The sequence below is a fragment of the Amycolatopsis sp. NPDC058340 genome, assembly GCF_042723975.1.
Classification (GTDB): Bacteria; Actinomycetota; Actinomycetes; order Mycobacteriales; family Pseudonocardiaceae; genus Amycolatopsis.
Genome location: NZ_JBHXIB010000048.1, coordinates 1 through 55,505, shown reverse-complemented (window position 1 = coordinate 55,505; position 55,505 = coordinate 1). Strand labels below are relative to the sequence as shown.

Sequence of the window (55,505 nt, the reverse complement as noted above, 5' to 3'; positions counted from 1 at the left end):
ACGTTGAAGGTTGCGAAAGTGGCTTTCGCAACACCTCTCCAGCGCCCCGGACGTCAGGAAGGGGCGTTCAAGACGTCCGAAAGCCCGGGCTCGCGGCCTTCGCACTCTCGCTCGCTTCGCGCCGTCCCCAATGTCGCATCAGAGACCCTCAGCGTCCCAAATGCGACATTGGGAACACCCCGCCCCGCCCCGACCCGCCGCAGCCCACACGTCCCGAAGGCCCCCTTCGAGACATCCAGCGTCCCAAAGGCCCCCTTCAAGACACCCAAAATCCCGCCCAAGCCCCCATACGCAGCCCCCACCCGTCCCTGGGGGGCGACCCCGATCCCAGCGTACCGCCGCGCAAGCCGCGTCGGGCCGCGTGAGCCGAGTTGTCCACAGGCAGGCTCGGTTGTGGACAACTCCCGGTTGATCCCGTCTCGTCCCGGCGCCGTATCCCTCGACGGGGATAGGCTCGGCACGGGAATCGAAGCGGAAGGGTGCGGATGAGCAAGAAGGCGAGCATCGGGGTCACCGGCCTGGCGGTCATGGGCCGCAACCTGGCCAGGAACCTCGCGAGGCACGGGCACACGGTGGCCCTGCACAATCGCTCCGAGCAGCGGACGAAGGAACTGGTCGAGCAGTTCGGCGACGAAGGCGACTTCATCCCGGCGTATTCGGCGCAGGACTTCGTCGACGCGCTGGAGCGGCCGCGTCAGGTCGTGATCATGGTCAAGGCAGGCGCGCCGACGGACGCCGTGATCGACGAGTTCGTGCCGCTCCTCGAGAAGGGCGACGTGATCGTCGACGCGGGCAACGCGCATTTCGCGGACACCCGGCGCCGCGAGGCCGCGCTGCGCGAGAAGGGCATCCACTTCGTCGGCACCGGCGTGTCCGGCGGCGAGGAGGGCGCGCTGCACGGGCCGAGCATCATGCCGGGCGGTTCGAAAGAGTCGTACCAGTCGCTCGGGCCGCTGTTCGAGGACATCTCGGCGAAGGTCGACGGCGAGCCGTGCTGCACGCACGTCGGCGCGGACGGCGCCGGGCATTTCGTGAAGATGGTGCACAACGGCATCGAGTACGCCGACATGCAGTTGATCGCCGAATCGTTCGACCTCCTGCGCGGCGCGGGCGGCTACTCCCCCGCCGAGATCGCCGAGGTCTTCCGCACCTGGAACTCGGGGCGGCTGGATTCGTACCTGATCGAGATCACCTCGCAGGTGCTGGCCCACACCGACGCCGCGTCCGGCAAACCGTTCGTCGACATCGTGGCGGACCAGGCCGAGCAGAAGGGCACCGGCCGCTGGACCGTCCAAATCGGACTGGACCTCGGCGTGCCGATCAGCGGCATCGCCGAAGCCGTCTTCGCGCGCTCGCTGTCCGGTTCGTCGAACCTGCGCGAGGCCTCTCGCGGTCTCGGCGGTCCCTCGCGCGCACCGCTCACCGGGTCCGCTTTGGACACTTTCGCGGACGACGTCGAGCAGGCGTTGTACGCGTCGAAGGTGGTGGCGTATGCCCAGGGCTTCAACCAGATCCAGGCGGGCGGTGCCGAATACGGCTGGGACATCGACCTCGGCAAGGTCGCGTCCATCTGGCGCGGCGGCTGCATCATCCGCGCGAAGTTCCTGAACGACATCACGGCCGCGTACGCCGAAGAGCCCGCGCTGCCCACGCTGCTGACTTCGGGCGGCTTCCGCAAGGCCGTCGAGGACGCCCAGGACTCCTGGCGTTCGGTGATCTCCACGGCGGTGCGGCTCGGCATCCCGACACCGGGCTTCTCGACCGCGTTGGCCTACTACGACGGTCTGCGCGCGGAGCGGCTCCCCGCGGCGCTGGTGCAGGGGCAGCGGGACTACTTCGGTGCCCACACGTACCGTCGCGTCGACCGTGAGGGTTCGTTCCACACCGCCTGGGCCGCCGACGGCCGCCCGGAATCCCCCGCCTGACCGGAGGAAAGGCGTCCTTCACCGCTGGAATTCAGGCCGGCGCGCAGCGCCTCAGTTGAGGGCGGCGGCGGGGGCATGGATGGAGCGGTGAAGGACGCTTTCATGCCTCCCCGCGCGCCGCGACGATCTCCGTCAGAGCCCGCAGGATCACCGCTTCGGTGCTCTCCTTCGTGAGACCGAGGTCAACGAGCAGGTCGTCGCCGAGTTCGAACAGGGCCAACAGGATGTGCTCGGTGCCGATGTAGTTGTGCCCGAGCCGCAGCGACTCCCGCATGGTCAGTTCCAGCGCCTTCTTGGCCTGCGCGCCGAACGCCATCTTCGCCGCCTCCACCGGTTCGGCGGCGGGCTCCGGCAGCTTCGCCTCCGCGGCCTCGCGGACGGCTTCGAGAGTCACCTTCTGCGCCACGATCGCCCCGGCGGCGAGGGCCGCCGGTTCGGAGAGCAGCCCGAGGACGAGGTGCACGGGCTCGATCTGCGGGCTCTTCGCCGAGACCGCGGCGTCCCGCGACGCGACGACGACGTGCCGCGCCCGATCCGTGTAGCGGCTGAACACCTTCACCAGGTCTTCCAGCGACGAGCCACTGGAGTCGACAAAACGCTTTTGTGCCGCCTGCTTGGACACCCCCATGTTCTTGCCGATTTCGGTCCAGGACGCGCCGGACCGCCGCGCCTGGTCGACGAAGTGGCCGATCAGGTGGTCGGCCACTTCACCGAGGTGCTCGCCGAGGAAGACCGCGTCGGACAGCTGGCCGAGCACGTCGCCGTCGGGATGCTGCTGCTTGATGTGGGAGATGAGGTCGTCGAGCCGAACTGGATTCGTCATGCCGTCAACTTTAGGTTGACGATCCTCAATCGTCAACCACGGGTTGACGCAAAGGTCGCCTTGAGGTCGAAGCCGTTGGCCTCCAGCGTCTCGAACCGCGGCGCCGGATCCGCGGCGAACAGCCGTCGCGCGGCGATATGGTCCGGCGGCCGGTTCACCGATTCGACCCCGGCGAGCACGCCGTCGCGGAACGACAGCACCGAGAACTTCCCGCCCTCCCTGTCCCCGGTCACGACGGTCTTCTCCGCCCCGGTCAGGATCCCGGCGATCTGCAGTTTCGCGCCGAGCTGATCGGTCCAGAACCAAGGCAGACTGTCGTAGGGCGCGGGTTCGCCGGCGATGACCGCCGCCACCGCCCTCGCCTGGTCGACGGCGTTCTGCACCGACTCCAGCCGCGTCGCCGTACCCGCTTGGACACACGGGAAGTTCGCGCAGTCCCCGACCGCCGAGATCTTCGGGTCGCTCGTCCGCAGATGCTCGTCGACGACGACACCGTTCGCCACGGCCAGCCCGGCCCCTTCGGCGAGCCGCGTCCGCGGCTCCACCCCGACCCCGACCAGCACCAGATCGGCGGGCAGCAGGCTGCCGTCGCTCAGTTCCACCTCGGTCACGCGGCCCTCGCCGCGCAGCGCGGCGACACCCTTGCCGAGCAGGATCGTGTGGCCGGCGTCCTCGTGCAGAGCGGCGAAGTACGCCGAGACCTCCGGAGTCGCGACACGGGCCATCAGCCTGTCCTGGGCCTCGACGATCGTCACGGGCCGCCCGGCGTGCGCGGCGAACTCCAGCCCGATGAACCCGCCCCCGACCACGACCACGTTCTCCGCGCTCTCCAGCGCGGCGCGCAGGACATCGGCCTCGTCCTTGGTGCGCAAGGTGAACACACCATCCAAAGTGGACCCGGGTACCGGCAACACCCGGTTGACCGAGCCCGTCGCCAGCACCAGATGGTCGTACTCGTGAGCGCTCCCGTCCTCGAGCACCACCTTCGACCCGTCGCGATCCACCGACGCGACGCGGCCCGGGATCAGCTCGATGTTCTTCTCCGCGAAGAAGTCCTCGGGCCGCAGCCGCAGCTGGGCGTCGCCGGCGGTCCCGGCGAGATACCCCTTCGACAACGGAGGCCGCTGGTACGGCAGGCCGGGTTCGTCACCGATCAGCACCACCCGCCCGCCGAACCCCTTGTCGCGCAGCGAGGTCGCCACTCCGAACCCGCTCTGCCCGGCCCCTACGACGAGGACGGTCTCCATCGGCGCTCCTTCCGTTGTGCCCGATCCCATTCAACACAGCTCCGGCCTTTTCGACACGTGATCCTCACGCGGCGCTACGGTCATGCCCATGAGCCGTCCCGAGGTCCACCCGGTGGACGCCCGCCCGCCGCTGCCGAAGCTGACCTTGCTCGGCCTCCAGCACATGACGATCATGTACGCGGGTTCCGTGGCCGTCCCGCTCGTCGTCGGAAGCGCGCTGAAACTGGACGCGGCGACGATCGCGTTGCTGGTCAACGCGGATCTGCTGGTCGCTGGGATAGCGACGCTGATACAGGCGGTCGGGATCGGGCGGATCTTCGGCATCCGGCTGCCGGTGGTGGCGGGCGCGACGTTCACCGTGGTCAACCCGATGATCATGATCGCGTCCCAGTACGGCATGCAGGCCGTCTACGGCGCGATGATCGCCTCGGGTGTGTTCGGCCTGCTCATCGCGAAGCCGTTCGCGAAGATGATCCGATTCTTCCCGCCGCTGGTTTCGGGCACGCTGCTCATGGTCATCGGCATCTCACTCATCGGCCCGGGCGTCGGCCTGATCGCCGGCCACGACACCGGATCGCCGGATTACGCGAAACCGGCCAACATCGCGCTCGCGTTCGGTGTGATCGCGGTGATCGTCCTGTTCACCCGGGTACTGCGCGGGTTCGCGAGCCAGATCGGCCCGCTGCTCGCGTTGCTGATCGGCCTGGTCGCGGCGATCCCGATGGGCCTGGTGAGCTTCGAGGGGATCGCCGGCGCCGATTGGTTCGGTCTCGCGTCGCCGTTCCACTTCGGCCCGCCGACGTTCCCGATCGCGGCCGTGCTCTCGATGTGCGTCGTGATGCTGGTGACCTACACCGAATCCACCGCGGACCTGGTCGCCGTCGGCGAGATCACCGGACGCCCGGCGACGGACTCCGACCTCGCGCGCGGTCTCGCCACCGATGGTCTCTCGGCCATCCTCGGCGGCGCGATGAACTCGTTCCCGGACACGGCTTTCGCGCAGAACGTCGGTCTCGTTCAGATGACCGGCGTGCGGAGCCGGTGGGTGGTCGCGATGGCGGGCGGTCTGCTCGTGCTGATGGGCCTGGTGCCGAAGGTCGGCGCCTTCGTCGCGGCCGTGCCGGAGCCGGTGATCGGGGCGGTCGCGGTGGTGATGTTCGCGATGGTCGCCGCGGTCGGCGTGCAGAACCTGAAGAAGGTGGAGTTCTCCGGCAACCACAACACCTTCATCGTCGCGGTGTCGCTCGGGGTCGGGCTGCTGCCCGCGTTCGCCACGAACCGGTTCGGGAATTCGATCTTCTTCCAGCATTTCCCGGCGTGGTTGCAGACCATCTGCGGCAGCCCGATCACGGTCGCCGCGATCGTCGCCTTCACCCTCAACCTGCTGTTCAACCACCTCGGCAAACGCCGGGAGCCGGACCTACTGCGGGCGCCCTAACAGAAGAGCCATTTCGGCCACAGGTTGCACTCTTCGGTCGGCGTCGTCGAGGGCGGCGGCGGGGTCGGGTTGGGCGGCTGCGGAACGACCGTGGACCCGGTGGTCTGCGGCGGATCCGCGGGCCCGTTCGACGACGTCGGCGTGGTCGGGTCCGGAGAGTCGGACGTCCGCGCCGCCGAACTCGACGTGCGGCGGCTGGACGTCGTCCTGCTGGGCCGCGTCGATGTCCCACCGTCACCGGTCTCGACCGTCTCGGTGGACGGGACGGCCGAAGTCGCGTCGGCTCCCCCGTTTTCCGAAGGCCGCTTCGGCATCTCGATGACGCTGATCGGGTTCGGCGCCGCATTCTGTTCGGGATCGGAATCGAACCCGACGAGAACAGCGGCCGCGCCGCAGGCGACGACCACGGCGATCACCACCGCGATAACTCTCCAGCGTGACTTTGCCCGTGACTCCTCGTGGTCGTCCCAGCCCTCGCGAATAAGCAGGTCGGCGACCGAAACGTCGTCGTCATCCACCAGCTGAAACCTTTCGCACCGGGAACGAGCGAGGAGTAGTTTTACCGCAACTCACCGCCGAATGGGTGAAGTTAACCAAAAATTATTCACCCGATGGAACACGCCAGCGTAGGCCAGTCACACAGCGTGTATTCATCTGCTCCCGCGCATATCAGCGGTGGCCCGCCTTCGGCTCGCGTATACAGCGCCCTCCGCGGGTGGTGTAATCGACGGTGCCAGCACCGGAAGAGGGGGTTCGGACGGATCATGGAGGCTGACGCCCTCGCCGTGCCAGGGGCCGGGAATTCCGGTCGTCCGGCAGGCGCGCCGCTCGGAAACGAGCCGCTCGGCGATCTCGGCCTCGCGGGCGACCACGCCGCCATCTGGTCGTACGACTTCGAGGCGGAGACCCTGTCCTGGCTGCCCGGACTGGAGAACCTGCTGGGCGGCGGCACGTTGACCGAAGCCGAGATCGAGTCCAGGCTCGCCGATCTGGTGGCCCCGCTGACCACCGGCACCCGCACCTCCCCGCCTTGGCGCGAGTTCGAACTCGAGCAGTCGTTCCGGAACCCGGCGGGCGAGATCCGCTGGGTCCGCCTGCGCGCCCGCACCATCGGCGGCGACAACGGCTCGTCGGGGCTGCTCGGCATCGCCACCGACGTGACCGACGTCCGCGAGAACCGGCAAGCCCTCGAAGATCTCACTGACCGTTACCGGCTTTTGGTGGAACTCAGCCCGGACGCGGTGTGTGTCCACGAAGCCGGCGTTGTCACCTACGTGAACCGGGCCGCCCTCACCGCGCTCGGTGCGTCCTCGACCGCGGAGCTGATCGGACGGCCGATCATGGACTTCGTCGCCGACGAGTCGCTCCCGGCCCTGCTCGACAGGATCGCGTCGCTGCACCGCCAGGGCGCGTCGACCGCTCCCGCCGACACCGTCATGCTCCGCCTCGACGGCACGAAGTACCTGGTCCAGAGCATTTCGGTGCGCACGACCTGGGAAGGCAGGCCCGCGTTCCAGGTCATCATGCGCGACATCAGCGCGCAGAAGGCCGCCGAAGCGACGCTGCGCTACCAGGCCGCGCTGATCAGCCATGTCAGCGACGCGATCATCGCGACCAGCGGCAGCGGCGTGGTGACCAGCTGGAACCCCGCCGCCGAGAACGTCTACGGCTGGACCGCCGGCGAGGCGATCGGCCGCACGGTGAGCGATCTCGTCGGTGCCGCGCTCGACCCGGAAACGGTGCTGCGCAGAGGCGGCGTCATACAGGCGACCCACCGTCACCGCAACGGCTCGACACTTGCCATCCGCATCTCGGCCGCGGAGATGAACGACGGTTTCGTCCTGGTCTGCGCCGACGAAACGGCCCGGCGACGGGCCGAGCAGCACTACAGCACGGTGGTCGCGTCCCTCGACGAAGGCGTGGTCGTGATCGGCCCCGGCGGGCTCATCGAATCGGCCAACCCCGCGGCCTGCCGGATCATCGGCGTCGGCCACGACGACCTCATCGGTGTCCCGTGCGTGACGCTGGAGCTGTACGACGAACAGGGCCGCATCCCGCCCGCCCGGATGCCGTCGGTGGTGACCCGGCGTACCGGGGCCACGCTGACCGGCCTCGTGCTGCGGCTGCGGAGGCCGGCGGGCGACGACGTCTGGATTTCGCTGACGTCGCGGCTGCTGACCCCGGAAGACCCGTCGGCCCAGGCGGTGGTCGCCTCGTTCACCGACATCACCGAACGCCGCGCCATCGGCGAGCGGCTCGCCCACGAGGCGACGCACGATCCGCTCACCGAACTCGCGAACCGGACGCTGGTCCTGGACAGTCTCGCCGAGGCGTTGTCCGGCGCGGGCCGCGCCGAGCTGACCACGCTGCTGTTCATCGACCTCGACAAGTTCAAGGTGATCAACGATTCCCTCGGGCATTCCGTCGGCGACAAAGTGCTCCGCATCGCGGGTGAACGCCTGCGCCGGGGCATCGGCGAAAACGATCTCGTCGGCAGGCTCGGTGGCGACGAATTCGTCGTCGTCACCGCGGAGATCACCGAACCGGAAGAGATCAAGGCGCTGGCGGAACATCTGCGCGAGGCGCTGACCGAGCCGATCACCGTCAACGGCAGGCAGCTGCACATCGACGCCAGTATCGGCATCGTCACCGCGGCCAACGACGACACCCGGACCGCCGAAGATCTGCTGCGCGACGCGGATGTCGCGATGTACCAAGCGAAAACGCTCGGCCGGGCACGTTACGAGTTCTTCGACGTCGAGCTGCGCGAGCGGATGCAGCGGCGGCTGCGCATGGAGCAGGACCTGCGCGACGCCCTGCAGAACGAGGAACTCTGGACGGCGTATCAGCCGGTCGTGGACATCGAATCCGGCGAGATGGTCGCGGTGGAAGCGTTGCTGCGCTGGAAACATCCCGCGCACGGCACGATCTCGCCCGCCGAATTCATCCCGCTGGCCGAGGAAAGCGACCTGATCAATCTGATCGGCAAATACGTCCTGCGCACGACCACCCGCGAGATCGCCAGGCGGCGCGAGCAGCTCGGCATCGACCTGAATCTCAAGGTCAACCTGTCGGCCAGGCAGCTGGACGACCCGCATCTGGTGGCCGGGGTGCAGGACGCGCTGAAGACCACCGGGCTCCCGCCGCACGCGCTGACCCTCGAAGTCACCGAGAGCGCGCTGATGCGGGATCAGGCCGCGGCCGCCGAAGTGCTGACGTCGTTGCGCGATCTCGGTGTCTCACTGGCGATCGACGATTTCGGCACCGGCTACTCGTCGCTCGCCCAGCTGCAACGGCTCCCGTTGGATACGCTCAAGATCGACCGCACCTTCGTGACCGGCATCGCGGAATCGCGTGACGCGGCCGCGATCGTCAAGAGCATCGTCGCGATGGCGCACGCCGTCGACCTGATCGTCGTCGCCGAAGGTGTCGAAGACGAAGAGCAGCTCGCGGTTCTCCGTGAGCTGCGTTGTGATCAGGCGCAGGGCTTCCACCTCGGTCGCCCCGCGCCGCCGGACGAACTTTTCGGAGCAGCTGGATGAGTGTCGAGATCAAAGCCGGAGAAGACCGCTACGACATCGTCGTGGACGGGAAACCCGCCGGGTTCCTGGAAACCCGCACGCGTGCCGACGCGATCCTGTTCCTGCACACCGAAATCTCGGACGACTTCGCGGGCCAGGGCCTGGCGGGCAAACTCGTGACCGCCGCGCTCGACGACGTCCGGTCGCAGGGCAGGTCCGTCCTGCCCTACTGCCCGTACGTGCGTTCCTTCATCGCGAAGCACCGCGAGTACGAGGACCTCGTCCCCGAGGACAAGCGCACCGAGTTCGAGCTCTGAGCCTTCAGCCCGGGTAGATCGTCAGCAGTTTCGCGAGCTCGTCCTCGGTCAGGACGACGTCCAGCTCGCGCAGTGTCGCGTCGAGCCGCTCGGGCGGGATCGTGGTGGTCTCCTTGGTCCCGTCCGGGCGTTCGACGATGAACTCTTCGCCGACCAATTTGCGGCTGAGCCCTTCCTCCAGGCGCATGACCACCAGCTGCCCGGTGAACGGCGACCGCGGATGCGTCGACGTGTAGTGGTGGTAGACCTCGTAGTCGATCCGGTGCATCGGCGTGAGCGTGAAGGCGTGCAGGTCGGTCCAGTCGTCGCCCTCCTTCTTCTGCAGGCGCCACCAGTCGCCGTCGGCGACGAGCCGGTGCGGCCAGCCCGCCTGATCCACTACCGCGCCGTCGACCAGTGGCATCGGCACCAGCATCCCGGCGCCGAAGCCGACGTCGACCAGGTGCTGGACGCCGTCCGCCTCGACCGCGAGCGTCATATGCGTGTACGGCCCGTTCTTCTGCGGCTGTACACGGGCGACCAGGCGGCGCACGGGGTAGCCGAGCTGCTCGGCGGCCGCGGCGAAAAGGCTTCCGTGCTCGTAGCAATAGCCACCGCGATGACGGCCGACGAGTTTGCCGATCACGTCTTCGAGCGCGATTCCCTTGTGCTGCCCCAAAACGACGTCGACGTTCTCGAACGGGACGGCGAGGACGTGCGCCTTCGCCAGCTCACGCAACGCGGCGGCGGAGGGCGTCTCGCGCTTCTGACCGATCCGGCCGAGGTACGCGTCGAGGTCGAGGGTGCCGACGGTCCATTCGTCGACCTGCTCAGGTGCGATTGTCATGCCCCGAGATTGACACCTCCACCTAACTCGAAGTCAAGGTCTGCCAACTGGTAACTGGCAACGGCCACCGACTTTCGTCACTTTCACGAACGAGTGACGATTGGCCACCCTTCCGGAGTGAGCCGGTGAAACACACCGGCCTGGAAGGAGAAAGCAGATGAGGACTCGTACCCTCGTCGCCGGTCTGCTGACCGGCGCGGCCGCCGTGCTCGGGTTGGCGATGCCTGCTGCCGCCGCCGAACCCCCCTCGGGCGTACAGCCGCTGATCGTGGGCGGGGTGGACGCGACCGAAACCTACAGCTTCATGGCGTCCATGCAGACCAAGAGCGGCGACCACAACTGTGGCGCGTCACTGATCAGCCCGGAGTGGCTGGTGACCGCCGCGCACTGCGTCGAGGGTGAGCAGCCGTCGAACTGGCAGTACCGCATCAACACCACCGACCACACCAAGGGCGGCGAGGTCGCCGAGGTGGACAAGTTCGTGGTCCACGAGAAGTACGACGGCTCCGGCCCGTACGACATCGCCCTCGTGCACCTGACCAAGCCGGCGGAAGCGGCGCCGATCGAGATCGGCCAGTCGCCGTCGGCCGGCACCGACGTGCGGGAGATCGGCTGGGGGCTGACCTGCCCCACGCGCGGCTGCGGTGAGGCACCGGTGGTGCTCCAGCAGCTCGACACCAAGATCGCCGAAGACTCCGGCTGCTCCGGCTCCGGCGCGTACGACGCGCAGAGCGAGCTCTGCATGGACAACCAGGGTGGCAAGGCGAGCGCCTGCTACGGCGACTCGGGCGGCCCCGCCGTGGTCAAGAACGGCGACAAGTGGACGCTGGTCGGCGCCACCAGCCGCGGTCAGACCGCCAGCTGCCCGGAAATGCCGGGGATCTACACCGACGTGACCGCGTTCACCGACTGGATCAAGCAGCAGACCGGCAAGTAGACACCGCCAGTGCGCGGTGGCGCCCGATACTCCTGCGATATCGGACGCCACCGCGCACTGCTGTGCAATCGGCCCCGGACATGAAAAAACCGCCTCGATGCTGATCGAGGCGGTTCGTTGAGCGGTGGCCAGGGCCGGGGTCGAACCGGCGACCTTCCGCTTTTCAGGCGGACGCTCGTACCAACTGAGCTACCTGGCCGGGAACGCCGGCGAGGAGCCGAACGATCTTGCGACCCTGACGGGACTCGAACCCGCGACCTTCGCCGTGACAGGGCGACGCGCTAACCAACTGCGCCACAGGGCCTTGCATACTGCTTTGTAACTGTACTGCGTACTCCCAACGGGATTCGAACCCGCGTTGCCGCCTTGAAAGGGCGGAGTCCTAGGCCGCTGGACGATGGGAGCCCGGTTCGGTTTCGGCGAACCGACCGACCCGCGCTCTCCGGTGTCCCCGGGAGCGAACATAACTATAGGACACCCCCATTTCCGCTCCCGCACAGGGGGTCCTCTAGTTGTTCACAGGGCTGGGACCTGCGAGAACGCGGCGAGTTCAGGATATCAGGGCCGAGGCGTCCTCGAGGGCTCCGAGACGCCGCCGAAGCTCCTCCCGCTCGTCGCCCGTGAGAGTGACGGCGAGAAGCTCGGCCACGCGCCGATCGGTCAGGTCCTCGGCATGCCGCCACCGTTGCCGCAGATCGTCCTTCGCCTCCGCCGCGGCGATCAGCCCGTCGGCCGCCTCCTCGGACCACGCGGTGCGCAGGAGACGACCACGGCCGCCTTCCGGATCCGCGACGACCGCCTCGGGCACCGTCAGCCCCACCGCACGAAGGGCCGCGAAGTGGATGCCGCCGCGGAACTCGCGGAAGACCATGAGCGCGAACGCCAGCCGCTCGACGTCGTCCGACGGACGTCCGGCGCGTTGCCAGCCGGCGAACAACGCGAGACCGCTCGCGTCCGCGGCGTCCACGAGACGGAACAGCAGCTCCGCCGGACGGCCGGGCTCACCGACACCCGAAAGGTTGACGCGTGCCCAGTTGGCCGATGACCGCGAGTAGGCGCGGACCGCGGAGGCCGCGTCGAGCGCCGCTGTCGCGGGCGGGAGGGCGTACTCGAAGAGCCAAGACGGGAAGATCCCGAACAGCTCCGCGACCACCTTCGGCGGCGGGTCGCCCAGCACCGCGGACCGGCCACGCAAATAAAGCGTCCGCGGCGACAGTCCCACCTCCGCCTCGACCTCGGCGAGCTCCGGAGAGGTCATGAACTTCCCGCCCAGCACCTGCACCGGACCCCGGATCTCCCGCGCCACCGCGATCGCCGCGTCGTCGGCCATGTCGTCACACCTTCCCGCCAGTTGTTTGATAACAGTGTTACACAACCGGCGGACGGGCGTCGAGGACAAAACGAAGGCCCGGCCGCGCGGCACACCCCGCGCGACCGGGCCTTCTTTGACGAATGCAGCGTGAACGAACGAACTCAGCGCTGGACGGGCGCCTGCCCGTCCTCGTCCAGCGTCAACCCCAGCATGTCCAGCAACTGGACGCAGTCATCGACACCCAGCGCCCCGTTGGCCACCGCCAGCCGGGCACGCCGCACCTGGTCGTCGGACACCCGCTGGGCATCCCCCTGACCCGTGCGCTGCGCCGGCAGACCACCGGCCAACGTCGTCGAGCTTCCCCCATCGGCACCTTCGTACCGAAGGAGGAACTGTCGCACTTCCACAGACCCACCCATGGTTCCTCCAGACGGCCAACGAACAGCTTGGCCGCGAGGCTAGCCAGAGCCGGCCGCGACACACAGCCCCCCGGAGAGTGAACCTGTCGCCACGCTCCGCACAACGCAGAGCGATCACGCGCACACCCGCGCCACATGAACCACAGGCGAACCAGAGGTGGCGCCCCGACCGGAATTCTGCCCGCGCCCACTCGCCCTTCTCAGGAAACCGTGCAACAATCGATTTGCTGACACACCCCCGGTCAGCGCCTGTGGAGATCCCCTCCGACCCCCGCGTTCCTCCCCCTGGCGCGGGGGTCGCTCCGTTTTCTGGGGGCCACCCCCAGACCCCAGGTTCCTTCAGGTGGCGGTTGGCGGCCCAGGCCCGGTCCCGTTGGTCTTTCCTCTTCCAGTCGCGGGTTGTGATCACGGGAAAAGGTTTTCCTGTCGGGGTTGGGCCATTCGAGACAAAAGAATCGGTGTGTCGTGGCTCACTGTGGTTGGTTTGCCGAGACCGAACCGTTATCGTGGCCCGGTGCCCCTTCCTTCCCTGAGCCGTCGTAGCGGCAGCCGCACGAACCTGAAGCCGGTCAACCCCGGTCGTCACCGCAACTCCCCCTCCAAGGAGGCCGAAGCGGTCGTCGAAGACACGGAGCTCACCAGCTACCTTCGTGCCCTCGCCCCGGAGAACGACCCGGAAAGCACCGGCACCGGCAAGCGTTTCGGCGAGGCGCAGGTGTTCCAGCTGCGGATGAACCTCATCGCCTGCGAACAGCTCAAGGACGCCGCCGCCGAGCGCAACCTGTCGCCGCAGGCGCTGGCGCAGGAATGGATCCTCGAACGCCTTTCGTGGGAGTCGCAGGCCAACTCGGCCCAGCAGCGCCGCCACGAAGAAGCCCACACCGACGAATTCCGCTTCGACGCCAACGCGTGGGAGCAGCCCGTCCCCCGCTGACCGTCGCCCCGGAACGGAACAGCACAACAGAAGAAGCTTGAGCGGCAAGGGAAAAGCCCCCGGCGAGATCGCCGGGGGCTTTTCCGATCAGTCTGAGCAACGCCTGAAGGGCGGACTCAGATCGCGCGAACCTTCTGGGCCTGCGGGCCCTTCTGGCCCTGACCGACCTCGAACTCCACTCGCTGGTTCTCCTCGAGCGTGCGGAAACCGCGACCCTCGATCTCCGAGTAGTGAACGAAGACGTCGCCCTCGCCGCCATCCTGCGCGATGAAGCCGAAGCCCTTCTCCGCGTTGAACCACTTCACAGTGCCTTGCGCCACCGCTTTACTCCTCGTTGCACATCCGCTTCGAGTGCCTCCGAAGCGACACCCAGACCGTCCCGGGCGGTTCCAACGAGTCGAGCGAAGAGCGCGTCACCGGCTCATGGCTCGCGTCAGAAGTTCCGCGAGTGTGAAGCCACGAACACGCAAAACGACGGCCTGATGGCAGCGTACCGGGATCTGGCCATATTTGAAGCCCGTGATCGGACTCTGGGCACCCCCAAGTACCAAGGTCACCGGAACGTCGTATACCGATCCGGCTTCTGTCGGACCCCCTCGCTAGCCTGTCGCCGCACGCCGACCTCAGCTCATCGCCGGACACGGACCGAAGTCGGCCATGCCCCGATCGTGAACTACGATCCACCCGATTGTGACTCGCATCACTCTCGGTGGGATCAACTTACGGGGCTGTCCGGACGTCATGGTCGGTGTACAGGGGAGCAAAGGGGAAGCTTTGAGGTTCACGGAAACCGCGCGCCGCCGGGCGGCGATCGCGGCACTGGGGTTGGTGGCCGTTCTGACGCTGGGGGCGTGCAGCAGCGAGCCGACTGTGTCGGCCAGCGGGCCGGACGGCGGCGGGCCGGTCAGCAGCGACACCGGCGGCAAGGCGCCCGCGCCCGCCAAGCTGACGTACGAGCCCGCCGCGGGCGCGCAGGACGTCGCGCCGGGGCAGCCCATCAAGGTCAGCGTCGCCGACGGCACGCTAGACCAGGTCGTGCTGACCAATCCGGACGGCAAGCAGGTCGCGGGGCAGCCGTCCGAGGACAAGAAGAGCTGGTCCACCACCGAGCAGCTCGGCTACGGCAAGTCCTACACGTGGTCCGGCAAGGCCACCGGCACCGACGGCAAACCCGTCGAGATCGGCGGCGCCTTCACCACGGTCAAACCGCGCAAGCAGGTGGGCGCGAACATCAACGTCTTCGACGGGCAGACCTACGGCGTCGCCATGCCGATCACGCTGACGTTCCCGAGCAAGGTCACCGACAAGGCCTCGGTCGAGAAGGCGCTGTCGGTCGAGACCACACCCAAGACCGAGGGTTCCTGGGCCTGGGTCCACGACGACACCTCGGTGCACTGGCGGCCGAAGGCCTACTGGCAGCCCGGCACCACGGTGAAGTTCAACGCCAAGATCTACGGCGTCAAGATCGGCGAAGGCGTGTACGGCAAGGAAGACCGTTCGGCGAGCTTCACGATCGGCCGCTCGCAGATCGTCAAGGGCAACACCCAGACCCACCGGCTCGTGGTGATCCGCGACGGGCAGCAGATCGCGGACTACCCGGCCAGCTACGGCCTCGACGCCGACCCGGGCCGTGTCACGCCGAGCGGCACGCACGTGGTGATGTCCAAGCACGACACGTATTCGATGACCAACGAGCGCTACGACTACGAGAACATCGTCGTGCCGTCAGCGGTGCGGTTCTCGACCAACGGCGAGTTCATCCACGGCTACGCGCCTTCGATCTGGGCGCAGGGCAAGAAGAACATCTCGCACGGTTGCGTGAACCTGGCGCCGGCGAACGCCAAGGCGTACATGGACGGCGCACTGGTCGGGGACCCCGTCGAGATCGAGGGCAGCACGGTGAAGATCAACCGGGCGCGCGACTACAGCGACTGGACCTACTCCTGGGAAGAGTGGACGAAGCTGTCCGCCCTCGCGAGCTGAAGTACTTCCATGGAACCGGGCGGCCGGAGACCCCTGTGGTCTCCGGCCGTTCGTGCTGGTTGCGCGGAGCGCCCTTGGGGGACGGCGTCGCGAGACTTTCGAAAACTCGATGCAACCGGTAGCGAGGCGGGACGCATGTCTAACGACGTAAGGCGCCGCGGCCAATGAGCGGCGCCCGGATCGAGGAGACACTCTTGCGTACTCGTATCGCTCTCACTCTCGGCGCGCTGCTGCTGGCGGGCGGCGCCGCCTTCGCGACCACGTCGCTGGCGTCGGCCGATCAGAGCGCGCCGTCGCCGACGGCCACTCAGGCGCCCCAGCCGCCGACCGCGGCGCCCACCACCACGCGGCCCGCGGAACCGCCCCGCGCCACCACCGCCCCGCCGCGTCCGGAGCCCGCTCCCCGGACGACCCGCCCCGCCGTCGTGAAGCCGGGCGAGCACCGCGTGCCCAAGGCCGTTCCCGCCGGGCCGACCGGGGATCTGCACCTCCCCGCCGTCGTCGAAGGAGCCGGTAACTAGGTGTCGTCGAGCCGCTCGTCGAAAACCGGGACGGGCTCGCCGTGGGACGGCGAGTTCGCCCGGTATTTCGACGAGCGCGCGCACAGCCTGCGTGCCACCGCGTACCTCCTGTGCGGGGACTGGCATCAGGCCGAGGACATCACCCAGGCCGCGCTGCTGAAGCTGTACCTGGCTTGGCCGAGGCTCTCCCGGCACGACGCGCTCGACGGCTACGCGCGCAAGATCGTGCTGCGGACGTTCCTCTCCGAGCATCGGCGTGTCTGGCGCAAACGCGAGAAGCTCACGGACGCTCTTCCCGACGTCCCGAGCGAAGCGAGCGGCACGGAACAGGAGATGCTGGTCAGGCATGCCCTGTCCGGCATCGCCCCGAAGCAGCGCGCCGTGCTCGTCCTGCGCTACTTCGAAGATCTCAGCGTCGAGGAGACGGCCGCGACGCTGGGCTGCAGCACCGGGAACGTGAAGAGCCAGGGCGCGCGGGGGCTGGCGACCCTGCGCAAGCGGCTCGGACCGCATTTCAGCGAACTGGCCTTGAGCGGAGCGCACGACGATGGGAGGTGAGGAGATGGACGAGGACATCAAAGGCGTGCTTTCGCACGGCGTGAGCGGTCCCCCGCTGGGCATCCGGGCGGCGGACATCATCGAGCGGGGTGGCCGGATCCGGCGACGACGCAAACGGCTGGCCGTGGCGGGGAGTTCGCTGGCGACGATCGGGGTGATCGTGTTCGGCGCGATCGCCGTCGGCGGTCGCGGTGGTGAGGGGTCCGCGCCGGTCCAACCCGCGGGGCCGGGCCTGTCGACCATCGCCCCCGCCCCGGTCTCGCCCGCGCCGTCCGAGTCGACCCCTCGGCCGGAGGTCACTCCCGAGGCGCCACCCGCGGCCTCGTCGGCCCCGACGACCCATCAGCCGCGTTCGACGCCGAGGACCGTCACGCCCGGCCGCACGACGACCACCGTCCCCCCGCGCGCGCCCATCCCGACGAAGCAGCCGAGCGAGCCCCCGACGACGACCTCGACTCGCTGATCCTTCGTCCGGAACGTCCGATTCCCGAAGTGTGACCCAAAGTAATCGGAAATTCTCCGACATCGGCTTCACCTGGTGGTTCGTCACCGTCTTGGGGGAACGGCGCTCTCACCTCCGATCCAAAACGCTGAACACGGACGTTTGAACCCCTACGGTCGAGGGAACAAACCCTCGACGATGGGTAAGTAAACGGGTGGGTCGGGAGGTCAAACCCATGGCCGAAGAGGCGCTGAGCGCGTCACATCAGGAAAAAGGGGAACCGGCGGAGGCCCCACCTGAACAGATCAGAAAGGCCGTCGCCGGTGCGGCGATGGGTAACTGCATCGAGTGGTACGACTTCGGTGTTTTCGGCTTCATGCCGGCCATTCTGGGGCAAGTCTTCTTCAACGCGTCGAGCACTTCCGAAGGCGCTCTGGCGACCTTCGCGGTCTTGGCGATCACGTTCATCGTCCGGCCGTTCGGCAGCTTCGTGTTCGGTCCGCTGGGGGACAAGATCGGGCGCCAGAAGGTGCTCGCGCTGACGATCATCCTGATGTCCGGGTCGACGTTCATCATCGGCCTGTTGCCGTCCTACGCGACGATCGGCCCGGCCGCGGCGGTCCTGCTGATCCTGTTGCGCACCATCCAAGGCTTCTCGGCGGGCGGTGAGTACGGCGGCGCGGCGACGTTCATCGCCGAGTACGCGCCGGCCCGGCGCCGTGGTTTCTGGGGCAGCTGGCTGGAATTCGGCACGCTCGTCGGTTTCGCGATGGGCGCCGGCTTCGTCACGATCTTCACCGTCGTGCTCGGCGACGAGGCCATGCGCGAATGGGGCTGGCGCCTGCCGTTCCTGATCGCGGGCCCGCTCGGCATCGTCGGTCTCTACCTGCGGAACAAGCTGGAGGACACCCCGCTGTTCCAGGAGATCGAGAAGAAGGACCAGGTCGAGAAGTCGCCGCTGAAGGCGCTGCTCAAGAAGCACTGGACGTCGATCCTGCACCTCATCGGCATCGTGGTGATGCTGAACGTCGCCGACTACATCGTGATCACGTACCTGGAGACGTATCTCAAGGACGTGGTCGGATTCAGCGGGCACGCGCCGTTGCTGATCATCCTGGCGACCATCGCGCTGATGCTGATCTTGATCGTGCCGATCGGCATGCTGTCCGACCGGATCGGGCGAAAACCCATCCTGATCGCGAGCTGTGCGAGCTTCCTGGTGCTCCCGATCCCGGCGTTCTCACTGATGGGCGCGGCCGCGGACGACCAGAACGGCTGGCAGCTCACGCTCGGCGTGCTGATGATCGCCGTGCCGCTGGTGCTGATCCTGGCCGTGCTGGCCGCGACGCTGCCGGCGATGTTCCCGACGCAGGAACGCTACGGCGGCTTCTCCATCGGGTACAGCGTTTCGACGGCGGCCTTCGGTGGCACGGCGTCGTACATCATCGGCAGCCTGGTGACCTCGACCGGCGACAACCTGTGGCCCGCGTACTACCTGATGGGCGCGGCGGCGATCGCGGCCATCCCGATCCTGCTGCTGCCCGAAACGGCCGGGGTGTCGCTGCGCGGCATCGTGAATTCGCGGATCGCGCGGCGCCGGAAACCGGAAACGGCCACTCCCGGCGGCGCTTCGGAGCTACCGGCGAGTTAACGTCTTTACATGAGCCGTATCTCGCAGCCGTGGCCGCCGGTCGAAGTCGAACCGGCGACCGTCCACCCGGAAGCCCCCAAGCAGGGCAGCCACCTCGGCATCCACTTCGGTGAGTGTTTCGGGTGCGGCGACGAGATCGAGGCCGGGCTCCACCTGCATTCGACGGTGGGCGAAGGGACGACGGTGTACTCCAAGTTCACCGTCACCTCCGCCCACCAGGGTGCGCCCGGCCTCGCCCACGGCGGACTGCTGGCCTGCGCCTTCGACGAGGCGCTCGGCGCGACCGTCGGCAACCTGCTGCGCCGCCCCGCCGTCACCGGGAAACTGGAGACGGATTTCCTCCGGCCGGTCCCGGTCGGCTCGACCCTCTACATCGCCACGAAACTGGACGGCATCGCCGGCCGGAAGATCTACGTGAGCGCCGACGGACGGCTCGACGCCGAAGACGGCCCCGTCGCGGTGCGCGCGCGGGCGTTGTTCGTGCGGGTCGAGTTCGAGCATTTCAGCACCCACGGTGATCCCGAGGCGCTGCAGAAACTCGCCGCCGCGCACGAGAAGGCCCAGCGCGCCCGCGAGTGGGACATCAACCCCTGAGCATTTAGTCCTCTGAACGCGGTGGTTCGTACGCCGAACCACCGCATTCAGAGGACGAAATGCGTGGCTAGGTGAGGGTTCGCGGTCGGATCGCGTTCGCCTTGTCGACGAGTTCGACCCGCTGGTCGACCGATCCGGCCAACCGCGCCAACGTGCGATAGCAGCGTTCGAGCCCGAACCGCAGGTCTCGCTCGTCCAGGGCACAGCCCAGCACCTTCGCGCCCGGTGTCGGCTGGTTCTGCGAGTTCAGCCAGCCGTACGCCGCTTCGAGGACCTCCGCCGACAACCGGGTGCGGCGTTCGGCGTCGAGCTGCAGGCGCTCCAACCGTGTCGAGGCGTCGACTAGGTCCCGCTCGGACACCATCACCGGATCCTTGCCGCCGCCGTTGATCCTGGTCTTGATCTTGATCGCGGCCACCTGTGCGGCTACGTGATGCGACGACGACGCCGGGACGGCCTCCAGCACCTCGATCGCGCTGGCCCTGGCGCCTTGCGCGAGGTACACGCGAGCGAGCCCGAAGGCGGCGCTGACGTACGACCGGTCCGTTCGCCACACCAGCTCGTAGTAGCGCGCGGCGCCGAAGTAGTCCCCGACACCCTCCGCGCTGACGGCCAAGGCCAGCTTCGGCGCGATCTCCCCGGGAAGATCGTCGTACACCGCTTCGAACGCGACGTGCGCGACGCGGGACCGCCCGCCCGCGAGCTCGATCAGGCCTCGGTACCAGTCGATCCGCCAGTCGTGCGGGAAACCGGCCTTGATCGCGAGGTACTGCGCGGCCTGCAGCTGCCGCTGTGCCTCGACCAGCTCACCGAGCTCGATCCGGGCGCGGACGATGCGCAGCCGGACCTCGATCGACTCGCGCGGTGCCCCGGCCAGCGACTCGATCGCCCCCGCGGGATCGAGCGCGACCGTCGACGCGAGCACGCCCGCCGCCGGATCGTCCGTGTCGACCTGCGGGATCGGCAACCCGGCGACCACCTCACCCGGATCCGGCAGCGGCACGCTCCCGCCGTGTTCCGGGACGACCATGTCGACGCCGAACGTGCGGGTCTCCGGCCCGAAGACGGTCGACGCGCCAGGGCGCGGTTTCCCGGTGCCCAGCGCCATGATCTCGCGCAGCACACCGGTCAGCTGGTCGGCCATCTCCTCGGCCGCGATGAACCGGCGATCCGGGTCGGTGTGCGTCGCGCGCTTCAGGAAGCGGTAGTACGAACCGAAGAGCGCGAACAGCGGCACGACGTCCGGGCCGGGCAGGGTCGTCTTGTACTTGGTGGTGTAGCCGGAGAATTCGAAGCTGAGCACGGCGAGCGTGCGGCCGACCGTGTACAGGTCCGATGCCACCGAAGCGCCGTGTGTCGCCAGCTCCGGCGCGCTGTAGCCGGTGGTGAAGAACAGCGGGCTCTCGTAGTCGTCGATGCGGCGGACCGCGCCGAGGTCGATCAGCTTGAGCTGTTCGTGCGTCTGGATGACGTTGTCGGGCTTGAGATCGCAGTACAGCAGGTTCTGGCCGTGCAGATAGCCCATGGCGGGCAGGATCTCCAGCCCGTAGGCGATCACCTGGCCGATCGGCAGCGGCTCCGGGCGTTTCGTCTCGCGGTGGTGCGCGAGCGCGAGCTGGCGCAGCGACTGGCCGCCGACGTACTCCATGACGATGTACCCGACCGAGTTGCCGGTGTCGCCGTCCGGGTGCTGCACGAAGTTGTGGATCTTGACGATGTTGGGGTGCTCGACCTCGGCGAGGAAGCGCTGCTCGTTGGCGGCGGCCGCCATCGCGGTGGCGTCACCGGTGTCGATCAGGCCCTTGAGCACCACCCAGCGGTCGCTGACGTTGTGGTCCTGCGCGAGGTAGATCCAGCCGAGGCCGCCGTACGCGAGCGCGCCGAGCACCTCGTACTGGCCGCCGACGATCTCGTTCGGCCGCAGCTTCGGGACGAAGGAGAACGGGTTGCCGCACTTCTCGCACTTGCCCTCGGGCGCCCCGGGCTTGCCGTCCTTGCCGCGGCCGACCTTGGCACTGCAGCTGCCGCAGAAGCGTTTCTCCTCGGACACCATCGGGTTCTCGAGGACGGCGGACGCCGGGTCGCGGTACGGCACTTGCGGGACATCGACGAGCCCGGCGCCGAGACGGCCGCGACGCGACGTGCGGGACGACGTCCGGCGCGCGGTGCCGGGGAACGATCCCGTTCCGGTCCCGGTTCCGGTGCCGCGGCTGCCCGATCCGGTGCCGGTGCCCGTGCCGCGGCTTTCGCTGGAACGTTCGGGGAGGACGCTTTCCGTGCCCGGGTCCGGCAACGGCCCCGGGCCGCTGTCGACGCGCGGCGTCGGCGGCATGATGCTTTGTGTCTCCGGCGCCGGCGAAGCGAGCACGCTGGTCGGCTGCGGCGCGTCGGCGGGCGCCTGCCACGCGGGGCGGACGACCTGGGTCTGCGGGCTCACCGGGGCCATGTCACCCGGCGGGCGTGTCGGGTCCTCGGCGCCGGGGATCGGCCGCTGCTGGCCGCGCGGCGGAGTCTGCGGACGCTGGACGGGCGCGTGGTAAACCGTGCGCTCGGCGTCCTTCTCCGGCTGAGGCTCCTGCTTGGGTTCGGCGAGATCGAGCCTGCCGGAAATGGACGGTTCGGGCGTTTCCCAGCGGACCGGCGCCGGTGGCGTCCAGGAGGCGGACTCCGCCTCACGGTCCGGCGTGACGTCGTCCGGCGCTGCGTGCCTAGGACGGCGCGGCTCTTCCGACACTGGTACCTCCCGAAATCCCCGCGACCACGTCTCCCCAGAGTCTATGCCTGGGAGCGCAACTCCTCCGTTGAGGGCGGTGGCGGGGCATGGATGGATTAGAGGTGAGCGGCCGGGTCGTGCCCGCGCCGGGTCGAACCCGCTACGGTGCGGGAGAGAACCGATTCAGCAGGTGATGAGGGGGAGGGACCGGTGCCTGCGTCATTTTCGATGTCGATGGCCCAGCTCGACGTCGTACTCGAGGATCTCGGGCTCGGCAGATTCGTGCTGCCCTTCGAGATCCCGACCGTCGGAACCACCATCACCGAACGCGAGCGGCACTGCGAAGAGATCTGGGCCGGGCTGGCCGACCGGGGCTTCGCCCGCGGCCGCGAACTCCTGCGCGACTACGAGCAGTCCCTCCGGCTCTGGGCCACCGGGGATTTCGTCGTCACCATGGAGGCGCACGAGGTCGAGCAGGACGCCGAATACCTCTATCGGGGCGCGTGGAACAGCCGCCTCGGCATCGTGAGCGAGCAGCGCGGCTTCGACATCCTCTTCGAGCCGGTCTACCCCGAACAGGTCGTCGCGACCCTGCTCGGCTATCTGCCGTCCCTGCAGCCGTTCCCCGGCCGGGTGACGACGTCCAGCACGCTCCCCCCGGCCAAACGACCGGACGACCCCTTCGACGAAGACCCGGACAACCTCCGCCTGGGCGCGGCCGCCCGTTTCTTCGAGCACCCGCTCGCGCGACTGGGCACGATCAGCCTCACCCTGTGCGACGACCGGGGCAAACCGCAGCAGAAAAGCGTCCAGTGGTTCGACAGCCTTCAGGGCCGCTTCATGCTCACCACCGACCGCTTCCCCGACGGCGAAGTCCGCCGCACGTTCACCCCGACGAGTGGCTCTCACCTGGCCCGATGGGTCCACGACCTGGTCGAAGCCGCCCGCGTCGGCAGCGCGTGATCCTCGCCGGAAGGCGGCCTTCGAGGCCGTTTCCGCTACAAGCCAACTCGATCGGGACCCACAACCAATGAAGGTCAACGTCCGCAACGCAGCGCTTCCCACGATCCTCACGATCGCATTCACGGCTTCGGGCTGTTCGCACGATCGGCCGGCCCTCCGGCTCCTCTGTCGACGTCGGCTATCACCACTTCACAGACAGCGAACTCCGCGGAGATCTTCGGTGATCTGAAGGCCTGCGCACTGCTCGAACCGGTGACCACAGCAAAAGGGTTCGCCAAGCCGACAGAAGAAGACTATGAGAGCGACAACGGATGCCAGGCTCAGAAGAGCGAGTACGGCGTTATCAGCACCTATCTGGTCGACGAAGCCGGAATCGATGAGCTGTCTCGGGGCGCGGCGCCAAGATATCCACGCAGGTCGCCGGACGGGACGCCGTGGAGATACCGGGGTCGGGTGGCATCTACACCTGCATGGTCGGCGTCGCGGTCGGCCCTCGGGCTCGCATGACCGTAGGGACCACCCTCCTCAAGGGCTCGAACGAGGAGGCCTGTGTCTCTTCCAGGGACGTCGCCGAGCAACTCGCCTCGAAGCTGCCTCAGGGAAGCTGATTTGCGGCAAGCCGACTCCATGAAAGCAGCCGGGAAGAACCGAGCGAGAGAAGCCATGGGAATTACCAGGCGCCGGAAACTGGCAGCGACGATGGCAGCCACGGGACTGACCCTCTTCGCATGCACTGGAACCAATCCGCGCACATCTTCGCCGGCACCGAATACCCCAGCCGGTCCTTCACGAAGCTCGTCGAACGCCCCGTCCGGGGTATTCGACGAGATCAAAGCCTGTGACCTTCTGTCGCCGATCACGAGCGCACGAGGCTTCCAGGACCCTCAAGAGGCGCAGTACGAGAGCGACAACGGCTGCCAAACACTGAAACCGCGCTACGGTTCCGTGAGCACGTACCTGGTCGACAACGCCGGGATCGACCAGTACGACAAGGGCGAAGGGGCCCAGCGTCCCACTACCGTGTCCGGCCGGGATGCCGTCGAAATCTCCGGCTTCGGCGGAAGTACCAGCGCCTGCCTCATCGGACTGTCCGTGACGCCGCATGCCCGCGTATCGGTTAGCTTGACCCTCACCACCGGCACAAACGAGCAAGCCTGTGTCGACGTTCGCCCCATCGCGGAAAGGATCGCTGCACAGTTGCCTCGATGAACCTGAGAAGCTGCTCGAATCGGGCGGCATCGCGGCCTGGTGGACACGGTCGGAGACATGAAGCAGCCCACCTCACCCAGGCGGCAAACGTTCACCCATACGAGTGCTGCTCGCCTACTAAGACGGGCCCGTAGCCTGGTCGAAGCCGCCCGCGTCGGCAGCGCGTGATCCTCGCCGGAAGGCGGCCTTCGGGGCCGTTTCCGCTGATATCGTGATCTGACGAGCGCTACGAGTAACCGGGACTTGGTACAGGGGAGAGACCATGACGGACGGCACCGGCGGACCGCCGGGCAACTTCTCGGACATTCTGGGCGACTTCTCGGCACAGGCCGATGCGATGGTGAAGGCCGCGAACGAGGGGCGATTCGCGGTTAGCCCTGAGATGGGCGAGGCCTACAAGACCGCGCTCAACGACTACCTGGACTCTTGGGGCATCCACAAGGACATGTTCGAGAACCTCGCGCAATCACCTGAGCTGGGTGGTAGTCCGTACGCGGGCGAAGTCGGCCGGCACATGAGCTTGGTCGCTTCAGGTGACGATCAGTCCGCCAAAACGCAACTCGAAACGCTTCAGAACGTAGTCGAACGCGCCCGCGGTGCAATCGACACGGCCATAAGCAAGTACAAGTCGAGCGATCACGCCGCGAGTGTCGACCTGTCTAACCTCAACAAGGATTTCGATTAGATGAGCACAGCCGACCGTCGGGTCAAAAAAATTGCCGCCTTTCTCTTCCTGCCCATCTCTCTGCTGACTGTTTCCGGATGTACCTCGGAGAAAACCGGGACACCGACAGCGACCGCGGCCACTTCCAGCCAACCAGTGACAGCACCACCCGCCGAGGGAATTTTCGGCGATTTGAAGGCATGCGATCTCTTGGAACCGATCACCAGCGAGAAGGGGTTCGGTCCGGCAGCCCCGGAGACCTACCAGAGCGATAACGGCTGCCGCGCCAACAAGCCACGCTATGGCACCGCCACCACATACCTTGTCGAGAACGCCGGCATTTCCGACCTGAAACCGGACGGCGGCCAGACCAGCGAGACAAGCGTGGCAGGAAAGAAGGCGGTAGAAATTTCCGGCGGCGGCGGTAAAGGGAATTGCCTGATCGGAATTTCGGTCACGGAAAAATCCAGGGCCACGGTGAGCGTGACTCTGTCGAGTGGCACGAACGAACAGTCGTGCGCCGACGCCAAAGACATCGCCGAGCAGATCGCACCGAAGCTTCCCCAAGGCGGCTGACCAGAATAGGGAGGGGACCATGGCGAACAACGCCGAGCAGGGCAAGGTCGACTCGGCGCTGAACCTCGACGGCAAAGCGCACCGGACGTACGAGGGAAAGCGCTACGCGGAGACTTACGACGAGGTCAACCAAGGTCCAGGCGGCAACTCCCTGACCGCGCGGTTGACGGCGGAGGCGAAGGCCGCCCAATACTCGGGTGAGCAGGCCGAAACCCTGGCCCATGGCCAGCAGTTCCGGGCCGGGCTCGGGCCGTCGGGTCAGCGCTACGAGGGCAACTCGCACAGCGACCTGATCGGCATGGTCACCAACAACCTCTCCGCCGAGAAGATCGACCAAAAGGGCGAGATCTGGAACAAACAGGGCGACGCGCTGAACACCTTCAGCAGCGCACTCAGCTCCGCCGCCAGTAAAGAGGGCGCCCACTGGCAAGGCACTTCGGCAGAAGCCGCCCACGGATTCTTCAAAAGCCTCAGCAGATGGGCCGACACCGCGGGCGACGGCGCGTATCTCGCATCCAACCGCTTCTCCCAGTCCGCCGCGGCGGCGACCACCGCGAAGAACTCGATGCCCGAAGAGGTCCCCTTCGACCGCAACGCCGAGTACAAGAACGCCCTCAACCAGCTCGCGACGGGGAATCTCGCCGGCGCGGTGGACACGGTGGGCAACATCTCGGCCAAGCAGGAGCAGTCGTTCCAGGCGCATCAGCAGGCCGCGCAGGTGATGCACAACTACGACCAGTCGCTCTTCGACGTCAATTCCAAGCAGCCCACGTTCGCCCCGCCGCCGGAGATGGGCGAGTCGACGACGGCGTCCGGGTTTTCCGGGGGTACCGAGCCGAGGGGGTTCAGCGGCGGGCCGGGGCCTGGGCCCAGCAGTGGTCCAGGGCCAGGGATGCCGGGTGGTCCGAGCGGGCCGGCGCCGGGGCCCGGGATCACGACGGGTGGCGGGCACACCGGCGGGCCGGGGCCGAATCAGCCGGTCAGTGGGCCGCCGGGGTCGTTCCGGCCGGGGCCGGGGCCGGGGTTGGCGGCGATGAACGGACCGGGGCCCACCGGGCTTGGCCGGCTCGGCAGCGAGCAGTATCGCGGCAAGCCCGGCCGGACGCCGAGCGGGCCGGGTGGCAGTGCGGCGAACCGGTTGACCAGTGGCGGCTTCGGGCGCAACGGCGGGTCGGGCAACGTCGCCGAGCGGCTCGCGGGCGGCAAGGTTTCGGCCGGTGACGCCGAGAAGCTCGCGGGCAAGGGCGGCGGGTCCGGGTCGGGCAAGCTGCCGGAGGAGCGGGTCACCCGGGGTGGCGCGGCCGCGGCGGGCAAGAGCGGCGGCGGGCACGGTCCGATGGGTGCCGGTGCGCCCGGTGGCAAGGGGCAGAAGGAAGAGGACAAGGAAAAGAAGGCCCCGAACTACCTGCAGGAGGAAGACGCCGACGTCTTGTTCGGCGGCTACGAAGGCGAGATGAAGCCGGTGCCGCCGGTGATCGGCGACAAGTCCCCGTAAGAGCAAGCGGGCCGTTCGGGAGCGATTCCCGAACGGCCCGTTCTCATTTGTACTGGGGCGACGGCGGCGTCCCGCCCTCGAGTTTGTTCCCGATCCATTTCGCGTAGCTCGCCTGCCACGCGCCGCCGCGCACGTTCTCCAGCACGGCGTTCACGTACCGCACCATGTCCTCGTTCTCCTTCGGGATCCCGATGCCGTAGTTCTCCTCGGTGAACCGGTCCCCCACGATCTTCAGCGTCGGGTCCTGCGCGAGCATCCCGGCGAGGATGACGTCATCCGTCGACACGGCCTCGACCTGCTTCTGCTGCAGCATCACCAGGCAGTCCGACCAGTTGTCCACCGAGACCGGCACCGGCTTCGACGGATCCGCCGCGATCTTCGTGAGCGACGTCGACGTCTTGGTCGCGCACACCCGCCGCCCGGCGAGGTCCGCCAGTTGCGTGACCTTCGAGCCGGATTCGACCAGGATCCGTTGCCCCGCCTGGTAATAAGCGGTCGAGAAGTTGACCTTCTTCAGCCGGCTGCAGGTGATGCTGTAGGTCCGCACCACGATGTCGACCTGCTTCTTCTCGAGCACTTCTTCCCGGAGTTTCGACGGGATCGCCCGGAACTGCACGCGGCCTTCCGCGCTGCCGAAGATCGCCTTCGCGATCTCGTTGACCATGTCGATGTCGAAGCCTTCGAGCTGGCCCGACGTCGGATTCCGGAAGCCGAACAGGAACGTCGTCTGGTCGACACCCGCGACGAGCTTGCCGTTCTCCTTGATCTTCGCCATCGTCGACCCGCTGGTGATCGACGTGCCGTTGGTCGGCCGCAGGCTGGCCAACGGGTTGCAGCTCGTGTCGGTCGTCCCGCCACCGCCGGTGTTGTCGGCGCCGCCGACGTTCGCGGGCAGCGGCGGCGCGACGTCGCCGACGGGTGCCGGGTCGACCGGCGTCCCCGCGCTGCCGCAAGCCGTCGCCAGCACCAACACCGCGCCGAGCACGGCCGTTCGCAGACCGTTCCGCATCACCGGTACTCCCTCAGCCGTTCACGGATTCCCAGGGCCGACCCCGCCGCCGCCAGCACCGCCAGCACCGCGATTCCCGGCGCGAGCAGGGTCAGCGCTCGATCGGCGCCGCGGGTGTCGTCGAGGAATTCCTGTCGTCCCACATTGATCGCGGCCACCAGGTTCTCGTCGAGCCGCAGGAACGCCCCGGCCGCGCCGTCCTTCTTGTCGTCGCGGATGGCGGTGGCGACGGCGTCCTGGTAGAAGCCGTCGTCGTCCTGCCGCCGCACCTCGCCGTGCGCCTTGAACCACGCCGACGCCGCCTGGATGGCCGCGTCCACCTTCTCCGCCGCCGCGCCGCCGGCCGCGAGCCCGCGGGCCTCGCCCAGCAGACCGCCTTGGCCGTCCGTCCCGCCGAGTTGCGCGGCGAGATCGCCGAAGTTCTTTTCGTACGCCGCGCCGTCGCCGCGGGCGACGAGGGTCAGCGTTTCGTCGGCGCGCGCCTGCAGCGCCGCGATCCTGGCGCGGACGAGCACGTCCACCTGGTGCGAGCCGTCTTCTTCACCGCTGCTCACGAGGGTGCTCTGCACGATCAGCGCGACCGCGCCCCACAGCAGGGCGACCACCACCGACGCGGTCGCGACGACGAGCCCGACGTTCAGCAGCCGGTTGGTCTTCCGCGTCAGGTGCACCTGCGTGACGATCAGTGCGGCGAGCAGGGCGAGCACCAAAGCCGTTGACAGCCAAGGGAAACCGGTCGCGTCGTCCTGTTCGGCGGCGAGCCGGTCGGTGTCGGTCCGGTAGAGCTCCTGTGCGGCGGGAAGGATTTTCGACCGCATCAGCTCCGACGCCTCACGCAGATACGAGGCACCGACGGGATAACCCTGCCGGTTGTAGACGCGCGCCGTCTCGATCAGTCCCGTGTAGACGGGGATCTCGCGGCCGAGGATGTTGATCTGTTCGGCCGCCTTGCCGGCGCCGGACGAGTCCGATGCCGCCTTCGCCAGTGCCGCCCCGGCCTCCGCGATGTCGCGTTCGTACCGCTGGCGCATCGGGAGCGGCTCGGTGCCGATGGAGAGGAACGAACTGGCCGCGGTCGCGTCGGCGTCCGAAAGCGCGCGATAGACCTGTTGCGCGGCGGCGGCCAGCGGTTCGCGGTGGTCGATCAGGCCGTTGATCGTGTCCTTCTTGTCCTGCGCCGCCAGCGTGCCGAACAGCCCCGCGACCAGCGACAGCAGGACGAGCCCGATCGCGATCACCGACAGCCTGCCCGGCGTGGTCGCCGCGGACCGGACGATCGCGCGGATCCCGTTCCCCGGCAGCTCGAGCAGCCCGGCGATCCCGCCGCGGCCTTCCGGCGCGGGGGGTGGCGCGGGGCTCCCCGGCCGGGTCACAGTGCTCGTCATCGCCGATCCTCCCCATTGGCTCCATCCGCACAGAAGGTATCCGAGTCGGGATCAGCGCAGCCAGTGACACCGGCGTGTGTCATCGGCACGTGATCTGCGGGCAGGGTCAAAGCCCTTTTTCCAGGCCGTACCGCACGGCCTCCGCACGATTGCGCACACCGATCTTGGCGAAGGCGTGGTTGATATGGCTTTTCACGGTCGCCTCGCCGATGAACAGCTCGGCGGCGATTTCCGGATTGGACAGCCCCCGCGTGATGAGGCCGAGCACTTCGGCTTCGCGCGTGGTGAGTCCGTCGGGCAGTTCGACCTTGGCCCGCGTGACCGGTCGCGCGTCGAGCGCGGCGACGAGTCTGTCGGAGACCTCCGCGGCGAAGATCGCCTGTCCGTTGGCGGCCGAGCGGACGGCCGTCCCGATCTCGGCGCGTCCGGCGTCCTTGGTCAGGTAGCCGCGGGCGCCGGCTCGTACCGCGTCGGCGATCGACGCGTCGTCCGCGTACGTCGTGAGGACGACGACCGCGACCTCCGGGTGATCGCGTTTGAGCAGCCTGGTCGCGGCCACCCCGTCCAGGACGGGCATGCGCAGGTCCATCAGCACGACGTCGGCCGCGGTGTGGCGGAGCAGGTCGAGCGCCTGCCGTCCGTCGCCCGCGGCGCCGGCGACCTCGATCCCGTCGATCAGGCCGAGCAGCGCGACGAGCCCTTCGCGCATGACCTGCTGGTCATCGACCACGACCACCCGGATCACGCCCGCACCACCGCCTCCACCGTCCAGCGCCCGTCGTCCGGGCCCGCGGTCAGCGTGCCACCGGCGAGCGCGAGCCGCTCCCTCATCCCGGTGAGCCCGAACCCGCCGGTGTCCTCCGATCGGACGGTTTCGCCGAGTTCGTTCCACACTCGCAGGCGAACCTCCGCCTCGGTGAAGTGGAGCCGGAGCGACACCGGCCGCCCGGAGGCGTGTTTGGCCGCGTTGGTCAGCGCCTCCCGCGCGACCCCGACCAGCGAGACCACCGCGGCGGACGGCAGCGGCCGTTGCTCGCCCACCACCTCGAAGGACGCCCCACCGTGATGCGCGGCGGCCAGCTGCCGCAGGGCTTCGGCGGGCGACGGGACGTCGCTGCGCAGGGCGGCGACCGCGTCCCGTGCCTCGGCGAGCCCGTCCGCCGCCAACCGCCGTGACAACCGGACCCTGCCGAGCGCACCGTCCACATCGGACTTCTCGGCGAGCAGCGCCTCGGCGACCTCCAGGTGGACTCCCAGCGCCCCCAGCGAATGCGCGAGCACGTCGTGGATCTCCCTGGCGATCCGGGTGCGCTCGTCGAGCGCCGCCGCCCGCGCGTGTTCGGTCTGCGCCAGCTTGGTCTGCTCCAGCAACGCCGCCGCCTGCGCCGCCTGCACCTCGTACTGCCGCCGGTTCAATCCCAGCAGCATCAGTACGAGCAGCACACCCACATTGCCGAACACCAGTGGTTCGGTCGCGCCCGCGACCAGGCCGGTGACCGCCGCGAGGCTCGCGTCGAGCCCCACCACCCCCACGATGGCGGCCACCGACGGCTCGGTCAGGGTGGCGAACCGGCTGACCGTGACCACCGCCAGCACGATGGCGGAGGAGTCCTCCGCCCAGCCGAGCGCGATCGACGGCGCGACACTCGCCACCGCGAGCAGCACGGTCGCCACCCGGGGGAAACGCGGAGAAGCCGCCACGAAACCCAGCCAGCAGGCCCCGCTGACGCCGTACGCCGTCCAGATCCACGGACTGGACTCGCTCGCGGTCAGCAGTACGACCACGACCGCGGCCGTACCGAGCGCCTGGACGACGAGCCAGCTCGGCGCGATCGTGTCCGGCAGCAGCGGCTTCTCCCGCTTCCCCATCTCCCCCCTCAGTGCTCGCTCAGCCGCGTGATCATCTCGACCAGGATCAGCCGGTAGGCCAGGAACCCGAGCAGCACGACGACACCCACGACCACCAGCCCCAACAGGCCTTTCACGTTCATTTTTCCCATGTCACGGACGTTAGGCACGCCGACGGGTGGAGCGGGACCACCGGCGGGTTGAGGCGGGGATGGAACTCAACCCCGGACGGCGGGCGCGACGGAATGCGGCAGGACCTCGCCGTCGGCGGGCCGTTCGATGACGACCTCGACGTCGTCGTCGAACCGGTACGGCCTGGCCAGCAGGAACCCACCGAAATGCCGCCGCATCCTGGACATCTCCGCGCGGACGGTGACGGTGCGCCCGGCGTCGCCGAAGAGGTCGAGCGAAAGTTCCGAGGCCGACCGCCCTTCACGATGGCGCGCGAGGACGTACAGCATCTCCGCGTGCCGCGGGCTGAGCCGATGCGACCAGGTGCCGGCCGCGCCCGAGACGCGCAGCGTGCTTTCCCGCGAAGACCTCAGATCGAGCACGACCCGGGTCGGTGGCGCGTCCTCCTCCTCGGTGAGCCGGACGAGCCAGCCTCCGGGCAGCGGCTCCAGCAGGCAGTTCCCGTACGCCGGCAGCCAGGTGCGGCCGGGGGCCGCGTCGTTCGGCAGCGCGATCCGGCCGACCGGGACGAGCCCCGCCGAGGCCGCGATCCAGCCGTGCGGGTCGGTGATGACCGCCCGGCCCTTCACCTTGGCGAGCAGGGGTGTGGCCAGCCCGCGCAACCGTTCGAGATCCGAGAGATGCGTGGTGCGCAGATGCGCTTCGGCGAGCTTCGCGACCGCGTCGACCAGGGCGAGGGTGGACGGATGCACGGTGGAGGCCGGTCCGGAGAGGTCGACGGCGCCGAGCAGTCTCCCGGTCCTCGGATCGTGCAGTGGCGCGGCGGCGCAGGTCCAGTCGTGCTGGTTGCTGACGTAGTGCTCGGCCGAATAGACCTGCACCGGATGCCTGGCGACCAGCGCCGTCCCGATGGCGTTGGTACCCGTGGCGGGCTCGTGCCAGTCGGCCCCTTCGACGAAGCCGAGCCCGTCGGCGCGACGGCGGACCGCGGTGCTGCCGTCGCGCCAGAGCACCCGGCCGTCGGCGTCGACGACGACCATGATGTGCGCGGCCTGTTCGGCGAGGCCGACCAGACCGCCGCGAAGGGCGGGGAGGACGGTCGCGAGGCCGCTGTCACGACGCCGGGCTTCCAGCTGTTCCGGGGCGAGCGGAGACGTCGGTGAGCCGCGGTCCGGGTCCAGACCTAGTCGCCGCATTCGCTGCCATGACGCGCCGATGACCGCACGTGGCCTGCCGGGGAGCGTGGTCCCCGCGAGCACGGCCTCGCGCACTTCGGCGAGGACACGCGCGTGCCGCCGCGGATCCGCGCCGACCGGCAGCGCCGCCTCGAGCTGCACCTGGCCTACTCCTTCTGCTCTGTTCAGGCCAGTGTGCCCGGGTGTCCCGGGGAGCGGAAGGTCTCTGTGACCTGGGCGCGGTCTATCCGGGGAAGGGCGCGTCCGCCAGGAGGGACGGGGAAAAGGCCCCCGTCGGTTTCCGGCCGAGCAGCAGGCCGGTCCTGGTGGCCTCGGCCATCACCGCGCGGACGTCGACGCACCACGGCCCATCGGGCTTCAATTCGACGAAAGCGCTCTCTCCGGGCTTGAGCACGAAATGCGGCTGGCCGTCCAGCGCGATGGAGCCGCCGGCGGCGGCGAGATCGACGCGGACCCCGGCGTGCAGCACGCTCCAGCCGCGTACCCCCACCGCCCGGACCTCGCCGGGCGCGATCGGCGCCTGCACGACGTACGGCGTCTCGTCGACCGGCCCGAGCGAGACCGCGACGCCGTCCACAGTGGACTTCGGGCTGGGACAAAGGCGTCCGGGGATACTCGACAGCCCGACCCCGTCCGGAACCGCGAACGTGCAGTACAGCTCGGTCAGCGACGCGGGATCCCACCGGCTCTCCGAGCACACGCTGACGTCGATCAGCGCGATCTCACGGCGGGCCTTCGTGACGACCTCGAGCACGGTGGCGCGGTTCGTGACCAGGTCCGTGTCCACCTGATGGGTGGCCACCAGCCCGGCGGCGAGCCCGGCGACGGTGGACTCGTCGGCGCCCCCGGCGGGCAGCATCAGCAGCGGGACGTCACCACAGGCGGCCGCCGCGGCCCGCATCATGCTCTCGTTGCCGAGGCAGATGAGCACGCTCGCACCCGCGTCCACCATCCGGCGGACGGTGCCGATGATCTTGCCCGCGTCGGTCCACACCATCACGCGGCCGACGCCGGCCACCCTCAGTGCCGAACGCAGGCTCTGGATGTCACGCTCCGAAGCGGGGTTCGCCACGATCCCCGCAACCGCTTCGCCCACATGTCCTCCGCTGCCGCGCCAAGTCCCTACTAGGAAACGACGTCCGGGCCGCGAAAGAAAGAGTTGCACGAGGTTGCATCACAAAGTCACCGTGACTCCGGCGGGCGAAGGGGAGGACGACGACCACGGATTTGCCGGTCGCGTCACCAGGAAAGCGGCCGAGGTTTCCGGTCGGCGGCACTCCTGCCCGTCAGGACGCGGACGCCGAGCGGGACGAGCACCAGGCCGAGGGCCACCGCGGTGACGACGCTCAGGAACTCGCTTTCCTTGAGCACCCCCATCCAGAGGGTGCACGGCCAGAGGAACAGCAGCGCCCGCCCGGTGCCGAAGGTGCCTGCCCGGAACGCCCCGATGGCCAGCAGCAGTCCACCGGCGTATTGGCCGACCGACGCGGTGACCGGGATCCGCCACCACCCGTAGGACAGGTCGACGTAGTCGTCCATCACGAGCCTCGTCGCCTGGTCCAGGCCGAGCTTGTCGACGAGCTCGAAGGCCGCCAGATCGATGCCGGCGAAGTAGACCCGTGCGAACAAACCCAACGCGAGCAGAAGGAATCCCCAGACGGCCAGTGCCGGCACCTTCGCCGCGACGATCTTCGCCAGCATCAGGAAAGCCGGTAGCAGGAGGATCGCCCCGAGCAGGAAGACCGAGTACGCGGCCGTCACGAAGGCGGGGTTCGCGGCGTACGCGGCCAGCTGGCCGGGCGCGGCGAAGGGCTGTTGGTCGAACCATGCGACTTGCTCCGGCGTGAAGTCCTTCAGCACCAGATGCCGCAGCGACAACCCCGCGAACCACACGAGCGGGGCGAGAATCAGTGCCACTCCGCCGATCCATCGGCCGGTTTTACCGTTCATGACGGAATCGTCGCCGGGGCGGGCGACGCGAGACAGCGCCCGAAAGTCAGGCGCAGGCCTCGACTTTCGTCAGGATCGGGGCGGCAGGCACCGCACTCACGTGATCGGCGGCGGAACTCGCGTGATCGCCCGGAAAAGCAGCAGGGCCGCCTCCCCGAGGGGATGACGGCCCTGCTTGGAAAACCTGGATCAGATCACGGTGACCGAGGTGGCCTGCGGACCCTTCGCGCCCTGCCCGATCTCGAACTCCACGCGGGCGTTCTCCTCGAGGGTACGGAAGCCGTTGCCCTTGATCTCGCTGTAGTGCACGAAGACGTCGCCGCCGCCGTTGTCGGGAGTGATGAAGCCGAACCCCTTCTCGGAGTTGAACCACTTCACAGTGCCCTGAGTCATAAAATCTCCATATGCAACACAAACAAACAGGAAGCCACGTCGGCAGCCCGGGTCATGACCAGACGGTTTGCTTCCCCGGAAACACGAGGAGACACTACGCCCGCTGAGTTCTGCGAGCGTGAACCAACACGAACACAAAAAACGAGACCTGAAGCAGTAAAGCACACCTCACGCAGGCCGACAAGCGCCATCACCCGGGTGTGCGCCGACGCACTGTACCTCTCCGGCCGTCGACGCGACCGGCCGGGCTATTCCCCGCTGGCCGCGCGCAACGGCGCCTCGTTGCCGAACGGCGAACGGCGCAACGCCTCCCGGTTCGTGGCCACGACGGCGATGTCGTGGGTCTCCGCGTCCGCGCTGAACAGCACCGGCACCACGCCGGAAACGGACTTGTCCTGTGGCTTCGCTTCGTCAGCCATGTTTTCTCCCAGTGTCAACACAACGCTCTGCGTACGTACTGCGTGCCAACAACCACACCGGCCATTGCCCGGTCCATATCGGACTCTCGGTGTTGCCGCGATTGTGCCACGGCCGACCGACAAAATCCGGTGTCCGCGACCGAAAGTCGGCCGAGTCGTCACCTCGTTCCCACCCTTTGGAGCAGGTGAAGGCGGCGCCACAAGGGTTTCTGTGTATCCCCTGAGAAAAAGTACCGCCCGGTAATCGGCGTGGCGGCCCCTACTGGCCGCCCTGTTGCGGCCTCGACGCGCCCAGCAGGCTCGTCAGCCGGATGTCCGGCGTCACCACGTCCGGATCCGTGCGGATGTCGATCACACAAGGCCGTTGCCGCACCAGCGCGCTCGCGATGATCGGCTCCAGCTCTTCCCGATCGTCCACGGTGTACCCGGCGGCGCCGAGCCCGCGCGCCCACGAGGCGAAGTCGGTGATGGGGACGGTGACCCCCGAAAGCCGCCCGTGTTTGCGTGCCTGGTGGACGGCGAGCGGGCCGTGCACTCCGTTCTGGAACACCAGGACGGTCACCGGAACGCGGTAGCGGACGGCGGTCTCGATCTCCTGCCCGGTCATCAGCGCACCGCCGTCGCCCGCCATCGCGATCACCGTCCGGCGTGGTTCGGCGAGTTTCGCCGCGACCGCCGCGGGGACCGCGTAGCCCATGGCCGCGTTGCTCGGCCCGAGCTGGCTGCGCGGCGCGGTGAAACACCAGTAGCGGTGCATGAACTGGGCGAAGTTGCCCGCGTCGCTGGTCACGATCGCGTCTTCGGGCGCGAGTTTGCGGACCGCGCGGATGACGTCGGCGGGGTGGACGCGGGTGGCGCCGCTGGTGTCGGGCGGCGTCATGAAGGTGTGCACCGCGGCGTTCGCGGCCGACGCGCGCCGCTGCCTCGGCGAGGCCACATTGCGCAGTTCACGCAGGAAGGGCTCGACCTCGGAGTCGACGCGGAAGGTCAGGCCGCCGCGGCGGGCGGGCTCGATCCCGGTGCCGACCAGCACCAGCGTCTGCGACGGCGTCGGATAGCGGAAGGACTGGGTGGTGACCTCGTCGAGCTGCGTGCCCAGCGCGAGCACGAGATCCGCGCGCTCCAGCGCGTCGAGCTGCCGCGCGGGGATGCCGATCCCGAGATGGCCGGCGTAGCGCGCGTGGTTCTCGGGGAAGGCGTCCTGGCGGCGGAAGGCGTTGTACACCGGCAGCGCGAGCTCGTCGGCGACGGCGATCAGCTCGTCGCGCGCCGCGCGGGCCCGGCCACCGACGATCACCACCGGGTAGCGGGCCTCGTCGACCAGCTGCGCGACCGCCTCGGCGGTCCGGCCGAGCGCGCCGGTGGCGGGCGGGCGCACGGCGGCGACCGGTTTCGCCGAATCGAACGGGACACCCCAGAAGTCGGCGGGGACGGCGACGACCGTGGGCCCCGGCCTGCCTTCCCGGCAGCGGGTCAGCGCCTCGACCAGCAGACCGGGGACCTCGTCCGGCGATTCCGCGCGGCCGGTCCACTTCGAGATCGGCTCGAACATCGCCGTCAGGTCCGCGGTCGGCAGCTCGCTCGTCGGGCCGGGATCCTGCGGCGGGTTCTCCAGGAGGACGACCATCGGGCTCTCGTCCTGGTACGCCGTGGACACGCCGATCGCGAGGTTCGCCGCGCTCGGGCCGCGGCCTGCCAGCAGCACCGCGGGGTGCTCGGTCAGCTTGCCTTCGGCCTCGGCCATGAAGGCCGCGCCGGAGTCGTGCCTCGCCGAAACGAAGGTGATCGAGCGTTCGCGTTGCAGCGCGTCGAGCAGACCCAGGAAGGACTCACCCACCACCGCGTACACGCGGTGGATCTGCGCCTCGGTCAGGATCCGCACGGCCGTCTGGGCGACGGACGCTCCCGGTTGGTATCTAATGAGAAGAGCTTAGGCGGGCGGTGATCGGTGCCGTCAAGCGATCTTCCGATTCCGGCGACCCCGGAGCGGCGGAATGTCCGATATTCGGAACGTGTTCGAGCAAGGGAGCACGAAAACGTGACCTCAGCCACCGCCGGACGTGAAACTGTTTTCACTTACGGGGCGCCGGCCTTGAAGTACGGCACCGGGTCGAGCGATGAGATCGGCTACGACCTCACCCAGTACGGCGCGCGCCGCGTGCTCGTCCTGACCGACGCGGGGGTCGCCGCGACGGGCTGGCCACAACGGATCGCCGAAGGTATCGAGACCTATGGCATCGAAGCCGTCGTCTTCGACGGCGTACACGTCGAGCCGACCGACGTCAGCATGCGGAAGGCCGTCGACTTCGCCCGCGGGCAGGGCGAGTGGGACGCCTTCGTCGCCGTGGGTGGCGGGTCGGCCATCGACACCGCCAAGGCGGTGAACCTGTTGACCAGCAACGACGGCGACCTGATGGATTACGTCAACGCGCCGGTCGGCGGCGGCCGCGCGCCGAGCTCGCCACTGAAACCGCTGGTCGCGGTGCCGACCACGACCGGGACGGGCTCGGAGAGCACCACGGTCTGCGTGCTGGACGTGTTGTCACTGCGGGTGAAGAGCGGCATCAGTCATCTCCGGATGCGGCCGAGCCTCGCGGTCGTCGACCCGAGGCTGACGGTCTCGCAGCCGCCCGAGGTGACCGCCGCGAGCGGGATGGACATCCTTTGCCACGCCGCGGAAAGCTATACGGCCAAGCCGTACACCGAGTTCGACCGGAAGCGCCCGGAGGACCGGGTTCCTTACTGTGGCTCGAATCCGCTGGCCGACATGTTCGCCGAGCAGTCGTTGCGGCTGCTGTCCTGGGCGCTGCCCGCGGCCGTGCGGGACGGTTCCGACATGAAGGCGCGCGAGGCGATGGCACTCGCGGCGACGTTCGCCGGGCTCGGTTTCGGCAACGCCGGGGTGCACATCCCGCACGCCAACGCGTACCCGATCGCCGGGCAGGTGCGGGAATTCCATCCTTCGGGCTATCCGGGCGACGAAGCGATGGTGCCGCACGGGATGGCCGTCTCGCTGACGGCGCCGGCGGCGTTCCGGTTCACCTTCGACGCGGCGCCCGACCGGCACATCCGGGTGGCGAGGCTGCTCGCGCCGGATTACGAATGGCCGGGCGATCTGCGGGATCACCTGCCCGCGGTACTCGGGCAGATCATGCGGGAGATCGGCATCCCCAACGGGATCGGCGCCGTCGGCTACACCGAGTCCGATGTGGACTCACTGGTTTCCGGCACGGTGAAACAACAACGACTGCTGGCGACGGCTCCGCGCGAGGCGTCCGAGGCCGACCTCGCCGTCATCCTGCGGGAGTCGGTGACGCTGTGGTGACCGCCGAGTATCCGCACTGGCAGACGGTTCCGTTGCGGTGGAAGGACAACGACGTCTACGGGCACGTCAACAACGTCGTCCACTATTCGGTGATGGACACCGTGATCAACACCTGGTTGATCGAACGCGGCGGCCTCGACATCGAGACCGGTGAGGTCATCGGGCTGTGCGTGGAATCGCAGTGCAAGTACCACGCTTCGGTGTCGTTCCCGGGAGAACTCGAGGTCGGCCTGCGGGTGGGCCATCTCGGCCGGTCCAGTGTCCGCTACGAGGTCGGGATGTACTCGAAGGAGACGGTGATCGCGGAGGGGCACTTCGTGCACGTCTTCGTCGACAGGAAGTCTCGACGTCCAGTTCCTGTCGAGGGCCTGCTTCGTGCGGCCCTCGAGGAGCTGAAGGGGACCTTCCCCGCATAAATCCGGGCATGGGCGCGCCAGCGCCTCCGTCGAGGGCGGTGGCGGGGGCATGGATGGAACGGTGAAGGACGCTTTCGTCGCATCACATGCGGTGAAAGCGTCCTTCAGCTCCTTTGGACCGGAGGCGCACTGGGCTGGGGTAGCCGCGGCGACCAGGCGTGCATGAGCTGGGCGTAGCGCGTGGACCGGTCCATGAGTTCGAGGTGGGTGCCCAAAGCGGTCTCCTTGCCGTCCATCACCAGGACCCGGTCCGCGCGCAACGCCGACGACAGCCGGTGCGCGATCACCACCAGCACCCCGCCCCGCTCGGCGAACGCCCGTTCCGCGCGGGCTTCGGCGGGCGGGTCGAGGTGCGACGTCGCCTCGTCGAGGATGACGACGCCCGCTTCGCTCGCGTAGACACGCGCGAGCGCGATCAGCTGCGCCTCGCCCGCGGACAGCGTGCCGTGCCCGATCTCGCCGTCGAGTCCGCCCAGCCGCGTGACCAGCGGTTCCGCCCCGACGGCCGCCACCGCCGCCAGGAGTTCGCCGTCCATCGCGGTCTGCGCGAACAGGCCGACGTTGTCCCGCACGGTCCCGGCGAAGACATACGCCTCCTGCGGGATCAGCGCGACCATCCGGTGCCGCAGCGCCGCCGGGACCTCCCGGACCGGCACCCCGCCGAGCAGCACCCGGCCCGCCTGCGGTTCGAGCATTCCGGTCAGGAGCCCGGCCAAGGTCGACTTGCCGATTCCGCTCGGCCCCACGACCGCGAGCCGCTCACCGGGCCGCAGGTGCAGGTCGAGTCCGCGCACCACCGGTTGCGCGGCCGCGCCCCAGCTGAAGGTCAGGTCGCGCACGTAGATCGCGGTCCCGTCGGGTTCGGCCGTGCCGTCGGCCTCCGGCTCGGCCTCGGCGGTCTCGGCGAGCCGCCGCAGCGCGACGATCAGCCGCAGCACCACGGTGCTCGCGGTCGCGGCCAGCCCTCGCAACGCCGGCTGCATCGTCGTCGCCAGGTAGACGAGCGCGCCGAGCGCGGCACCGGCGGTGAGCACGCCGTCCTTGACCATGCCCGGTGCCACCAGCAACGCCAGGAGCAGCGGCACGAAACCGCCGGTCGCGATCACCACCGTTCTGGCGGCCCCGGATCGCGCCACCCGCACGGCCGCGTCGGCTTGGGTGTCGATGGCGTCGTAGAGCTCCAGCGCGGCCAGGGGTTCCGCGCCGCACGCGACGACGTCCCGCATCCCGGACAGCGACGCGCCCGCGACCTCGGCGGTCCGCTCGTCGGCCAGCGCGAGCGCACGCTGACGCCGCGCCAGCGACGGGAGCAGACAGGCGAACACGCCGACCGCGACCACCACCGGGATCGCGACGATCAACGCGAGCGAACCGGCGACGGTGAACAGCCCCGCCAGTGCCGCCACCGTCGTCACGATCATCCCGCGGGCCTGCACCAGCAGCCCGGCCGTGGCGTCGCGTACGACTTCGACGTGCTGGGTGATGCGGGCGACTCCGCTGGCGTCCGGCTGGTTGCGCGGTGGCGCCGGATCGTGCAGGACCCCGCGCACGACGGCGGTCACCAGCGCGTCGCGCAACGGCTCGACGACCTTGCCGAGCTGATGCCACACCAGCCGTGAACCGAACGCGCCGATCACAGCGACCAGCCCGAAGACCGCGAGCCAACGCAGTCCGGTGCCTGGCCGATCCGCGGCAAACCCCTCGTCAACCGCGAGTTCGACCAGGCGACCGGACAAGAACGCGGGCGCGCTCTCCAATACGGAGCACGCCAACAGCACCAAGCCGCCTCGCCACTGCCCGGCCAGTGCCGAGCGATAGAGCCTCCAGACGCTCATTGCGCGCCCTCGGTGCTTGTCGACGAACCCGCGACCGCGATCGCGTCGCCGGGGCGCCCCTTTCCGGCACCTCGCACATCGTGTCGCCTGGGCGCCCCGCCACCGCGATAGCAGGGCCTTCGGCCGGGGCGGGTTCGTGTCGTACTCAAACCGGTTTCGCGATTCACCTCTGCTCCGCCCCCATCCCGGTGAAGACGGCTCGATAGGCCGGATTCCGCCACAGCTTTTCGTGCGGGCCGACCGCCCGGACCCGGCCGTCCTCCAGCCACACCACCGTGTCCGCCCGCGACGCGGTGGCCGCGCGATGCGTCACCACCACCCTGGTCCGGCGGGGCAGCGTGCGTTCGATCGCTTCTTCCACGGCGGCTTCGGTGACCGTGTCGAGGCTGGCGGTGGCGTCGTCGAGGATGAGCACCCTCGGCGCGTGCGCGATCGCGCGCGCCAGCCCGATCCGCTGCGCCTCCCCGCCGGAGAGCGGTGTCTCCCTGAGCGGTGTCCGGTAGCCGCCCGGCAGCCGGACGATCAGATCGTCGACCTGCGCGGACCGGCAGGCTGCGCGAACGGCGGCCTCGCCCGCCCACGAGCCGTAGCCGACGGCGTCGCCGATCGTCGCGCCGAGCAGGGCGGGCCGTTCGAAGGCGAACCCGACCACCGCGCGGAGTTCGTACGGCCGCAGCTTCTCCAGCGGACGGCCGTCGAGCGTCACCGTCCCCTCGTCCGGCGACAGGAGTCCACCGAGGACGTTGACCAGCGCGGACTTCCCGGAACCGGACCGCCCGACGACCGCGGTGAACCGGCCGCCCCGCACGAGCAGGTCGACGTCGCGCAACGCGCCTTCGACGGTGACGCCGCGCAGTTCGAGCGTGCCCCGCCCCGGGACGACGCCGAGTTCACCCGGCTCGGGGACCGGCGACTCCAGCACCTCGGTGATCCGCCGCGCACACGACCGCGCGCGGGAAAGCGTGGTGAGCAAGGGAATCTGCGTGATGAGTCCCATGCCGAGCGCGACGTAGCCGAGGGCCGCGAGGACCTGGCCCACGGTCAGCCTGCCTTCCAGCACACCGAAACCGGCGGCGGCGAGCACCGCGAGCTCGACCGCGGGCAACAGCAGACCGGAACGCCACACCATCCTGGCCTGCGTGCGCCACATCCCGCGACCGGCGAGGCTCAGTTTCGGCAGTGGCCGCAGGACACGGTCGGCTTCGCGGTCGGCGGTGCCCGACGCCGCGATCGTGCGGAGCCCGGCGACGGCGTCGACCATCCTCGCCGCGAGTTCGCCGGAAACCTCTTGATAGGTGAGGACGTCGTCGGCGGTGTTCTTCAGATGCGTGCGGGCGAGCATCAGGCCGAACGGGATGCTGCCGAGGAAGACGAGCGCGAGCCGCCAATCCATCAGCGCGAGCAGCACGACGGCCCCGCCGGAGATCAGCGTGGTCGACCCGAGCTGGACCACGACCGAGGCGACCAGCCCCGCGCCGGTGCAGTCGCCGGTGAGCCTGCTGATCGCGTCGCCGTCGGCGAAGGTCGATCTGGTGCCGAGCGCGAGATAGCGGTCGGTGAGTTTCCGGCGCAGCCAGGCCGTGGCGGACGCGGTCATCCGGGCGGTGAGGATGCCGCCGATCAGGCCGACGGCGATCTCGGTGACGCCGAGGACGATCAGCCAGGAGACCTCGGGCAGGCTGGGCCGCCCGGCGACCACGGCGTCGACCGCGGCGGCGAGCGCGCCGGGCAGGAGCAGCCCCGCCGCCGTCCCGGCGAGCGCGCTGAGGATCAGCGCGATCAGGCGGGGGCGATCCAGCGCGGTCACCTTGACCAGCAACCGATCGGCGGAACCCGCCATCCCACTCCTTAGTCTCGGGTCGGAGGCGAGGGCCCCCTTCCCCTCGTCTCACGCGGTGAAGGGCGCTTTACCCGCGTCGCATGCGGTGAAGGGCCCCTTCAGCCACTCCTCAACACCGTGATCCCAACGAGATGAACCGGAAGGCAAAATGAAGGCGCGGGAGCGGCGCACTTGGCCTGTGCCGCTCCCGCGCCTTCAGTGATCAGCCGTGACTCAGTGGCAGGTCAGCAGGCTGACGGTGCTGTTCGCGCAGGAGGCCAGCAGGCTGAGGTTGCTCGCGCCGCCGTGGCTGCCACCGCCGCCGCCTTCGAGAACCTCGGGGGCTTCCAGGGCCTGCAGGTCGAGAACCAGTTCCATGGTGTTCCCTTTCACTAGTTACCTCTTGGTCCGCCGTCCTCATCGGACGGCAGTTCGGGAGGACAGGAAAGGCAACGCGGCCTTCCCGTCCAGGGTGGCGGCCAAGGCGAGCAGGACGCCCGCGCCGCCGGTGACGACGTCCATCGACAGCCGCAGCAGCTGGTTGCCGGGGAACGCCAGGCCGCCCTTGTACGGCACCGCGTACCAGGCCAGCCGGGAAAGGTGCAGGTCGATGGCGTCGCGGACGCGCCGGTCCGGTTCGTCGCCCATGGCAAGCGCGGTCATCAGCCCGCATCTGCCGAACAACAGCCCGGGGTGGATGACGAACTCGCCGCGGCACGCTTCACGCAGGCCCGGAAGGCTCTTCAACGCCTTCGCGTCCGGACGGTGCTTCGCGAGCTCCTCGGCGACCATGAGGATTCCGGCGCTGCCGACACCCGCGTACGGCAACGTCCGGGTCTCCCCGTCGCGGACCTGCAGCGAGCCGTCGTCGGACTCGACGCATTCCTCGATGTCCCGCTCCAGCGCCTGGTCGGCGAAGGACAGCCAGCCTTCTTCACGGGTGCGTTCGAACAGCCGCACGAACAACAGCGCCGGACCGGACCAGCCGTTGAGCAGCCCGGCGCGGCCGAAATCGCCGGGCGGGTCGGCGATCTCGAGCGCTTCGGCGAGCCGGACGGCGGTGGCGAGGGACTGCCTGCCGAACTCGTTGTCCTTGCGGGCCACCGCGAAATGCAGCTGGGTGAGCCCGATACCGGACAGGCCGCCTTCCAGACCGTGGTCGGTGGTCTGCTCGACCAACCTCGCCGACGCCGCCAAGAGTTTGGTGGCCTCTTGGCGGTATCCGAGCTCTTCGAGGACGTACGCGATCCCGTACAAGCCGTCGTAGAACCCCGGACGTCCCGGCGGATCGCGGCGGATCGAGTCCAGCAGCCAGCGCTCGTGGGCGGGATGCCGATGGCCCTCCCCGTGCAGGGCGTGGAGGACGCCGGCCGCGCCGTAGCCGAAGCACGCCCCGCCGACGCGGAACTGTTCGATGTCGCCGGGGAAGAGCCGGTCGGTGCGCTCGGGGGTCGCGCTGGCGAGGATCGCCTCGGTGATCTGCTTGCGGACCAGCGCCCAGTCCGGTCGTTCCTGGTCCAGCTCGGTGGTGCTCGTGAGCGGCGGCGGGTTCCGGGGCGCGAGCTCCGCGACGATCGAGTCGGCGTAGCCCTCCGGGACGTCGAAACGCTGCTGGACGAAGTCCGCGAGCCCGCGCAGCTTCGCCGGGGCGAGCTCGAGGAGCGTCGTGAGCGGCAGGAAGATCCACAGCTTCAGTACGGCGAGCGCGTACTCGTCGACCTCGAACCCGTTCCGGTCCCTCGGCGCGCGGAAGCCGGGCGCGCCGAGCGCGGGCCGGGTGCCGCTTTCGATGTCGGAGGCCATCTCGAAGTCGATCAAGGAGACGTTGTCGTCGTCCCCGTCGACCAGGATGTTCAGCGAGTGCAGGTCGCCGAAGACGATCCCGCGGCCGTGCACCTCGCCGACCGTCGCCTCCACCCGCCGGACCAGCGCCAGCGCGCGTTCGGTGTACGCGGCGATGTCGGCCTCGGTGGTGTCGCGCCTGGTGAGCGGGTAGTTGCGGGCGAGCCAGTTGCCGAGCGAGACGCCCGGCATGTACTCCATCGCCAGGAAGTGGTGCTCCCAGACGGTGAAGCGGTCGTAGGCGGCGGGGATGCCGTCGATACCCTTCAACCGGTCCAGCACCTCGTGCTCACGGCGGAGGCGTTCGACGGCGTCGACCTCGTCACGGTCCAGGCCGGCGAACGGACGGGCTTCCTTGAGGACCACCCGTTCGCCGTCGGACTTCCGGTCGGCGAGGTACACGCCCCCGCCGTTGGAAAAGTGCAGAGAACTTTTCACCTGATAGGGGAACTGATCCGCGCTGCCGCTCTTGCGAGCTGCGAGATGAGGGGCGAGGAACTCCGGAATCGTCACCCAGTCGGGTACGGAGAAGGTCGGTTCGCGCTTGTCCGGGACCAGCGTGCCGTCCGGTTTACGGACCGCGAGAACCCGCTTGCCGTCCAGTTCGACCCATTGCTCGGCGAATCCGCCGTAGCGGACGTAGAGCGGCCCGGCGCCATACCGAAGATCACTGAGAATGTACGCCCCTGGTTCGCCGTCGAGCTTCGCCGACAACGCGACGAGAACACGCTCGAGCTCGTTGTTGTCAGCTGGATAAAGAGTCAGTAACTTACCGCTTCCGTCACGCGGGGCATATTTGGAATTCCTGGCGAGCAGGGTCGTCCGCGAACGCAGATGCTTGTAGGACACGGCGTGCTCGACACAATGCTCGTGCACCTTCACGAGCACCCGCTCGGCGTTGGCCAAACCTGCGGACACGTGGATTTTCCAGCCCTGCAAGGGAAGGTTTCGAGCAACAGGGTGCAACAACCGCCACACTCCACGCACCCCGGTGCGCCAGCCGTCCCTCGGGGCGGGCAGCAGGGAGGCGAAATCGTCGGCGGCGTCCCCCGTTTCCCGCTGTTCGTCGAAGAACAGTGGATCGGCGAAGCAATACGCTTCGTACCGGACGTCCATCGAACAGCCCCTCCTTGGCACCAATCGGATGGGCCATGTGCACCATCGCGATGCAGAATATTCCACCTGCCGGACCCCGAACGGCCAATCCGCCATATCGGGGGTTCGGATGGGCTGTTCAGGGACGTGAATTCGAAATCTACCGAATGGTAGGGGTACCCAGCGTGAGATCAACTCGGATTCCAACCACCCGGTCGGTGTGTAACAGGAACGAACCGGCGTCGTAATCCCAGGTCGAGGTACAGAAATCAATATTGCGCGACGGAATTGACAGAGCGCCAACCGAGCGCGCTTCGTGATCTATTCACCCGAGGTCTGGACCACTGTCCCGCCCCGTGGCGCCTGCCACGCGGCCTGCCGGTCGCCCGTCGGCGATGATCCGCCCGGAGGTACGTTGTCGCCGGTGGAGCGGGTAAGGAGGCCGACGTGATCACAGGGTTCGCGGTGACCGTCGCGATCTGCGCGACGCTGGTCGCGGTGTGGAGTTTCGTGCAGGCGGCGCGCAAGAAGCTGCCGGACAACGCGCTGCTCGCCGGCCTCGCCGTGCTCGAAGTGCTCCTGGTCGCCCAGCTCGTGATCGGGGTCGTCCTGCTGATCGGCGGCGGCCGCCCCGGCAGCATGGCCACCTATCTCGCCTACCTGATCGGCTGCCTGGTCGTGCTCCCGCTCGGGACCTTCTGGGCGCTGGCCGAGCGCACCCGCGCGAGCACCGCGATCCTCGGGATCGCCTGTCTCGCCATCCCGGTGATGGTGCTGCGGCTGCACGAGGTGTGGGCGGGTGCCAGTGCCTGAAGAAACCGAGGAGAAGACGGTGGACACCGCGACGGACAAGGCCTCCGGCCCGGGACGGATCCTGGTCGCCGTGTACGCGATCTTCGCGCTGGCGGCGACCTCACGGGCCGCTGTGCAGATCAGCACGAAGTTCCACGAAGCCCCGCTGGCCTACGCCCTCTCCGCGTTCGCGGCCGTCGTCTACCTGCTGGCCACGGTGGCACTCGCCCGCCGCGGCGCGGGCTGGTGGCGGGTCGCGCTGATCGCCTGCGGCGTCGAACTGCTCGGCGTGCTGACCGTCGGCACGTTCAGCCTCTTCGACCGCGAGGCCTTCCCGCACGCCACCGTGTGGTCGGTGTACGGGCAGGGCTACCTCTTCATCCCGCTGGTGCTGCCGGTGATCGGACTGTTCTGGTTGCGTAGGGCAAAGCCGTAGCAGGAGAGCGTTGGGCTCGTGAGTGGCAAGGACGGTTAGAACCGTCCTTGCCACTCACGAGTCGAAACAGCCCTTTTCGTTGAGCGGGCCGAAGGTGGGCAGGACCAGCCCGCACAGGTAGCCGTCGATCCAGCGCCCGTTGCCCGCGACGTTGGTGAGCACGCGGATCGCCGGCGCGAACGCGGCGATCCCCTTGGCCAGCGAATCCTGATTGCGCTGGAGCATCGACGTCAGCCGGTCGAGTTGTTCGAGTACCGGGCCCAGTTGCCCGTCGTTGTCGGCGATGATGCCGTCGAGCGCGGTCGCGAGCCGTTTCGAGCCGTCGAGCAGATCCTTGATCGCCTGCTGCCGGGTGGAGATCGCGCGCAGCAGCGCGTTGCCGTCCTGGATCAGCCGCTGGGCCTCGGTGTCGCGGTCGACGAGGGTCTGCGAGACCTGTCGCGTGTTCGCGACGAGCGTCCGGAGCTGCCGGTCCCGGGAGGCGATGGTGCCGGAGAGTTTCGCGACCCCGTCTAGCGCGGAGCGGACGTCGGCCGGAGTATCGGCGAAAGTCGCCGAAATCGTGTCGAAGCTTTTCGCCAGCTGGCCGACGTCGATGGCGTCGACGGTTTTCGACAAATCCCGAAACGCTTCAAGGACGTCGTACGGCGCGGTGGTCCGCCTCAGCGGGATCGGGTCTCCGGGATCGAGGATCGCTTCGCCGCGCGGGTCGAGCGCCAAGTACTTCTGCCCCAGGACGTTCTTGATCTGAATGGATGCGCTCGTGGCGTCGCCGACCCAGGCGTCCTTCACCCGGAAGGAGACGAGCACGCGATCGCCTTCGAGGTCGATCTCGGACACCTTGCCGACCTTCACCCCGGCGATCCGGACGTCGTTGTCGGCGCGCAGGCCGCCCGCGTCGGAGAATTCGGCGGAATACGTGGTGCCGCCGCCGATCACCGGCAAGGCATCGGCGTTGAGCGCCGCCGCCATGCCGAGGGCCATCGTGGTGAGCCCGGCGAGCGCCACCTTGACCGGATCCGCCGCGCCGAAGGACCTCATCGTCTCACCTCGCAGGTCACGAGCGGCAAAGCTTAGGGGCCGCCCTTGCCCATCGCCAGGCGAAACGTTGCACCGATCGGGTGGCAACGTCTGTCCACTGTGGACTCTACGGCTCGTCGGTCCGGACTTCGTAATGGAGTGTCCTGTACTTCTTCAGCCGGTGGAAGAGCGGGACGAGGAAGCCGTGCAAGAGCGGATGTTTCCTCGCCAGGAGGGCGGCCGCGTGCCGCGCCTCGGCACCGTCGAGCAGGCGGACCCGCGCGTTCGCGGGCTCTCCGGTCGGGACGCCGCGGAACGTCGACGGGGTGATCTCGACCCGCGGATCGTTGCGCATCCGCTTGGCCTTCCACGCCGCGTCATACGTCCGGATGTACGCGTGATCGCCTTCGACGGCGATGTTGACCGGCGTCCCGACGGGCGTCCCGTCCCGTTTGAAGGTCTTCAGCAGAATCGTCTTCTGGTCGGTGAACCTGGTGAGCTGCGTAGTCATGTCACTGGGACGAAGCCGCCGCGCGAAACGTGACGCGCTACCGCCAGAGCTCGTTCGCGGTCCCCCGCGCGACATGCTCCTCGTAGACCTCGACCTTCCGGCTGATCAGCTCCAGGCAATCGGCCAGCTCGGCGATCCGGTCGCGGACGGTGTTCTGGTGTTCCCGCAGCAGCTCGAGCCGCTTTTCCTCGTTTCCCGGCCCTTGGCGGACGAGTCCGGCGAATTCGCGGATGACGGCGAGCGGCATTCCGGACGCCCGGAATTTCGTGCAGTTCAGCAGCCATTCGACGTCGTGTTCGGTGTACACGCGGCGCCCGGCCGCGTCCCGTTTCACCGGCGCCGCGAGCAGCCCTTCCTTCTCGTAGAACCGAAGCGCGTGGACGCTGAGGCCCGTCCGCTCGGTGACCTGGCCGATCGCGAGTTCCGTCACCGGACCGACGATAGCGCCTTGACCTAGAGAGCCCTCTAGCTCTTAGCGTCCGCCTCATGATCACCGCACAACACAAGATCGGCTCCGGCTTCGGCGAGCGCAGCACCGCCGCCGAAGTACTGGACGGCATCGACCTCTCCGGCAAGCTCGCCCTCGTCACCGGCGGATATTCCGGGCTGGGCCTGGAAACCACGCGGGCGCTGGCGAACGCCGGCGCGCAGGTGGTCGTCCCCGCTCGCCGTCCGGCCGACGCCGAGGCCGCCCTCGCCGGGATCTCCGGCACGGAGGTCGGCGACCTCGACCTCGCCGACCTGGCGAGCGTCGAAGCGTTCGCCCGCCGCTTCCTCGGCACCGGCCGACCGATCGACGTCCTGATCGCGAACGCCGGCATCATGGCCGCGCCGGAACGGCGGGTCGGCCCCGGCTGGGAGTCGCATTTCGCGATCTGCCATCTCGGTCACCACGCCCTGGTGAACCGCCTCTGGCCCGCGCTGAAGGCCGGCGGCGGCGCCCGCGTCGTCACGGTGGCCTCCTCCGGCCATCACTCGTCGGCGATGCGCTGGGACGACGTCCAGTTCGAACGCGGCTACGACCGCTGGCTCGCCTACGGCCAGGCCAAGACGGCGAACGTGCTGTTCGCGGTGCAACTGGACAAGCTCGGCGCCGAACACGGGATCCGCGCGTTCAGCCTGCATCCGGGCGCCATCCTCACTCCCCTGCAGCGGCATCTGCGGCGGGAGGAGATGGTCGAGCGCGGCTGGATCGACGAGCACGGGAACCAGGCCGACCCGGACTTCAAATCGCCGGAGCAGGGCGCGGCCACCCAGGTCTGGGCGGCGACGTCGCCGCGGCTCGACGGATTGGGCGGGCTGTACTGCGAGGACTGCGACGTCGCCGAGATCGCCGCCGAAGAAGGCGAATGGGTCGGCGTGCGCCCGTACGCGATCGACCCCGGTGAGGCCGAGCGGCTCTGGGAGTACTCCGCCGGCCTCACCGGGGTCTCGATCGGCTAGTTCCAGAACTTGATCTCGGGGTTCTCCGCCACCGGCCCTCCGAGCAGGGGCTGATGCCCGCCGCGCAGGTTCGCGTCGAAGAACGCGGAGACGTATGTCCTGGTCAGCAGCATTCCGCGCTCGCCACCGAGCAGGCCGGGTTTGCTCAGGCCGAGCTGTTCACCGAGGACGCCGACGTCGGTGAAGGACGCGTGCCCGGCCGTCGCGACACTGATCCAGCGCTTCCAGCCGGTGAGGTTCGGCCAGCTGCCCGCCCAGGTCGTGTCGGGCCCGGCCGGGGTGTACTCGCTTTCGCGGCCGAGCAGCAGGAACGGCCGGTCGATCCCGGACGCGGGGATCGGCGACCACAGCCTGCCGTCGAGGTCGGCGCCCGCCCGGATCCGCCGGTCGTCGACCATCGTGGTCGGCGTGCTGTACCCGCCGATGGAATGCCCGGCCATCCCGATCCGCGTCCGGTCGATCAGCCGGAACCAGCGCGACGAAGGCTTGGTCAGGGTGTCGAGGACGAAGGAGACGTCCGCGGAACGGATCGGCGGGATCAGCGTGGAGTCGGATCCGCAGGCGGTGCATCCGGTGACGTGCCCGTCGGGGAAGGCGGTGCCGTGGGATTCGTGGTTGTGGCCGATGAGCGCGACCACGAAACCCTTGCTCGCCAGCTCTTCCGCCAGCCCGGTGAGCGTGGTGCGCGGTTTGCCGAATCCCGGCGACAGGACGACGAGCGCGTGCTTCCCCGGCAGCGGCGGGGCGTCGACCCTGGCGCTGGTCCGGAGCCCGGAGAGCAGGCCGGGGTCGACGTCGGGGAGGCCCGATTCGGTCAGGAACGCCTTGGCCTCGGCCGGGGTGAGGTACGGCCGTTTCGCGCCGAACGGCACCAGCGCGGGGTAGAACATCGACACCATCAGCTCACGCGGCCCGGACGGCACCCAGGGGTCCTGGCGCGAGGAGTCGGTCAGATGCAGATCGGTGGAGCCGACGGGATGCGAGCCGGTCGGCGGCGGCAACTTCAGTCGTGGGGCCGCCGCGGCCGGGCTCGCCAAGGACACCATGCCGGCTAGGGCGACCAGAGCGACGAGAAGCCTTCTCATGAGGATTCCGTTTCTGTCGGGGATCTTCCTGCGTCCAGCTTGGGACCCGATGCCGTGTTCGCGCGTCTGCCGCAGGTCGTATCCCGATGTCTGCCGCGAGAGGGATCCGCGACGCCCCGATCCGGGATTACGCTCGGCCGGTGCTCTCCTTCCTCAGGAACCATCCGAAGGCCGTGGACATCGGGCTGACCGCGCTCGTCGGACTGTCCACTGTGGTCGCGAGCGACGATCCGGAGGGCTTCGACTGGTGGCTGACCTCCTTGGTGTCCTTGGCTTCCCTGCTCGTCCGGCACCGCACTCCCGTGATCACCTTCGTGACCGGTGTGACCGTCTCTCTCCTGCATCTGGTCATGGGCAACGATCTCCGCCCGGTCGACGTCGTGGCGCTGATCGGCCTCTTCTCCGTGGCGGCCTGGGGATCTCGGCGGCTTTCGTTCACCCTGCTGGCGGCGAGCCTGCTGGTCACCGGCGCGTGGATGATCCACGCCGCCGAATCGAATTCGCGGGAACCGGCTCCGGTACCGCCGCGGATCATCATCATCGATCCGCTGGCGCCGCCCGGGCCCAAGGACGACCAGGTGCAGGACTGGGGCGGGTTCCCTGGGATCGGGTTGTCGCTGGCGGTGGCGTGGCTGGCCGGGCTGAACACGCGGCAACGGCGGATCCGCCTTTCGGTGCTGGAACAGCGGGCCGCCGACCTCGAACGCGAGCGCGACACCCAGGCCGCGCTGGCGGTCGCCGCCGAACGCGGGCGGATCAGCCGCGAACTGCACGACGTCGTCGCGCACGCGCTTTCCGTGGTGGTGCTGCAGGCACAGGGTGCCCAAGCCGAGCTGGAGCGGCGGCCGGAACGAACGCGGGAGGCGCTGGACGCCATCGTCGACACCGGGCGGACCGCGTTGGGCGAGATCCGGCGGCTGCTCGGCGCGCTCGGCCAGGAGGAGCCGGATTGGGAGCCCCGGCCCGGTGCCGAACGCCTGCCGCGGCTGGCCGCCGACGTCCGCTCCGCGGGCACGCCGGTCGAGTTCCGGGTCGAAGGCGAACCGCGACCTCTTCCGTCCACAGTGGACCTGGCGGCGTACCGGATCGTGCAGGAGGCGCTGACGAACGTGTTGAAACACGCCGGTCCGGCGGCGTCGGTGACTATCGTGATGCGGTATGAGCCCGAGACGCTGGAGATCGAAGTGACCGACGACGGCAGCGCCGCGGAAGAGCCGTCCGGCTCCGGGCACGGCCTCGAAGGCATGCGGGAACGGGTGAACGTACTGGGCGGCACCTTCGACGCGGGGCCGCGTCCGGAACGCGGTTTCGCCGTCCGCGCGACCCTGCCGTCATGACGATCCGGGTGGTCATCGCCGACGACCAGTCGCTCGTGCGCACCGGCCTGCGGATGATCCTGGACAACGCGGACGACATCGACGTCGTCGGCGAGGCCGGCGACGGCGCGGAGGCCGTCGCGCTGGTGGCGGACCTCGATCCGGACGTGGTGCTCATGGACATCCGGATGCCCGAGATGGACGGCGTCGAGGCCACCGCCGCGATCGCCGCGGCCCACCGGGCCCGTGTCCTGGTGCTGACCACGTTCGACCTGGACGAATACGTCTACGCCGCGCTCCAGGCCGGGGCCAGCGGCTTCCTGCTGAAGGACGCGCTGGCGCCTGATCTGCTCGCCGGCGTCCGCGTCGTCGCCTCCGGTGAAGCCACGCTCGCGCCCACCGTCACCCGGCGGCTGCTCGACCGCGTCGTCACCGGCCTGCCCGCGGCGCCGCCGGACGACCGGCTCGCCCTGCTCACCGGGCGCGAACAGGAGGTGCTGCGGCACCTGGCCCGTGGCCTGTCCAACGCCGAGATCGCCGAGCTGCTGTTCCTCTCACCCGGGACGGTGAAGACGCACGTCGGCCGCATCCTCACGAAACTCGGCCTCCGCGACCGCGTCCAGGCGGTCGTCTTCGCCTACGAATCCGGGATGATCAGCCGCTGATCGCGGCGGGCGTACGCCAGTGCTTGCCGCGCCGGGGCCGCCGGTGCTGGCCACGCCTGCCGAGGTCGCCGAGCGCGTAGGGAGGCCGTGCGGCGAACTCCTCGGCCGTTATGCCCATGCGCACCAGGTACTTGATCTCGCCGCGCACCACCTCGGTGTCCCGCAGCCTGCCTTCCTCGCGGAAGCCGAGGCCGCCGTGCAGCGAGAGCGACGCGACGTTGCCGCCGTACACGGTGACCTCGCATTTGCGGAAACCGCGCTGCCCGAACATATGCGCCAGCAGGACGGTGATGGCGTCCGTGGCGTAGCCGCAGCGCTGGTGGCGCGGGGCGATCCCGATGCCGTAGCCGAACCGGCCGGTCACCGGGTCGGCGCCGATGGTGCAGACCGAGCCGACCAGCATCCGGCCGCGCACCGTCTCGATGCCGAAGTGGATGTCGTCGCCCGCGGACCCCGAGCGGTGCGAAGCCCAATGCCGGTGCCCGCCGCCGATCAGCGGCGTCGCCTCGCGGGCCATGTCACGGTCGAAGCCCATCAGGACCCGGCGGTCCCGGAGGCCGACCTCGCGCAACCGCACCTTCCGCCCGACCTGCTCGGGCTCCAGGGCGGAGCGGCTCACCGTGTCCGGCCGCACGGGTGCTCACGAACGATCACAAGCATGCTCCGACGATATCGGTAGCCGAAACGCCCGAAGGCCCCCACCCGGTACGGATGGAGGCCTTCGGCGTGAGAGAAAGTCAGATGGCGACGACGCGCTGGGCCTGCGGGCCCTTCTGACCTTGGCCGATTTCGAACTCGACGCGCTGCCCCTCGTCCAGGGACTTGAAGCCGGTGCCCTGAATCTCCGAGTAGTGCACGAAAACGTCCGGTCCGCCGTCGTCCTGAGCGATGAAGCCGAAGCCCTTTTCGCCGTTGAACCACTTAACGCTGCCCTGAGCCATACTTTTTTACCTGCTCTTCATAGCGAGTCTGAGCCCATTCGATGCCCCGATCTCGCCGTCCATTGTCGCAGGTCTTGCCCGTTCGCACACGCTGCCGTCCCAAACCGGGTCATTTCCCCAGGTCAACATCAACCTTGGCGAGTCGGCCGGATGGTCAGATCGCCGATTTCGACGTCTTCGGGCTGCTCGATCGCGAAGGCGATCGCCCTGGCGACCGCCGCCGGGTCGATCCCGAGTTCGGCGTGACCGGAGAGCGCGGTGCGGACGTAGCCCGGCGAGATCGACGTCGTCCGCAGGGCGCCGTCGGTGCTCTCCTGCCGGAGCCCCTCCATCAGGGTGCGGACCGCGTTCTTGGTGGCGGCGTACACCGCCTGGGTGGGGACGATGCGCAGGCCCGCCGTCGAAACGACGGTGACGAAATGACCGCTGCCCTGCCTTCGGAACACCGGCAGGGCGGCGGCGATCCCGTGCAGGACCCCCTTGAGGTTGACGTCGACCATCGCGGACCAGCCGTCGACGTCGAGATCGGCGAGCGGGCCGAGCTCGGCGACACCGGCGTTGCCCACGAAGACGTCCAGGCGGCCGAAGCGCTCGACGGCGACGTCGACCAGGGTTTCGAGGTCGCCGGCGTCGGTGACGTCCACCCGCGTGGCGGCCGCCCGCCCGCCGCCCGCCTCGATCTCGGCGACCAGCTCGGCCAGCCGATCGGCGCGGCGGGCACCCAGGACGACCGGCGCGCCGAGCGAGGCCAGATGCCGGGCGGTCGCCTCGCCGATTCCGCTGCTGGCTCCGGTGATGGCGACGACCTTGCCGGAAAGGGTCATGAACATCCTCCGCCTAGAGTGGACACATGTCCGGTTACCCCGACCAGCTTAGCGGACACGTGTCCGCTTCTACCGAGAGCAGCCCTCGTCGCGCGGATGCCCAGCGCAATCGCGAGCGGATCCTCCAAGCGGCGCGCGCCCTCGTGCACGAGCCGGGGGAACTGAAGCTCAACGCGGTCGCGAAGGCGTGCGGCATCGGGCAGGGCACGCTCTATCGGCACTTCCCGACCCGCGAGGACCTCCTCGCCGAGGTTTATCGCCGCGATGTGGAGGATCTGGTCGCCGCCGCTCCGCTGCTGTTGGCCGAGCACCGGCCGCTGGACGCCCTGGCCGCATGGTTCGACCGGGTGGCCGCGTACGCGAGGGTGAAACGCGACGTGTTCGCGGCCGTCGAGGCGGCGACGTGGCGCGACCTCGCCGCCCACAGCCTCGGCCCGATCGGCGAAGCGCTGGAGCTGCTGCTGGCCGCCGGCCGCTCGGATGGCAGCGTCCGCGCCGACGCCGAGGCCCGGGACGTCATCGTGCTCATCGGCTGGCTGTCGCGGCTGGACGACGCGGAACTCGACGCGCGCGGGCCGCGATTGCTGTCGATCCTCGTCGACGGTCTCCGCGCCCAGGCTTGAGCGCGGCGCGTGCGCCCCCGGACCTGGTGCGGATGTCGCGAAAGCCACATTAGGGACAAAACACGTCGCGAAAGTGGCTTTGGCGACACGCCCCCGGACCCCCGGGGCCACCAACAC

At 68.8% G+C, this 55,505-nt stretch carries 55 protein-coding genes and 3 tRNA genes; 25 read left to right on the top strand and 33 right to left on the bottom strand.

Annotated features, from left to right (window positions below; translation table 11 throughout):
• Nucleotides 1-485: 485 nt before the first annotated feature.
• Nucleotides 486-1,925, top strand: a complete 1,440-nt coding sequence (gene gndA, locus ACFWIW_RS34135) for an NADP-dependent phosphogluconate dehydrogenase (protein WP_038520275.1) — start codon at nt 486-488, stop codon at nt 1,923-1,925.
• 100 nt (nt 1,926-2,025) lie between these two features.
• Here gndA and ACFWIW_RS34130 read toward each other — a convergent pair whose 3' ends face one another.
• Together ACFWIW_RS34130 and ACFWIW_RS34125 are read right to left on the bottom strand one after the other, a co-directional pair.
• Nucleotides 2,026-2,748 (bottom strand): Clp protease N-terminal domain-containing protein, encoded by a 723-nt coding sequence (locus tag ACFWIW_RS34130; RefSeq protein WP_378372246.1) that lies wholly within the window; start codon nt 2,746-2,748, stop codon nt 2,026-2,028.
• Between the two features lie 32 nt (nt 2,749-2,780).
• The gene (locus ACFWIW_RS34125) at nt 2,781-3,995 is read right to left on the bottom strand and encodes an NAD(P)/FAD-dependent oxidoreductase (RefSeq protein ID WP_378372245.1); all 1,215 of its coding nucleotides are present in this window, start codon (nt 3,993-3,995) and stop codon (nt 2,781-2,783) included.
• 88 nt (nt 3,996-4,083) lie between these two features.
• On the opposite strand from ACFWIW_RS34125, the gene ACFWIW_RS34120 reads away from it, so the two are divergent.
• A complete protein-coding gene (locus tag ACFWIW_RS34120; RefSeq protein WP_378372244.1) occupies nt 4,084-5,433 on the top strand; it encodes a nucleobase:cation symporter-2 family protein in 1,350 nt (449 codons plus the stop codon).
• Here ACFWIW_RS34120 and ACFWIW_RS34115 read toward each other — a convergent pair.
• Nucleotides 5,430-5,951: a serine/threonine protein kinase gene (locus ACFWIW_RS34115; RefSeq protein WP_378372243.1), complete on the bottom strand. Its 522-nt coding sequence runs from the start codon at nt 5,949-5,951 to the stop codon at nt 5,430-5,432. The two genes, ACFWIW_RS34120 and ACFWIW_RS34115, sit on opposite strands and share 4 nt — an antisense overlap.
• A gap of 246 nt (nt 5,952-6,197) precedes the next feature.
• Between ACFWIW_RS34115 and ACFWIW_RS34110 the strand changes: the two genes are divergently transcribed.
• Both ACFWIW_RS34110 and ACFWIW_RS34105 read left to right on the top strand, forming a co-directional pair.
• Entirely contained in the window at nt 6,198-8,975 is a 2,778-nt protein-coding gene (locus tag ACFWIW_RS34110) for an EAL domain-containing protein (protein ID WP_378372242.1), read from the top strand.
• Entirely contained in the window at nt 8,972-9,271 is a 300-nt protein-coding gene (locus ACFWIW_RS34105) for a GNAT family N-acetyltransferase (protein WP_378372241.1), read from the top strand. The genes ACFWIW_RS34110 and ACFWIW_RS34105 overlap by 4 nt, the downstream gene beginning before the upstream one ends.
• A 4-nt stretch (nt 9,272-9,275) precedes the next feature.
• Here the strand turns inward: ACFWIW_RS34105 and ACFWIW_RS34100 are convergent, their stop codons facing one another.
• Nucleotides 9,276-10,097 carry an arylamine N-acetyltransferase gene (locus tag ACFWIW_RS34100; protein ID WP_378372240.1) on the bottom strand — a complete coding sequence of 274 codons (822 nt, stop codon included), beginning with the start codon at nt 10,095-10,097 and terminating at the stop codon, nt 9,276-9,278.
• 157 nt (nt 10,098-10,254) lie between these two features.
• Here ACFWIW_RS34100 and ACFWIW_RS34095 point away from each other — a divergent pair, with 157 nt between their 5' ends.
• A complete protein-coding gene (locus ACFWIW_RS34095) occupies nt 10,255-11,034 on the top strand; it encodes a S1 family peptidase (RefSeq protein WP_378372239.1) in 780 nt (259 codons plus the stop codon).
• Nucleotides 11,035-11,159: 125 nt separating this feature from the next.
• Here ACFWIW_RS34095 and ACFWIW_RS34090 read toward each other — a convergent pair.
• The 5 genes from ACFWIW_RS34090 to ACFWIW_RS34070 all read right to left on the bottom strand — a co-directional run bounded on the left by ACFWIW_RS34090 (nt 11,160) and on the right by ACFWIW_RS34070 (nt 12,765).
• Nucleotides 11,160-11,233: transfer RNA gene (locus ACFWIW_RS34090), tRNA-Phe, on the bottom strand.
• 31 nt (nt 11,234-11,264) lie between these two features.
• Nucleotides 11,265-11,338: transfer RNA gene (locus tag ACFWIW_RS34085), tRNA-Asp, on the bottom strand.
• Between the two features lie 28 nt (nt 11,339-11,366).
• Nucleotides 11,367-11,439 (bottom strand) — tRNA-Glu (locus ACFWIW_RS34080).
• A gap of 145 nt (nt 11,440-11,584) precedes the next feature.
• On the bottom strand, nt 11,585-12,364 hold the full coding sequence (locus ACFWIW_RS34075; protein ID WP_378372238.1) for a hypothetical protein: 780 nt from the start codon (nt 12,362-12,364) through the stop codon (nt 11,585-11,587).
• Between the two features lie 143 nt (nt 12,365-12,507).
• Nucleotides 12,508-12,765: a hypothetical protein gene (locus ACFWIW_RS34070; RefSeq protein ID WP_020633070.1), complete on the bottom strand. Its 258-nt coding sequence runs from the start codon at nt 12,763-12,765 to the stop codon at nt 12,508-12,510.
• Between the two features lie 514 nt (nt 12,766-13,279).
• On the opposite strand from ACFWIW_RS34070, the gene ACFWIW_RS34065 reads away from it, so the two are divergent.
• Nucleotides 13,280-13,699 (top strand): hypothetical protein, encoded by a 420-nt coding sequence (locus ACFWIW_RS34065; protein WP_378372237.1) that lies wholly within the window; start codon nt 13,280-13,282, stop codon nt 13,697-13,699.
• Nucleotides 13,700-13,815: 116 nt separating this feature from the next.
• Here the strand turns inward: ACFWIW_RS34065 and ACFWIW_RS34060 are convergent, their stop codons facing one another.
• On the bottom strand, nt 13,816-14,019 hold the full coding sequence (locus ACFWIW_RS34060; RefSeq protein ID WP_003097368.1) for a cold-shock protein: 204 nt from the start codon (nt 14,017-14,019) through the stop codon (nt 13,816-13,818).
• A gap of 421 nt (nt 14,020-14,440) precedes the next feature.
• Between ACFWIW_RS34060 and ACFWIW_RS34055 the strand changes: the two genes are divergently transcribed.
• The 6 genes from ACFWIW_RS34055 to ACFWIW_RS34030 all read left to right on the top strand — a co-directional run bounded on the left by ACFWIW_RS34055 (nt 14,441) and on the right by ACFWIW_RS34030 (nt 19,448).
• Nucleotides 14,441-15,682, top strand: a complete 1,242-nt coding sequence (locus ACFWIW_RS34055) for an Ig-like domain-containing protein (protein WP_378372236.1) — start codon at nt 14,441-14,443, stop codon at nt 15,680-15,682.
• A gap of 164 nt (nt 15,683-15,846) precedes the next feature.
• A complete protein-coding gene (locus tag ACFWIW_RS34050) occupies nt 15,847-16,203 on the top strand; it encodes a hypothetical protein (protein WP_378372235.1) in 357 nt (118 codons plus the stop codon).
• Nucleotides 16,204-16,761 (top strand): SigE family RNA polymerase sigma factor, encoded by a 558-nt coding sequence (locus tag ACFWIW_RS34045; protein WP_378372234.1) that lies wholly within the window; start codon nt 16,204-16,206, stop codon nt 16,759-16,761.
• A gap of 4 nt (nt 16,762-16,765) precedes the next feature.
• A complete protein-coding gene (locus ACFWIW_RS34040) occupies nt 16,766-17,224 on the top strand; it encodes a hypothetical protein (RefSeq protein ID WP_378372233.1) in 459 nt (152 codons plus the stop codon).
• 214 nt (nt 17,225-17,438) lie between these two features.
• On the top strand, nt 17,439-18,854 hold the full coding sequence (locus ACFWIW_RS34035; protein ID WP_378372232.1) for an MFS transporter: 1,416 nt from the start codon (nt 17,439-17,441) through the stop codon (nt 18,852-18,854).
• Between the two features lie 9 nt (nt 18,855-18,863).
• A complete protein-coding gene (locus ACFWIW_RS34030; protein WP_016330842.1) occupies nt 18,864-19,448 on the top strand; it encodes a PaaI family thioesterase in 585 nt (194 codons plus the stop codon).
• Nucleotides 19,449-19,515: 67 nt separating this feature from the next.
• Here the strand turns inward: ACFWIW_RS34030 and ACFWIW_RS34025 are convergent, their stop codons facing one another.
• Nucleotides 19,516-22,182 carry a tetratricopeptide repeat protein gene (locus ACFWIW_RS34025; protein ID WP_378372231.1) on the bottom strand — a complete coding sequence of 889 codons (2,667 nt, stop codon included), beginning with the start codon at nt 22,180-22,182 and terminating at the stop codon, nt 19,516-19,518.
• Nucleotides 22,183-22,371: 189 nt separating this feature from the next.
• Here ACFWIW_RS34025 and ACFWIW_RS34020 point away from each other — a divergent pair, with 189 nt between their 5' ends.
• The 5 genes from ACFWIW_RS34020 to ACFWIW_RS34000 all read left to right on the top strand — a co-directional run bounded on the left by ACFWIW_RS34020 (nt 22,372) and on the right by ACFWIW_RS34000 (nt 27,068).
• Nucleotides 22,372-23,124, top strand: a complete 753-nt coding sequence (locus ACFWIW_RS34020; protein WP_378372230.1) for an ESX secretion-associated protein EspG — start codon at nt 22,372-22,374, stop codon at nt 23,122-23,124.
• Nucleotides 23,125-23,823: 699 nt separating this feature from the next.
• Complete coding sequence (locus tag ACFWIW_RS34015; protein WP_378372229.1) at nt 23,824-24,333, top strand: DUF3558 family protein; 510 nt, start codon at nt 23,824-23,826, stop codon at nt 24,331-24,333.
• 262 nt (nt 24,334-24,595) lie between these two features.
• Complete coding sequence (locus ACFWIW_RS34010; protein WP_378372228.1) at nt 24,596-25,018, top strand: hypothetical protein; 423 nt, start codon at nt 24,596-24,598, stop codon at nt 25,016-25,018.
• Entirely contained in the window at nt 25,019-25,573 is a 555-nt protein-coding gene (locus ACFWIW_RS34005; protein WP_378372227.1) for a DUF3558 family protein, read from the top strand.
• Nucleotides 25,574-25,592: 19 nt separating this feature from the next.
• Entirely contained in the window at nt 25,593-27,068 is a 1,476-nt protein-coding gene (locus ACFWIW_RS34000; protein ID WP_378372226.1) for a hypothetical protein, read from the top strand.
• Between the two features lie 43 nt (nt 27,069-27,111).
• Here the strand turns inward: ACFWIW_RS34000 and ACFWIW_RS33995 are convergent, their stop codons facing one another.
• The 11 genes from ACFWIW_RS33995 to ACFWIW_RS33945 form a co-directional block, all read right to left on the bottom strand.
• The gene (locus ACFWIW_RS33995) at nt 27,112-28,077 is read right to left on the bottom strand and encodes a glutamate ABC transporter substrate-binding protein (protein WP_378372225.1); all 966 of its coding nucleotides are present in this window, start codon (nt 28,075-28,077) and stop codon (nt 27,112-27,114) included.
• A complete protein-coding gene (locus ACFWIW_RS33990; protein WP_378372224.1) occupies nt 28,077-29,462 on the bottom strand; it encodes a hypothetical protein in 1,386 nt (461 codons plus the stop codon). Before ACFWIW_RS33990 ends, ACFWIW_RS33995 begins: the two co-directional genes overlap by 1 nt.
• A 106-nt stretch (nt 29,463-29,568) precedes the next feature.
• The gene (locus tag ACFWIW_RS33985; protein ID WP_378372223.1) at nt 29,569-30,207 is read right to left on the bottom strand and encodes a response regulator; all 639 of its coding nucleotides are present in this window, start codon (nt 30,205-30,207) and stop codon (nt 29,569-29,571) included.
• Nucleotides 30,204-31,331 (bottom strand): sensor histidine kinase, encoded by a 1,128-nt coding sequence (locus tag ACFWIW_RS33980; protein WP_378372222.1) that lies wholly within the window; start codon nt 31,329-31,331, stop codon nt 30,204-30,206. The genes ACFWIW_RS33985 and ACFWIW_RS33980 overlap by 4 nt, the downstream gene beginning before the upstream one ends.
• 8 nt (nt 31,332-31,339) lie before the next feature.
• Nucleotides 31,340-31,462, bottom strand: a complete 123-nt coding sequence (locus ACFWIW_RS33975; RefSeq protein WP_378372221.1) for a hypothetical protein — start codon at nt 31,460-31,462, stop codon at nt 31,340-31,342.
• Between the two features lie 66 nt (nt 31,463-31,528).
• Complete coding sequence (locus ACFWIW_RS33970) at nt 31,529-32,779, bottom strand: GAF domain-containing protein (RefSeq protein WP_378372220.1); 1,251 nt, start codon at nt 32,777-32,779, stop codon at nt 31,529-31,531.
• Between the two features lie 82 nt (nt 32,780-32,861).
• Nucleotides 32,862-33,734 carry an ATP-NAD kinase gene (locus tag ACFWIW_RS33965; RefSeq protein ID WP_378372219.1) on the bottom strand — a complete coding sequence of 291 codons (873 nt, stop codon included), beginning with the start codon at nt 33,732-33,734 and terminating at the stop codon, nt 32,862-32,864.
• 143 nt (nt 33,735-33,877) lie between these two features.
• Nucleotides 33,878-34,588: a hypothetical protein gene (locus ACFWIW_RS33960; RefSeq protein ID WP_378372218.1), complete on the bottom strand. Its 711-nt coding sequence runs from the start codon at nt 34,586-34,588 to the stop codon at nt 33,878-33,880.
• A gap of 189 nt (nt 34,589-34,777) precedes the next feature.
• A complete protein-coding gene (locus ACFWIW_RS33955) occupies nt 34,778-34,981 on the bottom strand; it encodes a cold-shock protein (protein ID WP_005163378.1) in 204 nt (67 codons plus the stop codon).
• A gap of 248 nt (nt 34,982-35,229) precedes the next feature.
• On the bottom strand, nt 35,230-35,400 hold the full coding sequence (locus ACFWIW_RS33950) for a hypothetical protein (protein WP_162836881.1): 171 nt from the start codon (nt 35,398-35,400) through the stop codon (nt 35,230-35,232).
• Nucleotides 35,401-35,659: 259 nt separating this feature from the next.
• Nucleotides 35,660-37,321, bottom strand: a complete 1,662-nt coding sequence (locus ACFWIW_RS33945) for a thiamine pyrophosphate-binding protein (protein ID WP_378372248.1) — start codon at nt 37,319-37,321, stop codon at nt 35,660-35,662.
• A gap of 171 nt (nt 37,322-37,492) precedes the next feature.
• On the opposite strand from ACFWIW_RS33945, the gene ACFWIW_RS33940 reads away from it, so the two are divergent.
• Together ACFWIW_RS33940 and ACFWIW_RS33935 are read left to right on the top strand one after the other, a co-directional pair.
• Complete coding sequence (locus tag ACFWIW_RS33940) at nt 37,493-38,725, top strand: hydroxyacid-oxoacid transhydrogenase (RefSeq protein WP_378372217.1); 1,233 nt, start codon at nt 37,493-37,495, stop codon at nt 38,723-38,725.
• Nucleotides 38,719-39,141, top strand: a complete 423-nt coding sequence (locus ACFWIW_RS33935) for an acyl-CoA thioesterase (RefSeq protein WP_378372216.1) — start codon at nt 38,719-38,721, stop codon at nt 39,139-39,141. Before ACFWIW_RS33940 ends, ACFWIW_RS33935 begins: the two co-directional genes overlap by 7 nt.
• A gap of 104 nt (nt 39,142-39,245) precedes the next feature.
• Here the strand turns inward: ACFWIW_RS33935 and ACFWIW_RS33930 are convergent, their stop codons facing one another.
• The 4 genes from ACFWIW_RS33930 to lanKC all read right to left on the bottom strand — a co-directional run bounded on the left by ACFWIW_RS33930 (nt 39,246) and on the right by lanKC (nt 45,753).
• A complete protein-coding gene (locus ACFWIW_RS33930) occupies nt 39,246-40,976 on the bottom strand; it encodes an ATP-binding cassette domain-containing protein (protein ID WP_378372215.1) in 1,731 nt (576 codons plus the stop codon).
• A 163-nt stretch (nt 40,977-41,139) separates the two neighbouring features.
• Nucleotides 41,140-42,816: an ABC transporter ATP-binding protein gene (locus ACFWIW_RS33925; protein ID WP_378372214.1), complete on the bottom strand. Its 1,677-nt coding sequence runs from the start codon at nt 42,814-42,816 to the stop codon at nt 41,140-41,142.
• Between the two features lie 213 nt (nt 42,817-43,029).
• Entirely contained in the window at nt 43,030-43,173 is a 144-nt protein-coding gene (locus tag ACFWIW_RS33920; RefSeq protein ID WP_123798255.1) for a SapB/AmfS family lanthipeptide, read from the bottom strand.
• Nucleotides 43,174-43,212: 39 nt separating this feature from the next.
• Complete coding sequence (lanKC, locus tag ACFWIW_RS33915; protein ID WP_378372213.1) at nt 43,213-45,753, bottom strand: class III lanthionine synthetase LanKC; 2,541 nt, start codon at nt 45,751-45,753, stop codon at nt 43,213-43,215.
• 426 nt (nt 45,754-46,179) lie between these two features.
• Here lanKC and ACFWIW_RS33910 point away from each other — a divergent pair, with 426 nt between their 5' ends.
• Both ACFWIW_RS33910 and ACFWIW_RS33905 read left to right on the top strand, forming a co-directional pair.
• On the top strand, nt 46,180-46,545 hold the full coding sequence (locus tag ACFWIW_RS33910) for a hypothetical protein (RefSeq protein ID WP_240596068.1): 366 nt from the start codon (nt 46,180-46,182) through the stop codon (nt 46,543-46,545).
• Nucleotides 46,538-46,960 (top strand): hypothetical protein, encoded by a 423-nt coding sequence (locus ACFWIW_RS33905; RefSeq protein ID WP_378372247.1) that lies wholly within the window; start codon nt 46,538-46,540, stop codon nt 46,958-46,960. Before ACFWIW_RS33910 ends, ACFWIW_RS33905 begins: the two co-directional genes overlap by 8 nt.
• 54 nt (nt 46,961-47,014) lie before the next feature.
• Here ACFWIW_RS33905 and ACFWIW_RS33900 read toward each other — a convergent pair whose 3' ends face one another.
• From ACFWIW_RS33900 to ACFWIW_RS33890, 3 genes are all read right to left on the bottom strand, one after another.
• The gene (locus ACFWIW_RS33900) at nt 47,015-48,001 is read right to left on the bottom strand and encodes an MCE family protein (RefSeq protein WP_378372212.1); all 987 of its coding nucleotides are present in this window, start codon (nt 47,999-48,001) and stop codon (nt 47,015-47,017) included.
• Between the two features lie 106 nt (nt 48,002-48,107).
• Nucleotides 48,108-48,491, bottom strand: coding sequence for a PPOX class F420-dependent oxidoreductase (locus ACFWIW_RS33895; RefSeq protein ID WP_378372211.1), 384 nt, complete (start codon nt 48,489-48,491; stop codon nt 48,108-48,110).
• Nucleotides 48,492-48,528: 37 nt separating this feature from the next.
• Nucleotides 48,529-48,921, bottom strand: coding sequence for a MerR family transcriptional regulator (locus ACFWIW_RS33890; protein WP_378372210.1), 393 nt, complete (start codon nt 48,919-48,921; stop codon nt 48,529-48,531).
• 56 nt (nt 48,922-48,977) lie between these two features.
• Between ACFWIW_RS33890 and ACFWIW_RS33885 the strand changes: the two genes are divergently transcribed.
• Entirely contained in the window at nt 48,978-49,934 is a 957-nt protein-coding gene (locus ACFWIW_RS33885) for an SDR family NAD(P)-dependent oxidoreductase (RefSeq protein ID WP_378372209.1), read from the top strand.
• Here the strand turns inward: ACFWIW_RS33885 and ACFWIW_RS33880 are convergent.
• A complete protein-coding gene (locus ACFWIW_RS33880; RefSeq protein WP_378372208.1) occupies nt 49,931-51,019 on the bottom strand; it encodes an alpha/beta hydrolase family protein in 1,089 nt (362 codons plus the stop codon). The genes ACFWIW_RS33885 and ACFWIW_RS33880 overlap by 4 nt on opposite strands.
• A gap of 140 nt (nt 51,020-51,159) precedes the next feature.
• Here ACFWIW_RS33880 and ACFWIW_RS33875 point away from each other — a divergent pair, with 140 nt between their 5' ends.
• Nucleotides 51,160-52,356 (top strand): sensor histidine kinase, encoded by a 1,197-nt coding sequence (locus tag ACFWIW_RS33875; protein WP_378372207.1) that lies wholly within the window; start codon nt 51,160-51,162, stop codon nt 52,354-52,356.
• On the top strand, nt 52,353-53,000 hold the full coding sequence (locus tag ACFWIW_RS33870) for a response regulator (RefSeq protein WP_378372206.1): 648 nt from the start codon (nt 52,353-52,355) through the stop codon (nt 52,998-53,000). Before ACFWIW_RS33875 ends, ACFWIW_RS33870 begins: the two co-directional genes overlap by 4 nt.
• Here the strand turns inward: ACFWIW_RS33870 and ACFWIW_RS33865 are convergent.
• The 3 genes from ACFWIW_RS33865 to ACFWIW_RS33855 all read right to left on the bottom strand — a co-directional run bounded on the left by ACFWIW_RS33865 (nt 52,990) and on the right by ACFWIW_RS33855 (nt 54,765).
• Nucleotides 52,990-53,634, bottom strand: coding sequence for a GNAT family N-acetyltransferase (locus ACFWIW_RS33865; protein WP_378372205.1), 645 nt, complete (start codon nt 53,632-53,634; stop codon nt 52,990-52,992). The two genes, ACFWIW_RS33870 and ACFWIW_RS33865, sit on opposite strands and share 11 nt — an antisense overlap.
• A 103-nt stretch (nt 53,635-53,737) precedes the next feature.
• Nucleotides 53,738-53,941 carry a cold-shock protein gene (locus ACFWIW_RS33860; protein WP_016330817.1) on the bottom strand — a complete coding sequence of 68 codons (204 nt, stop codon included), beginning with the start codon at nt 53,939-53,941 and terminating at the stop codon, nt 53,738-53,740.
• A gap of 128 nt (nt 53,942-54,069) precedes the next feature.
• Nucleotides 54,070-54,765, bottom strand: coding sequence for an SDR family oxidoreductase (locus ACFWIW_RS33855; RefSeq protein WP_378372204.1), 696 nt, complete (start codon nt 54,763-54,765; stop codon nt 54,070-54,072).
• Nucleotides 54,766-54,824: 59 nt separating this feature from the next.
• Here ACFWIW_RS33855 and ACFWIW_RS33850 point away from each other — a divergent pair, with 59 nt between their 5' ends.
• A complete protein-coding gene (locus tag ACFWIW_RS33850) occupies nt 54,825-55,388 on the top strand; it encodes a TetR/AcrR family transcriptional regulator (RefSeq protein ID WP_378372203.1) in 564 nt (187 codons plus the stop codon).
• Nucleotides 55,389-55,505 lie beyond the last annotated feature (117 nt).

Excerpts from the sequence above, each read along its gene's own strand:
- gndA (WP_038520275.1), top strand. The coding sequence starts at position 486 with ATGAGCAAGAAGGCGAGCATCGGGGTCACCGGCCTGGCGGTCATGGGC.
- ACFWIW_RS34130 (WP_378372246.1), bottom strand. The coding sequence starts at position 2,748 with ATGACGAATCCAGTTCGGCTCGACGACCTCATCTCCCACATCAAGCAG.
- ACFWIW_RS34125 (WP_378372245.1), bottom strand. The coding sequence starts at position 3,995 with ATGGAGACCGTCCTCGTCGTAGGGGCCGGGCAGAGCGGGTTCGGAGTG.
- ACFWIW_RS34120 (WP_378372244.1), top strand. The coding sequence starts at position 4,084 with ATGAGCCGTCCCGAGGTCCACCCGGTGGACGCCCGCCCGCCGCTGCCG.
- ACFWIW_RS34110 (WP_378372242.1), top strand. The coding sequence starts at position 6,198 with ATGGAGGCTGACGCCCTCGCCGTGCCAGGGGCCGGGAATTCCGGTCGT.
- ACFWIW_RS34105 (WP_378372241.1), top strand. The coding sequence starts at position 8,972 with ATGAGTGTCGAGATCAAAGCCGGAGAAGACCGCTACGACATCGTCGTG.
- ACFWIW_RS34100 (WP_378372240.1), bottom strand. The coding sequence starts at position 10,097 with ATGACAATCGCACCTGAGCAGGTCGACGAATGGACCGTCGGCACCCTC.
- ACFWIW_RS34095 (WP_378372239.1), top strand. The coding sequence starts at position 10,255 with ATGAGGACTCGTACCCTCGTCGCCGGTCTGCTGACCGGCGCGGCCGCC.
- ACFWIW_RS34075 (WP_378372238.1), bottom strand. The coding sequence starts at position 12,364 with ATGGCCGACGACGCGGCGATCGCGGTGGCGCGGGAGATCCGGGGTCCG.
- ACFWIW_RS34070 (WP_020633070.1), bottom strand. The coding sequence starts at position 12,765 with ATGGGTGGGTCTGTGGAAGTGCGACAGTTCCTCCTTCGGTACGAAGGT.
- ACFWIW_RS34055 (WP_378372236.1), top strand. The coding sequence starts at position 14,441 with ATGGTCGGTGTACAGGGGAGCAAAGGGGAAGCTTTGAGGTTCACGGAA.
- ACFWIW_RS34050 (WP_378372235.1), top strand. The coding sequence starts at position 15,847 with ATGAGCGGCGCCCGGATCGAGGAGACACTCTTGCGTACTCGTATCGCT.
- ACFWIW_RS34040 (WP_378372233.1), top strand. The coding sequence starts at position 16,766 with ATGGACGAGGACATCAAAGGCGTGCTTTCGCACGGCGTGAGCGGTCCC.
- ACFWIW_RS34035 (WP_378372232.1), top strand. The coding sequence starts at position 17,439 with ATGGCCGAAGAGGCGCTGAGCGCGTCACATCAGGAAAAAGGGGAACCG.
- ACFWIW_RS34030 (WP_016330842.1), top strand. The coding sequence starts at position 18,864 with ATGAGCCGTATCTCGCAGCCGTGGCCGCCGGTCGAAGTCGAACCGGCG.
- ACFWIW_RS34015 (WP_378372229.1), top strand. The coding sequence starts at position 23,824 with ATGGCAGCCACGGGACTGACCCTCTTCGCATGCACTGGAACCAATCCG.
- ACFWIW_RS34010 (WP_378372228.1), top strand. The coding sequence starts at position 24,596 with ATGACGGACGGCACCGGCGGACCGCCGGGCAACTTCTCGGACATTCTG.
- ACFWIW_RS34005 (WP_378372227.1), top strand. The coding sequence starts at position 25,019 with ATGAGCACAGCCGACCGTCGGGTCAAAAAAATTGCCGCCTTTCTCTTC.
- ACFWIW_RS34000 (WP_378372226.1), top strand. The coding sequence starts at position 25,593 with ATGGCGAACAACGCCGAGCAGGGCAAGGTCGACTCGGCGCTGAACCTC.
- ACFWIW_RS33995 (WP_378372225.1), bottom strand. The coding sequence starts at position 28,077 with ATGCGGAACGGTCTGCGAACGGCCGTGCTCGGCGCGGTGTTGGTGCTG.
- ACFWIW_RS33990 (WP_378372224.1), bottom strand. The coding sequence starts at position 29,462 with ATGACGAGCACTGTGACCCGGCCGGGGAGCCCCGCGCCACCCCCCGCG.
- ACFWIW_RS33980 (WP_378372222.1), bottom strand. The coding sequence starts at position 31,331 with ATGGGGAAGCGGGAGAAGCCGCTGCTGCCGGACACGATCGCGCCGAGC.
- ACFWIW_RS33975 (WP_378372221.1), bottom strand. The coding sequence starts at position 31,462 with ATGGGAAAAATGAACGTGAAAGGCCTGTTGGGGCTGGTGGTCGTGGGT.
- ACFWIW_RS33960 (WP_378372218.1), bottom strand. The coding sequence starts at position 34,588 with ATGAACGGTAAAACCGGCCGATGGATCGGCGGAGTGGCACTGATTCTC.
- ACFWIW_RS33955 (WP_005163378.1), bottom strand. The coding sequence starts at position 34,981 with ATGACTCAGGGCACTGTGAAGTGGTTCAACTCCGAGAAGGGGTTCGGC.
- ACFWIW_RS33950 (WP_162836881.1), bottom strand. The coding sequence starts at position 35,400 with ATGGCTGACGAAGCGAAGCCACAGGACAAGTCCGTTTCCGGCGTGGTG.
- ACFWIW_RS33930 (WP_378372215.1), bottom strand. The coding sequence starts at position 40,976 with ATGAGCGTCTGGAGGCTCTATCGCTCGGCACTGGCCGGGCAGTGGCGA.
- ACFWIW_RS33925 (WP_378372214.1), bottom strand. The coding sequence starts at position 42,816 with ATGGCGGGTTCCGCCGATCGGTTGCTGGTCAAGGTGACCGCGCTGGAT.
- ACFWIW_RS33920 (WP_123798255.1), bottom strand. The coding sequence starts at position 43,173 with ATGGAACTGGTTCTCGACCTGCAGGCCCTGGAAGCCCCCGAGGTTCTC.
- lanKC (WP_378372213.1), bottom strand. The coding sequence starts at position 45,753 with ATGGACGTCCGGTACGAAGCGTATTGCTTCGCCGATCCACTGTTCTTC.
- ACFWIW_RS33900 (WP_378372212.1), bottom strand. The coding sequence starts at position 48,001 with ATGAGGTCCTTCGGCGCGGCGGATCCGGTCAAGGTGGCGCTCGCCGGG.
- ACFWIW_RS33895 (WP_378372211.1), bottom strand. The coding sequence starts at position 48,491 with ATGACTACGCAGCTCACCAGGTTCACCGACCAGAAGACGATTCTGCTG.
- ACFWIW_RS33885 (WP_378372209.1), top strand. The coding sequence starts at position 48,978 with ATGATCACCGCACAACACAAGATCGGCTCCGGCTTCGGCGAGCGCAGC.
- ACFWIW_RS33880 (WP_378372208.1), bottom strand. The coding sequence starts at position 51,019 with ATGAGAAGGCTTCTCGTCGCTCTGGTCGCCCTAGCCGGCATGGTGTCC.
- ACFWIW_RS33870 (WP_378372206.1), top strand. The coding sequence starts at position 52,353 with ATGACGATCCGGGTGGTCATCGCCGACGACCAGTCGCTCGTGCGCACC.
- ACFWIW_RS33860 (WP_016330817.1), bottom strand. The coding sequence starts at position 53,941 with ATGGCTCAGGGCAGCGTTAAGTGGTTCAACGGCGAAAAGGGCTTCGGC.
- ACFWIW_RS33855 (WP_378372204.1), bottom strand. The coding sequence starts at position 54,765 with ATGACCCTTTCCGGCAAGGTCGTCGCCATCACCGGAGCCAGCAGCGGA.